The organism is Propionigenium maris DSM 9537, assembly GCF_027925155.1.
Lineage (GTDB): Bacteria > Fusobacteriota > Fusobacteriia > Fusobacteriales > Fusobacteriaceae > Propionigenium > Propionigenium maris.
In genome coordinates, this window is the sequence record NZ_BSDY01000021.1 from 1 (window position 1) to 52,431 (window position 52,431).

At 41.0% G+C, this 52,431-nt stretch carries 52 protein-coding genes, 1 pseudogene and 1 riboswitch; of the genes and pseudogenes, 9 read left to right on the forward strand and 44 right to left on the reverse strand.

Going from position 1 to position 52,431, the window contains the following annotated elements:
• Window positions 1-228 precede the first annotated feature (228 nt).
• A pseudogene (gene bla, locus QMG11_RS15740) lies at window positions 229-1,089 on the reverse strand (class A beta-lactamase).
• 306 nt (window positions 1,090-1,395) lie between these two features.
• Between bla and gdhA the strand changes: the two are divergent.
• Window positions 1,396-2,742 carry an NADP-specific glutamate dehydrogenase gene (gdhA, locus tag QMG11_RS15750; RefSeq protein WP_281837271.1) on the forward strand — a complete coding sequence of 449 codons (1,347 nt, stop codon included), beginning with the start codon at window positions 1,396-1,398 and terminating at the stop codon, window positions 2,740-2,742.
• 406 nt (window positions 2,743-3,148) lie between these two features.
• On the opposite strand, the gene QMG11_RS15755 is transcribed toward gdhA, so the two are convergent.
• Window positions 3,149-4,192, reverse strand: a complete 1,044-nt coding sequence (locus QMG11_RS15755; RefSeq protein WP_281837273.1) for a reductive dehalogenase domain-containing protein — start codon at window positions 4,190-4,192, stop codon at window positions 3,149-3,151.
• Window positions 4,193-4,273: 81 nt separating this feature from the next.
• Window positions 4,274-5,044: an inositol monophosphatase family protein gene (locus tag QMG11_RS15760; protein ID WP_281837275.1), complete on the reverse strand. Its 771-nt coding sequence runs from the start codon at window positions 5,042-5,044 to the stop codon at window positions 4,274-4,276.
• A gap of 187 nt (window positions 5,045-5,231) precedes the next feature.
• On the opposite strand from QMG11_RS15760, the gene QMG11_RS15765 reads away from it, so the two are divergent.
• Window positions 5,232-6,173 (forward strand): cell division protein FtsZ, encoded by a 942-nt coding sequence (locus QMG11_RS15765; protein ID WP_281837277.1) that lies wholly within the window; start codon window positions 5,232-5,234, stop codon window positions 6,171-6,173.
• Between the two features lie 127 nt (window positions 6,174-6,300).
• Here the strand turns inward: QMG11_RS15765 and QMG11_RS15770 are convergent, their stop codons facing one another.
• From QMG11_RS15770 to QMG11_RS15840, 15 genes are all read right to left on the reverse strand, one after another.
• Window positions 6,301-7,326, reverse strand: a complete 1,026-nt coding sequence (locus tag QMG11_RS15770; RefSeq protein WP_281837279.1) for a M20/M25/M40 family metallo-hydrolase — start codon at window positions 7,324-7,326, stop codon at window positions 6,301-6,303.
• 79 nt (window positions 7,327-7,405) lie between these two features.
• Window positions 7,406-9,052, reverse strand: coding sequence for a peptide ABC transporter substrate-binding protein (locus QMG11_RS15775; protein ID WP_281837281.1), 1,647 nt, complete (start codon window positions 9,050-9,052; stop codon window positions 7,406-7,408).
• Window positions 9,053-9,134: 82 nt separating this feature from the next.
• A complete protein-coding gene (locus QMG11_RS15780; protein WP_281837283.1) occupies window positions 9,135-10,091 on the reverse strand; it encodes an ABC transporter ATP-binding protein in 957 nt (318 codons plus the stop codon).
• Window positions 10,091-11,107, reverse strand: coding sequence for an ABC transporter ATP-binding protein (locus QMG11_RS15785; RefSeq protein ID WP_281837285.1), 1,017 nt, complete (start codon window positions 11,105-11,107; stop codon window positions 10,091-10,093). The genes QMG11_RS15780 and QMG11_RS15785 overlap by 1 nt, the downstream gene beginning before the upstream one ends.
• A gap of 14 nt (window positions 11,108-11,121) precedes the next feature.
• Entirely contained in the window at window positions 11,122-12,126 is a 1,005-nt protein-coding gene (locus tag QMG11_RS15790) for an ABC transporter permease (protein ID WP_281837288.1), read from the reverse strand.
• A gap of 10 nt (window positions 12,127-12,136) precedes the next feature.
• Entirely contained in the window at window positions 12,137-13,069 is a 933-nt protein-coding gene (locus QMG11_RS15795; RefSeq protein WP_281837289.1) for an ABC transporter permease, read from the reverse strand.
• 13 nt (window positions 13,070-13,082) lie between these two features.
• Window positions 13,083-14,735 carry a peptide ABC transporter substrate-binding protein gene (locus tag QMG11_RS15800; protein ID WP_281837290.1) on the reverse strand — a complete coding sequence of 551 codons (1,653 nt, stop codon included), beginning with the start codon at window positions 14,733-14,735 and terminating at the stop codon, window positions 13,083-13,085.
• 872 nt (window positions 14,736-15,607) lie between these two features.
• Window positions 15,608-17,371, reverse strand: a complete 1,764-nt coding sequence (locus QMG11_RS15805; RefSeq protein WP_281837291.1) for a M3 family oligoendopeptidase — start codon at window positions 17,369-17,371, stop codon at window positions 15,608-15,610.
• 80 nt (window positions 17,372-17,451) lie between these two features.
• Window positions 17,452-17,670 carry a hypothetical protein gene (locus QMG11_RS15810; protein WP_281837292.1) on the reverse strand — a complete coding sequence of 73 codons (219 nt, stop codon included), beginning with the start codon at window positions 17,668-17,670 and terminating at the stop codon, window positions 17,452-17,454.
• Complete coding sequence (locus tag QMG11_RS15815) at window positions 17,663-18,655, reverse strand: ABC transporter ATP-binding protein (RefSeq protein ID WP_281837293.1); 993 nt, start codon at window positions 18,653-18,655, stop codon at window positions 17,663-17,665. Before QMG11_RS15815 ends, QMG11_RS15810 begins: the two co-directional genes overlap by 8 nt.
• The gene (locus QMG11_RS15820) at window positions 18,648-19,640 is read right to left on the reverse strand and encodes an ABC transporter ATP-binding protein (RefSeq protein WP_373877241.1); all 993 of its coding nucleotides are present in this window, start codon (window positions 19,638-19,640) and stop codon (window positions 18,648-18,650) included. Before QMG11_RS15820 ends, QMG11_RS15815 begins: the two co-directional genes overlap by 8 nt.
• A gap of 6 nt (window positions 19,641-19,646) precedes the next feature.
• Window positions 19,647-20,696, reverse strand: coding sequence for an ABC transporter permease (locus QMG11_RS15825; RefSeq protein WP_281837295.1), 1,050 nt, complete (start codon window positions 20,694-20,696; stop codon window positions 19,647-19,649).
• Window positions 20,696-21,727, reverse strand: coding sequence for an ABC transporter permease (locus QMG11_RS15830; RefSeq protein ID WP_281837296.1), 1,032 nt, complete (start codon window positions 21,725-21,727; stop codon window positions 20,696-20,698). Before QMG11_RS15830 ends, QMG11_RS15825 begins: the two co-directional genes overlap by 1 nt.
• Before the next feature lie 65 nt (window positions 21,728-21,792).
• Window positions 21,793-23,550 (reverse strand): ABC transporter substrate-binding protein, encoded by a 1,758-nt coding sequence (locus QMG11_RS15835; protein WP_281837297.1) that lies wholly within the window; start codon window positions 23,548-23,550, stop codon window positions 21,793-21,795.
• Window positions 23,551-24,018: 468 nt separating this feature from the next.
• Window positions 24,019-24,156: a hypothetical protein gene (locus QMG11_RS15840; RefSeq protein WP_281837298.1), complete on the reverse strand. Its 138-nt coding sequence runs from the start codon at window positions 24,154-24,156 to the stop codon at window positions 24,019-24,021.
• Between the two features lie 468 nt (window positions 24,157-24,624).
• Here QMG11_RS15840 and QMG11_RS15845 point away from each other — a divergent pair, with 468 nt between their 5' ends.
• Window positions 24,625-25,515: a type IV pilin protein gene (locus QMG11_RS15845; protein ID WP_281837299.1), complete on the forward strand. Its 891-nt coding sequence runs from the start codon at window positions 24,625-24,627 to the stop codon at window positions 25,513-25,515.
• A gap of 12 nt (window positions 25,516-25,527) precedes the next feature.
• On the opposite strand, the gene QMG11_RS15850 is transcribed toward QMG11_RS15845, so the two are convergent.
• Together QMG11_RS15850 and dapF are read right to left on the reverse strand one after the other, a co-directional pair.
• A complete protein-coding gene (locus QMG11_RS15850) occupies window positions 25,528-26,073 on the reverse strand; it encodes a hypothetical protein (RefSeq protein WP_281837300.1) in 546 nt (181 codons plus the stop codon).
• Between the two features lie 396 nt (window positions 26,074-26,469).
• On the reverse strand, window positions 26,470-27,270 hold the full coding sequence (gene dapF, locus QMG11_RS15855) for a diaminopimelate epimerase (RefSeq protein WP_281837301.1): 801 nt from the start codon (window positions 27,268-27,270) through the stop codon (window positions 26,470-26,472).
• Window positions 27,271-27,361: 91 nt separating this feature from the next.
• Window positions 27,362-27,536, reverse strand: a riboswitch (Lysine riboswitch).
• Window positions 27,537-27,676: 140 nt separating this feature from the next.
• On the opposite strand from dapF, the gene QMG11_RS15860 reads away from it, so the two are divergent.
• Together QMG11_RS15860 and QMG11_RS15865 are read left to right on the forward strand one after the other, a co-directional pair.
• Window positions 27,677-27,874, forward strand: a complete 198-nt coding sequence (locus tag QMG11_RS15860) for a YwbE family protein (RefSeq protein ID WP_281837302.1) — start codon at window positions 27,677-27,679, stop codon at window positions 27,872-27,874.
• A 348-nt stretch (window positions 27,875-28,222) separates the two neighbouring features.
• Window positions 28,223-28,414 (forward strand): hypothetical protein, encoded by a 192-nt coding sequence (locus tag QMG11_RS15865; protein WP_281837303.1) that lies wholly within the window; start codon window positions 28,223-28,225, stop codon window positions 28,412-28,414.
• Between the two features lie 150 nt (window positions 28,415-28,564).
• On the opposite strand, the gene QMG11_RS15870 is transcribed toward QMG11_RS15865, so the two are convergent.
• The 7 genes from QMG11_RS15870 to QMG11_RS15900 form a co-directional block, all read right to left on the reverse strand.
• Window positions 28,565-30,139: a glycosyltransferase family 4 protein gene (locus QMG11_RS15870; protein ID WP_281837304.1), complete on the reverse strand. Its 1,575-nt coding sequence runs from the start codon at window positions 30,137-30,139 to the stop codon at window positions 28,565-28,567.
• Window positions 30,140-30,152: 13 nt separating this feature from the next.
• The gene (locus tag QMG11_RS15875) at window positions 30,153-30,692 is read right to left on the reverse strand and encodes a hypothetical protein (RefSeq protein ID WP_281837305.1); all 540 of its coding nucleotides are present in this window, start codon (window positions 30,690-30,692) and stop codon (window positions 30,153-30,155) included.
• Between the two features lie 151 nt (window positions 30,693-30,843).
• On the reverse strand, window positions 30,844-32,358 hold the full coding sequence (locus tag QMG11_RS15880) for a sensor domain-containing diguanylate cyclase (RefSeq protein ID WP_281837306.1): 1,515 nt from the start codon (window positions 32,356-32,358) through the stop codon (window positions 30,844-30,846).
• A gap of 147 nt (window positions 32,359-32,505) precedes the next feature.
• Complete coding sequence (locus QMG11_RS15885) at window positions 32,506-32,892, reverse strand: DUF6979 family protein (protein ID WP_281837307.1); 387 nt, start codon at window positions 32,890-32,892, stop codon at window positions 32,506-32,508.
• Window positions 32,893-33,027: 135 nt separating this feature from the next.
• Window positions 33,028-33,552: a GNAT family N-acetyltransferase gene (locus tag QMG11_RS15890; RefSeq protein ID WP_281837308.1), complete on the reverse strand. Its 525-nt coding sequence runs from the start codon at window positions 33,550-33,552 to the stop codon at window positions 33,028-33,030.
• A 4-nt stretch (window positions 33,553-33,556) separates the two neighbouring features.
• Window positions 33,557-33,982 (reverse strand): HIT family protein, encoded by a 426-nt coding sequence (locus QMG11_RS15895; protein ID WP_281837309.1) that lies wholly within the window; start codon window positions 33,980-33,982, stop codon window positions 33,557-33,559.
• Window positions 33,983-34,088: 106 nt separating this feature from the next.
• Window positions 34,089-36,977, reverse strand: coding sequence for an EAL domain-containing protein (locus QMG11_RS15900; RefSeq protein WP_281837310.1), 2,889 nt, complete (start codon window positions 36,975-36,977; stop codon window positions 34,089-34,091).
• Window positions 36,978-37,362: 385 nt separating this feature from the next.
• On the opposite strand from QMG11_RS15900, the gene QMG11_RS15905 reads away from it, so the two are divergent.
• Complete coding sequence (locus tag QMG11_RS15905; RefSeq protein ID WP_281837311.1) at window positions 37,363-37,770, forward strand: hypothetical protein; 408 nt, start codon at window positions 37,363-37,365, stop codon at window positions 37,768-37,770.
• Window positions 37,771-37,934: 164 nt separating this feature from the next.
• On the opposite strand, the gene QMG11_RS15910 is transcribed toward QMG11_RS15905, so the two are convergent.
• Both QMG11_RS15910 and QMG11_RS15915 read right to left on the reverse strand, forming a co-directional pair.
• Window positions 37,935-38,765: a leucine-rich repeat domain-containing protein gene (locus QMG11_RS15910; protein ID WP_281837312.1), complete on the reverse strand. Its 831-nt coding sequence runs from the start codon at window positions 38,763-38,765 to the stop codon at window positions 37,935-37,937.
• A gap of 256 nt (window positions 38,766-39,021) precedes the next feature.
• Window positions 39,022-39,387, reverse strand: a complete 366-nt coding sequence (locus QMG11_RS15915; protein ID WP_281837313.1) for a hypothetical protein — start codon at window positions 39,385-39,387, stop codon at window positions 39,022-39,024.
• 335 nt (window positions 39,388-39,722) lie between these two features.
• On the opposite strand from QMG11_RS15915, the gene QMG11_RS15920 reads away from it, so the two are divergent.
• The gene (locus QMG11_RS15920; RefSeq protein ID WP_281837314.1) at window positions 39,723-40,352 is read left to right on the forward strand and encodes a dimethylsulfonioproprionate lyase family protein; all 630 of its coding nucleotides are present in this window, start codon (window positions 39,723-39,725) and stop codon (window positions 40,350-40,352) included.
• A gap of 85 nt (window positions 40,353-40,437) precedes the next feature.
• On the opposite strand, the gene QMG11_RS15925 is transcribed toward QMG11_RS15920, so the two are convergent.
• The gene (locus QMG11_RS15925; RefSeq protein WP_281837315.1) at window positions 40,438-40,695 is read right to left on the reverse strand and encodes a hypothetical protein; all 258 of its coding nucleotides are present in this window, start codon (window positions 40,693-40,695) and stop codon (window positions 40,438-40,440) included.
• 193 nt (window positions 40,696-40,888) lie between these two features.
• Between QMG11_RS15925 and QMG11_RS15930 the strand changes: the two genes are divergently transcribed.
• Window positions 40,889-41,881 carry a bactofilin family protein gene (locus QMG11_RS15930; protein WP_281837316.1) on the forward strand — a complete coding sequence of 331 codons (993 nt, stop codon included), beginning with the start codon at window positions 40,889-40,891 and terminating at the stop codon, window positions 41,879-41,881.
• A 131-nt stretch (window positions 41,882-42,012) separates the two neighbouring features.
• Here the strand turns inward: QMG11_RS15930 and QMG11_RS15935 are convergent, their stop codons facing one another.
• On the reverse strand, window positions 42,013-42,237 hold the full coding sequence (locus tag QMG11_RS15935; protein WP_281837317.1) for a hypothetical protein: 225 nt from the start codon (window positions 42,235-42,237) through the stop codon (window positions 42,013-42,015).
• A 394-nt stretch (window positions 42,238-42,631) separates the two neighbouring features.
• Between QMG11_RS15935 and QMG11_RS15940 the strand changes: the two genes are divergently transcribed.
• The gene (locus QMG11_RS15940; protein ID WP_281837318.1) at window positions 42,632-43,390 is read left to right on the forward strand and encodes a transporter substrate-binding domain-containing protein; all 759 of its coding nucleotides are present in this window, start codon (window positions 42,632-42,634) and stop codon (window positions 43,388-43,390) included.
• A 36-nt stretch (window positions 43,391-43,426) separates the two neighbouring features.
• Here QMG11_RS15940 and QMG11_RS15945 read toward each other — a convergent pair whose 3' ends face one another.
• The 13 genes from QMG11_RS15945 to QMG11_RS16005 form a co-directional block, all read right to left on the reverse strand.
• Window positions 43,427-43,600 (reverse strand): hypothetical protein, encoded by a 174-nt coding sequence (locus tag QMG11_RS15945; RefSeq protein WP_281837319.1) that lies wholly within the window; start codon window positions 43,598-43,600, stop codon window positions 43,427-43,429.
• 142 nt (window positions 43,601-43,742) lie between these two features.
• Complete coding sequence (locus QMG11_RS15950; protein ID WP_281837320.1) at window positions 43,743-44,288, reverse strand: hypothetical protein; 546 nt, start codon at window positions 44,286-44,288, stop codon at window positions 43,743-43,745.
• 468 nt (window positions 44,289-44,756) lie between these two features.
• Window positions 44,757-45,371 carry a PH domain-containing protein gene (locus tag QMG11_RS15955; protein ID WP_281837321.1) on the reverse strand — a complete coding sequence of 205 codons (615 nt, stop codon included), beginning with the start codon at window positions 45,369-45,371 and terminating at the stop codon, window positions 44,757-44,759.
• 251 nt (window positions 45,372-45,622) lie between these two features.
• Window positions 45,623-45,847, reverse strand: coding sequence for a hypothetical protein (locus QMG11_RS15960; protein WP_281837322.1), 225 nt, complete (start codon window positions 45,845-45,847; stop codon window positions 45,623-45,625).
• Window positions 45,848-45,893: 46 nt separating this feature from the next.
• Window positions 45,894-46,118 (reverse strand): hypothetical protein, encoded by a 225-nt coding sequence (locus QMG11_RS15965; RefSeq protein WP_281837323.1) that lies wholly within the window; start codon window positions 46,116-46,118, stop codon window positions 45,894-45,896.
• A 45-nt stretch (window positions 46,119-46,163) separates the two neighbouring features.
• Entirely contained in the window at window positions 46,164-46,388 is a 225-nt protein-coding gene (locus QMG11_RS15970) for a hypothetical protein (protein ID WP_281837324.1), read from the reverse strand.
• Window positions 46,389-47,515: 1,127 nt separating this feature from the next.
• Window positions 47,516-47,686, reverse strand: coding sequence for a hypothetical protein (locus QMG11_RS15975; RefSeq protein WP_281837325.1), 171 nt, complete (start codon window positions 47,684-47,686; stop codon window positions 47,516-47,518).
• Window positions 47,687-47,842: 156 nt separating this feature from the next.
• On the reverse strand, window positions 47,843-48,067 hold the full coding sequence (locus QMG11_RS15980) for a hypothetical protein (RefSeq protein ID WP_281837326.1): 225 nt from the start codon (window positions 48,065-48,067) through the stop codon (window positions 47,843-47,845).
• A gap of 916 nt (window positions 48,068-48,983) precedes the next feature.
• The gene (locus QMG11_RS15985; RefSeq protein ID WP_281837327.1) at window positions 48,984-49,175 is read right to left on the reverse strand and encodes a membrane lipoprotein lipid attachment site-containing protein; all 192 of its coding nucleotides are present in this window, start codon (window positions 49,173-49,175) and stop codon (window positions 48,984-48,986) included.
• 141 nt (window positions 49,176-49,316) lie between these two features.
• Window positions 49,317-49,712, reverse strand: a complete 396-nt coding sequence (locus QMG11_RS15990; RefSeq protein ID WP_281837328.1) for a hypothetical protein — start codon at window positions 49,710-49,712, stop codon at window positions 49,317-49,319.
• 908 nt (window positions 49,713-50,620) lie between these two features.
• Window positions 50,621-50,749: a hypothetical protein gene (locus tag QMG11_RS15995; RefSeq protein ID WP_281837329.1), complete on the reverse strand. Its 129-nt coding sequence runs from the start codon at window positions 50,747-50,749 to the stop codon at window positions 50,621-50,623.
• A 198-nt stretch (window positions 50,750-50,947) separates the two neighbouring features.
• Window positions 50,948-51,163 (reverse strand): hypothetical protein, encoded by a 216-nt coding sequence (locus QMG11_RS16000; RefSeq protein ID WP_281837330.1) that lies wholly within the window; start codon window positions 51,161-51,163, stop codon window positions 50,948-50,950.
• A 688-nt stretch (window positions 51,164-51,851) separates the two neighbouring features.
• Window positions 51,852-52,064: a hypothetical protein gene (locus tag QMG11_RS16005; RefSeq protein ID WP_281837331.1), complete on the reverse strand. Its 213-nt coding sequence runs from the start codon at window positions 52,062-52,064 to the stop codon at window positions 51,852-51,854.
• Between the last annotated feature and the right edge of the window lie 367 nt (window positions 52,065-52,431).

The following is a 52,431-nucleotide window of genomic DNA, read 5'->3' on the forward strand; positions in this document are numbered from 1 at the left end:
ATAATCATAGAGTTAGAGGGCTAAGCAGGAAGTTTTTTAATGTTAGTTTAAAGATATTATTATTTACAATAGAAAAGGCCATTGCAATATTGAAAATTATACAATACTTTTGCAACAGCCTATTAAAGTATCTTATTAAATACACCGCCTAAAATAAAAGCACACTATTTTTAAACAGTGTGCTAATTAATATTATTTTCATAAATTATTTTTGCAATATTCAGGTATTTAATTATTCAAATATTCATTAAATATTACGTCACCTATCTGAACAATAGCTTCATTCCTCTCAGCGAACGTTGCATCTGTTTGAGTTAAATAGATACTAATTATTATAGGCGTATCATCTTCAGACCAAACTACTGCTGTTATACTTCTAGATCCATATCCTCCTGCACCTGATCTGTCTGCAATAAGATATCCTTTAGGAAGTACAGACCTTAAAAGATTATCCGCTATCTTATTATCCATCATCCATTTTTTTAGTTGCTCCTTTGAAGTATCAGATAACACTTTTCCATACAATAATTTATCCAAAGTTACTACAATAGCTTTTGGAGTTGTAGTGTCACGTTCGTCCCCCTTTAAAGCTTCATTAAGTTCTGGCTCCACCCTATCTATTCTAGTTGTAGTATCGCCAATTTCTCTTAAAAATTTAGTTAATTCTTGAGGACCACCTAAGTTTCTTAGCATTATATTTGCAGCTGTATTATCACTCATTAACATAGCCGCTGAACAAACTTCATCTAATGCAATTGTCCTGCCTACAAACTCCTTTGTAACTGGAGCATAGCTAAGAATTTCATCCTCATGTACATCTACCTTTTTGTCTAGTGATAACAATCCCTAATCTGTTTTATATAAGATATTTGCAGCTGCTAGGGTCTTAAATGTACTCATCAATGGAAATCTCTTATCTCCATTATACTCTGATATTATATTGCTTTCAGTATCATATACAGCTACACCAACACTTGCGCCTAACCTCTTTTCTACAGTATTTATCTCTTTAATAACTGTACTAGGAAGTTTATTCGCAAGTATTACTGAATTTAACAGTAGCATAAAAACCACAGGAATAAATTTCACTATTTTCTTTACCATGCTCTTTTCTCCTCCATATATATTTTCGTTGTCATATAATATCATACAATTTACGAGAAGTTTCAGTAATTTTGTAATAGCCTAACTAAAAAATCTAAATTCTAAGCACACTATTTAATTTTCAATGTCCAAGGAAACAACTCATCAATTTATCCTTATTTCAGCTGCTCCTCAAACCCCACCCACTCCCAAATCAATTCTAAGTATGGATAATCAATCGATTTTTTAAGAAAAAAAGATTTCCTCTGTTTTTTCGTAATCCTCTAATAGAAAAAGGAGGAGGATGGGAAGATGAGAGAAGCCAAAAATTATATTGCCAGTGTAATGAGTGACGTCAAATACCGTAATCCCCATGAAGATGAGTTTCTGCAGGCTGTAGAGGAGGTCGCCAACTCCCTTGCCCTGGTTTTTGAAAAAAATAAACTCTATATAGATAAAAATATCCTCGCCCGTCTGTGTGAACCAGAGAGACAGATCCTCTTTAAGGTTCCGTGGCTAGACGACAGGGGAGAGATACAGGTGAACAGGGGGTACAGGGTACAGTTCAATGGTGCCATAGGGCCCTACAAGGGGGGACTCAGGTTTCACCCCAATGTTAATCTCAGTACCATTAAGTTTTTAGGGTTTGAACAGATACTGAAAAACTCCCTTACGGGACTCCCCCTGGGAGGAGGAAAGGGGGGCTCAGACTTCAATCCCACTGGTAGATCGGACAGGGAGATCCTGGAGTTCTGTAGAAGCTTTATGTCTGAGCTCTACAGGTATATCGGCCCCAACATAGATGTTCCTGCCGGGGATATCGGTGTAGGTATGAGGGAGATCGGTTACCTCTTTGGACAATACCACAGGCTCAAGGCCTCCTTTGAAAACGGAGCTTTTTCAGGGAAGGGGCTCACCTACGGGGGAAGCCTCATAAGGCCTGAAGCAACAGGTTTTGGAGTGGTATACTTTATAGAGGAGATGTTAAAGGATATGAAGGAGAGTATCAGGGGAAAGGAAGCTGTCATCTCCGGGTTTGGAAATGTTGCCTGGGGAACCTGCCTGAAGATAGCCCAGCTGGGAGGGAAGGTAACCACCCTTTCTGGACCAGATGGCTACATCTACGACCCTGCAGGAGTGACCGGGAAGAAGATAGATTTCCTTCTCAAGATGAGGGCTTCTGGAAGGGACAGGGTAGAGGACTATGCCCAGGAGTTTGGGGTGGAGTTTGTAAAGGGGCGTAAGCCCTGGGAGGTAAAGGGGGATCTGGTTATCCCCTGTGCCATAGAAAATGACATAAACCTTACCCAGGCAAAGCTCATTACCCAGAATAAAAGTAAACTTATATGTGAAGCAGCCAACATGCCATGTACCAAGGAAGCTATCGCCCACTTTATAGAAAGCAACCTTCCCCTGGGGCCGGCCAAGGCTGCCAATGCCGGAGGAGTAGCTGTATCAGCTCTTGAAATGACACAGAACAGTATCAGGCTTTCATGGAGTGCCCAGGAAGTAGATAGAAACCTCCAGGAAATCATGAGGAAGATCTACCATACCTCTGCAGATACTGCCAGGGAGTATGGAGGGACCCTCATAGACGGAGCCAACATAGCAGGCTTTGTAAAGGTTGCCGATGCTATGATTGCCCAGGGGATCTATTAGATTTTATTTATGTCATAGCTCTCCACTTCTTTCTGCATTAAAAAAGGTTTTTAGTTAAAAATCTCCATACATTACTTACCCTCACTTGAAAATCGTCTAAGCAGAATTAAGAATTGTGATTCACGTCTGACTTCACAATAAAAAGTTACTCCGTTTCGTTATTCTCCTTTAGGCTCTGTAGAGAGCCCACCAAAGAAACAAGGAATACGTAATTGCCAAAGAGGAGAATTATGAACCCCTAGATCTTCTTTGGATACTTTCTTTCGCAGAGTTCTTGATTTATGAAATAAATCTTAGAAATCTGGTGACACTCCCTGCGGGTGACATCATGGTAAGAAAGTATCTACCATCCTTATATGTTTTTCTAAAAAAAGGATGACTTTAGAAGTCATCCTTTTTACCTAATCTATTTCATGAGATCCAGAGGCTCCCTTATATAGTTACGCCTTCCATAGGTTTTCCTGTACTCCTCCAGCATCTCCCTTCTGACTTCTCTGTCCCTCAGCCTTCCCCTATACCTTCTTCCAACCTCCTGGCTGAGAGGGCATGAACTGAGACAGACTCCGCAGTCTGTTCCTACCCTCCTCCATACTCTGTAGCAGGCTTCCTGTTCCACCTGCCACCTGTCTCCCCTTATCTCCCTTGGGATCGCTATCCCAATACAGTTTTCACTGCAGATACCGCACTCGCTACACAGCTCCTTGAGCCCAAACTTCTTCTTCTCGTCCGGTATAAGCTCCATATCGGTGGTAATAACTCCCAGCCTTACTCTGGACCCCTCACCCTCTGTTACCAGGAGTCCATGCCTCCCTATCTCTCCAAGGCCTGCTGCTTCAGCTACTGCAGGGGCATACACCAGGTAGTTTCCGTCCACATGCCCCCTTGCTGGATACCCTAAACCTCTTATATACTCACTCCCCCATAAACCTATTATAGAGGCATCCATATAACCCTTGGTTACAGCCACTACCTCCTCAAGGTTGGGAGCCCTGTTTATCATCTTCTCATCCATCTCCACAGTGTAAACTATGGCATACCTGTAGTTCTCCTCTACCCTCTCCCCATAGTTCTCTTCATGTCTTCCTCTGTGGCTGTAGTAGTACTCCTCCTTCATGGGAGTTACCCTTACATCCCTGGCCCCCAGATACTTCAGGAGCTTCTTCAGCCTGCCAGTGATCTCACGAGGTTCCGCCTCTACCCTTTTGCTCCCCTCTGTTCCTTCAGCCAGATGCCTTATCTGTCCCAGCACCTTAAACCCGCTCTCCACAAAGGGAGCCACCACCTCATCATAGGTGGATGTTTCTTCACTGCAGAGGTTGGGCATATCCCTCAGCTCATCATCTATTTCCCTTTTCTCTGGGTTTCTTCTGTAGTAATCCTCATACTGGGCTGTTCCCTCCCTGTAGGAAGCCCTTGCAAACATGGTATCTCTTTCATCTATCCTCTTCATGCCTTCCCCCTTTTTTCTTCTTATCACCTGAATAACCTATCTTTGAAAAAAGAGCCGTTATCCGGCTCTCCTTCCATATCTTTACTGAAGATTCTCCTCTATCCTTTCTACAACTGACTTATTCCCTGCTACTATGGAGATCCCCCTGTCCCCTCTGAAGCTTCTCACTACTCCCCCTGCTTCCTTAACTATGAGGATTCCGGCTTCCACATCCCAGGGACTGAGGTTCATCTCCCAGTAACCGTCAAGTATACCCATAGCTACTCCGCAGAGATCATAGGCAGCTGCCCCCATCCTTCTTATCCCCCTCAGCTGGGGTACTATCCTCTCTACATACTCCAGGTTGTTCAGGGGATGGGTTCCCTTATCATAGGGAAATCCCGTGGCCAGAACACACCTGTTCAACTCCCTCTCATTACCTACCTCTATCCTCTCACCATTGCAGTAGGCCCCTCCGTCCTTGGTTGCCCAGAAGAGCTCGTCCAGGTAGGGAGCATATACCACTCCTAAGATAGTCTCCCCCCTATACCTCAATCCTATGGAAACACAGTAGATCGGCAACCCCTGAGCATAGTTGTTTGTCCCGTCCAATGGGTCTATCACCCACAGATAATCCGATTCCTTGGAGTTCCTCCCGCTCTCCTCAGCCAGGATTGCATGATCTGGATATTTTCTCCTTATATGCCCTGTAATTATCTCCTCACTTCCCTTGTCTATCTCAGTGACAAGGTCGGTGACATTGGATTTACTCTCTATGGCAAGGTCTCTTCTCCTGAAGTTTACTCTCTGGAGTTCCCCTGCCTCCCTTGCCCACTTCTTTACCTCTTCCAAAATTTCTTCTATCTCTGCCATGCCTTCCCCCCTGTAAAATTTTCCCTTTATTTAGATTGGTAATTGAGTGGATTATATCATATAATAGGATTAATTCTTTTTTATTTTCCTTGCAATACTAAAGGAAATAAACTAATGTGTAATATATCTTAAATAATAAAATAAATAACTTCCGTATAAAATATTGACTAATTTTGGGGTGATTGTCATGAATACTAAGGATTTCGATTTTTCATTAAAGATAGTAGGTCTAGGGGGAGCTGGAGTGAATGTTATCAATGACATGATACAGAGCGGCATCTCCCATGTAGAATATATTGTAGCAGATACAGATGTAGGAAAACTGGGAACTTCCCTGGCTGATACCAGAATCCAGCTGGGAGAAAAGATTACAGGAGGTCTTGGAACTGGAGGGGACTACCACAAGGGGTATGCCAGTGCCAAGGAACAGGACGATACCTTTAAGGAACTCCTCAGTAAAACCGACATGCTCTTTATTGTGTGCGGACTGGGAGGAGGTACCGGTAGTGGAGCGGTACTGAGGGTTGCTGAGATTGCCAAGAAGCTTGGTATCCTTACTGTGGCCGTGGTCACAAAGCCATTCTCCTTCGAGGGAAATACAAAGTGCAAGAACTCCAAGGAGGCTACGGAGCACCTGGCTGCACTGGTGGACTCCTATATAGTTATATCCAATGATAATCTATTGCTTCTCCCCGATGCAAATATCACCCTTCAGAACGCCTTCAAGGAAGCTGACAGCATCCTTAAAAATTCAGTTAGAAATGTTAAGAATATAATCTTTGAAAATGGCCTTATAAACCTTGACTTTGCTGATATCAAGTCTATCCTGAACCAGGCAGGGGAAGCCCTCATTGGTTTTGGAAGGGGAAGGGGCGAGATCAAAGGGATCATCGATACAGCTCTCAGCAGCCCCCTTATAGAGGGAGAGCTAAAGGGAGCCAAGCAGCTTCTTATCAATATTACCAGTGGGAAAAACCTTCCTCTGGACAAACTGGCTGAGGTTCAGATGGCCATCAACTCCCTGCTCCTCATAGAACCTGAAAACCTTCTCTTAGGGGTTACTATAAATGAGTCCCTGGAAGACAATATAGAGGTAGCCATTATTGGTACGAAGTTAAAAGCATTATAAGAAACAACGTGAGTTGCTTCCCAATAGTCGGTCGGAACACCGATCGCTTCAAGTAAATATTTTATAAATTCTAGATTTTCATTAACAATAAAAGAAGCCTGATCCGCAGTGAATCAGGCTTCTTTTTTTAGTCTAGGGGACATAGGTTAAAATCCTCTTCCAGAGCAAGGATCGCCTGGGTTATAAGCTCAACCTCACTCTCAATATCCTCTATGCTGCACACCTCATAAGGGGCATGCATATATCTCAGCGGCAGAGAGATCAGTCCTATGGGAACCCCTCCACCAGTCTTTCTTATGGCATCTCCGTCGGTTCCGGTATTTTTAGGAGTCAGCTCCAGCTGTACATCCATCTCCAGCCTCTCAGCTGTCCTCTCAAGGTGCTCCAGTACCTTTTTATTGATAGGGGCTCCCTTTGCAAGGACAGGCCCTCCTCCAAGTTTAATATCAAGATCAGCAGACTCAGGGTAGTCTCCAGTAAAGGTAACATCCAGGGCTATGGCCATATCAGGCTTTACCCTGGAAGCGGCAAAGTAAGCCCCTCCCATATTGGTTTCCTCATTTACCGTGCTTACTCCCACTACACCTACCTTAAGATTCTCCTTGGAGAGCCTCTTGACTACCTCGGTCATGATAAACACTCCGCTCTTATTGTCCAGTGCCTTTGAGGCAAGCTTCTTGTCAGCAAGATCGAAAGCCTCTATGTCATAGACCCCCATATCTCCCACCCTGACGTTTTCCAGGGCATGATCCCTGTTCCTGAAGCCGCAGTCCACATATATCTTTTCAAAGGTGAGCTCTCCCTTATCTCCACCGTGGTGCTCTGCATTTACTCCTACTACACCCCTTACCTCTCCTATTCTCACCTTCATTCCCAGAGCCGGCTTGGGACTGATTCCCCCCACCTTTTCCAGATACAGGTATCCATTCTCATCGATCTTTCTTACCATGAACCCTATCTCATCACAGTGTGCAGCAAGAAGTACCTTAAAGTTATTCTCAGGGTTTAGATATGCGTATACATTTCCCACATTATCTGCTTCTACCCTATCTGCATACTCCCCTATATACTCTCTCCACCTTCTCTGAAGTGTGAATTCCTCCCCAGATGGGGAAGGTGTGTTCAATATCTCATGCAAAAACTTCCTGTCCATATGCGCCCCTTTACTACTCTTTATTTATTAATCAATAGACAGGGCAGACTCTCAACTCCCCTGTCTCATTTTAATAGCTCTACTCAACTACCTCTACATACTTATACAGTGTTCCTCCAAAGGTTGGCAGCATTACCCCCTTGAGGTTCTTATTTATAAAGATATTAGTGTTCCTGGATACCGTAGGAGCCACCATTACCTCGTCATACACAAGGAGTTTTTCAGCCTCCTTCAGGATCTCCAGTCTCTCCTCTGAATCATTGGATACTGCTGCCCTGTCTATGAGGGAGTCATACCTGCTGTTCTCCCATCCAATGGGAATATATCCCCCCTCAGACTTGAATCCCTCAAGGAAATCATTGGGGTCATTGTAGGCAGGGTTCATAGACATTCCTGCAAACTGGTACTCCAGGCTATCGGTTCTTTTTTGGAATACAGGCCACTCAGTATACTCTGCCTCTACCTCTATTCCAAGCTCCTGTTTAAACATCTGCTGGATATACTCGGTATAGGTTCTCGCCCAGTTTCCCGTGCTGGCATTTAAATAGGTAACCTTAAACTTTCCCGGATCCTCTGACAGTCCAAGCTCCCTCAGACCCTCTATAAGAGTTTCCCTGGGATCCTCCACATCCTCTACCAGAAGGTCCACATAGTCCTCGGCCAAACTTCTGTACTCCCTCTCTCCCAGATAGATTCCAGGGGGAACATATCCCTTGGCCTCCTCAAAGAGACCGTTAAATATAACCTGAGCCATCTCATCCCTTCTGATTACACTGGAAAAAGCCCTTCTTATGTTTTTATTTTTAAATACAGGATCGCTCCCGTTAAAAAACATATAGTTTATCCCTGCTGCAGGCTTTTCTACCCTTCTCCACTTACCCATGCTGCTAAACTTCTCTATCCACTCGGGTTTGCTCACAGAAGCCATATCCACGCTCCTGTTGAGGAGCATATTCATCCTGGCATTCTCATCCATCACTATATTCATATTTATTTTTTTGAGACTTACTCTCACATTATCCCAATAATTTTGATTTTTTTCCAGTACTATTTTATTATTATGTATCCAATCGATCAATTTAAAAGCTCCATTTCCTATAAAGGTATCTGCCCCACTCCCAAATCGTTCACCAAACCTCTCCACAAGATCCCTTCTCTGGGGATACATCAGCCTGGAGTAGGTCAGCTCCAGGAAGTAGGGGCAGGGCGCCTTTAAGTGAAATTCCAGGGTCTTATCATCTACAGCCTTAATCCCAACCTCAGTGGCTGCTCCCTTCCCTTTGTTAAACTCATCTGCCCCTACTATAAATGGAGTCAGTACATAGGATAGGGGAGCCGCTGTGTTGGGATCCAGGGTTCTTAAGATACCATAGACATACTGGTCAGCTGTAACTGCTACTCCGTCCTCCCACATATTCTCCCTCAGATAGAACCTCCATAGCAGTCCGTCCTCGCTTACCTCCCACCTTTCAGCTCCGGCTCCCACTATCTTCTCTCCACTTCCATCCTCCTCTACCTTGGTCAAGCCCTCCATTATCTGATTCAATAGAGTAGAGGAGTACACATCGTTTCCTCTGGATGGATCTATACTGCTGGGTTCTCCACTTATAAAAACATTTAATTCCTGCTCCGCTTCCTTCCCACTATCTGAATTATACTCCTTCCTTCCGCAGGCTGTAAGAAGCAGAACCAATAAAATCAGGATATAAAAAACTCTCTTCTCCATAATACCTCCTCTATAAACTTATCTACAACTTCCTCATTCCTTAACAGGGCACCAGAGGTTAGCTCTGGTGCCCTAATTAAAGTTACTTATTTAAATGACAAGCAGAAAGGTGCCCATCTCCCAGGTTCTTCAGCTGGGGCTCCTCCCTTTGGCAGATATCCATAGCATACTTACACCTTGTTCTAAACCTACATCCCGTTGGGGGATTAATAGGACTTGGAACCTCTCCCTCAAGCTTTATGTGTTTCTTTGCATCCTCTACCCTGGGATCTGGAATAGGTATGGCCGAAAGAAGTGCCTGAGTATAGGGGTGGTTGGGATTCTCGTAGAGGGAGGTGCTGTCCGCTACCTCCACCAGCTTCCCTAAGTACATAACCCCCACCCTGTCCGAGATATGCCTTACCATGGAAAGGTCGTGAGCTATAAAGAGGTAGGTTAGCCCCAGCTCATTTTGAAGTTTGATGAGCAGGTTTACTACCTGAGCCTGGATAGATACATCTAGGGCAGATATAGGTTCATCACACACTATAAATTCAGGCTCTATAGCCAGTGCCCTGGCTATCCCTATCCTCTGCCTCTGCCCCCCACTGAACTCATGGGGAAAACGCGAGGCATGCTCCTTATTCAGTCCAACCAGGGAAAGGAGCTCCCCAATCCTTCTTGTTCTCTCATCTCCCTTGTAGATACCATGGATATCTATCCCCTCAGAGATGATATCCCCTACTGTCATCCTTGGATTTAGGGATGCATAGGGATCCTGGAAGATTACCTGCATCCTCTTTTTAAGCTCCTGCTTCTCCCTTTTCTTGGCTCCCCTCACATCTATGCCATCAAAGATAACCTCTCCCCCTGTGGGGCTATAGAGGCCTAAAAGTGTTCTTCCAGTTGTTGTTTTTCCGCAGCCAGATTCTCCCACAAGCCCCAGGGTCTCTCCCTTCTTGATACTAAAGCTTACTCCGTCTACAGCTTTTAACAGGTTACCTCCCCACACATCAAAGTGCTTTTGGAGGTTTTTTATCTCCAGTAATGTTTTATGCATCAGCTTATACCTCCTGTAATGGGATTTTCTACCTTGGGAGCCATAGAGTGCTTCAGCCAGCAGCTCACCCCCTGGGTATCTGAACAATTAATTTCCTCAGGTTCTGCCTCCCTGCAGACTGGCATGCAGTACTCACACCTTGCTGCAAAGGCACAACCCACTGGAGGCTTTATGAGGTCCGGAGGAGTCCCCTGAAGGGAGTAGAGCTGAGCCTTATTTTCAGTTTCCAGAGTAGGTACACTCTTTAGAAGGGCCCAGGTATATGGGTGCTGAGGATTATAGAATATATCCTCCCTTGTCCCCGTCTCCACTATCTTTCCAGCATACATTACCTGTATCCTGTCAGCTACATCAGCCACAACTCCCAGATCATGGGTTACCAGGATCACAGCTGTTCCAAACTCATCCTGTAGTTCCTTAATGAGCTCCATTATCTGAGCCTGGATCGTTACATCAAGAGCTGTTGTAGGTTCATCTGCTATAAGTATCTTGGGATTACACGAAAGGGCTATGGCTATCATAGCTCTCTGCCTCATTCCCCCTGAAAATTGGTGTGGATACTCATCTATCCTCTTTTCAGGGTTGGGAATATTTACAACTCTCAGCATCCTTATAGCTTCCTCCCTGGCCTCCCTCTTGGAAAGCTTCCTGTGAATTCTGAGAGATTCCATAATCTGGTCCCCCACCTTCATAGTAGGATTTAGCGAGGTCATGGGATCCTGAAAGATCATGGATATCTCCCCTCCCCTTATCTTTCTCAGCTCCCTTTCAGAGAGTTTTAAGATATCTGTACTGCCAAACTCTATTGCAGAACCTTCCTTTATCTCTGCCGGAGGAGTGGGAAGGAGTCTCATAAGGGATTTTGAAGTTACTGTCTTTCCACAACCAGACTCCCCCACAACAGCCAGAGTCTCCCCCTTGTGAAGATCAAAGGATACTCCCCTCACTGCCTTTACCTCTCCAGCATATGTATGAAATGATATATTTAAGTCCTTTACATTTAATATTTTTTCCATCTCTTAGCACTCTCCTACTGACGTAATTTTGGGTCTAAAGCATCTCTTAATCCATCTCCAAGCAGAGTAAATGAAAGCATTGTTGCTGCTATCATCAGTGCCGGGAAGAACAGCTGGTATGGATAGAACATGAGGTTTTGCTGGGATGCAGAAGCCAGTGCTCCCCAGCTGGTGTTAGGAGCCTGCACTCCCAGCCCTATATAGCTCAGGAATGCCTCAGCAAATATAAATCTCGGTATATCAAAGGTTACAGATACAATAACTATCCCCAGTGTATTGGTAAGAAGATGTTTTGTTATTATCCTCCATGGACTTGCTCCCAAAGCTATGGCAGCCAGAACATACTCCTGCTCCTTTATCTGGAGTATCTGTCCCCTTACAAGTCTGGCCATTCCACACCATCCAGTGGCTGTCATTGCCAGGATAAGAGGTACGATACCATTTCCCAGGTAGAGGGAGATAAGTATAACAACCATAAGGTATGGAAGGGTGGTGAGTACCTCTATCACCCTCATCATCATGTTATCCACTCTTCCTCCATAGTACCCCGCTACTCCCCCGTAGATACAACCTGCCACTGTGGATATAGTTGCTCCCACAAGTCCCATTATCATAGAAACTCTACCACCGTGCCACACCCTTGCAAAGAGGTCTCTTCCCAGCTCATCGGTACCAAACCAGTGGGCTTTGCTGGGCCAGAGATTTCTTATGGAGGACTCCGTTACCTCCTGGCTGTAGCCGCTTATTGCTTCTCCAACTACAGTCATAAGAGCCAGACCTATGAGAAGCAGAAGGGCTACAAAGGCCACCCTGTTCTTCTTCAGCCTCCTCCAGGCATCCTGCCAGTAGGTCAGGTTCGGTCTCAGTATCTCCTCTGAGTCCAGAGCTTTGCACCCCTCTACTACAAACTTTTCAGGAGTCAGATGTACCTTTCTTGGAACCTTCTCTGCCTCGCTCCTCTCCTCCCTTGCCCTCATCTTCATCTCTTTCTTAGTAAGTTTCTTTGCTATCTCCATCATCATCCCTCCCCTATCTCTTACCAGAAATCCTTATTCTAGGATCCACAACTCCATAGAGGAGATCCACAATAAGAAGAGCAAAGATATAGAGGCTGGCAAAAAATATCGTCTGCCCCAGTATCATTGAAAAGTCTCTGTTTTGTATTGCACTTACGTAGTTGAATCCAAATCCCGGAATAGAAAATATCCTCTCTATTACAAAGGAACCTACAAAGATACCTGCTATCTGAGGCCCCAGTATTGTAATGGCCGGTAGGATAGCGTTCCTGATTACATGACGCCATACAAGGGCAAAATTTGATACCCCCTTGGCCTTAGCTGTGAGGATATAATCCTGGTGAAGTACATCCAGTACATTGGCCCTCATATACCTTGCATAGGTTGCTATAGATCCAAAACACAGGGCTATTGTAGGAAGTATCGTATGACTTGCCTTCCCCCACCCTGTAGTAGGAAGCACCATATACTTTACTGTAAACTGATACTGCAGCAGGGAAGCTGCTACAAAACTGGGTACAGATACTCCAAGAATTGCTAAAAACATCACAACATAGTCTGGCCACTTATTTCTCTTAAATGCAGCAAGGATTCCAAATCCGATCCCCACTGTAAATCCTGCAAATATCGCCTGTCCCCCCAGTCTTGCCGATACTGGAGAAAACTTTCCTATACTCTCTGCCACCGTTCTTCCTGGATACACAAGGGACTCCCCCAGATCCAGGTGAAAGATAAGGTTTTTCAGAAACTTAATATACTGAGTAAACAGGGGCTCATCCAGTCCATACTTGGCGTAAAAGTTCAGCTTCACCTGTTCTGGAAGGTTCCTTGCCATACTTGACAGGGGATCCCCCGGTACCGCCCTGATTATAAAGAAAGTCATAGTAATTATTACCAGAAGGGTAAGCAGCATAATACCCACCCTCTTTAAGATGTATTTGAGCATTTTAGCTACCTCCCTACTCCACTATATGAACATTTTTAAAGTCAATTCCTCCGAAAAGTGCAATTACAAGTCCGTCTATCCTCTTGGATATAAATGTATTCCTCTTTCTATATAGTGTTGGCGCAATGGCTGAATCCTCGTAGAGAAGGATGTGCTCCGCTTCCTTAAAGTACTCCAGTCTCTTCTCCTGATCTATAGTGTTCGCCGCCATCTTGATAAGCTCATCATATCTTTCATTCTCATATCCGATATTATAGATCCCCGCTTCCGAGCTCCAGATATCTAAGAATGTGCTAGGGTCGTTGTAGTCTCCAGTCCACGCCATCCCTGCAAGCTGGAAATCCTGTTCATCTATTCTCTTCTGGAATACTGGCCACTCTACAAACTCACCCTTCACCTCTACTCCCAGGCTCTTCTTCCACATCTGCTGTACATACTCAAAGTAGTTTCTCGACCAGTCATTTGTACCGGTATTCAGATAGGTTACCTCTAAGTCCTCAGGCTTATCTGAGATTCCAAGCTCTCTCAGACCTTCAATTAGAAGCACCCTAGGATCTGGATTCTCCTGCCTTAGTTCCTGCAGCGGTTCCCCTGCAAGCTTTCTGTACTCTCTTCCTGCTATCTGTAGCTTTGGCGGCACCCATCCGTAAGCTGAATCAAAGGTCCCCTTGAATATTACATCTGCCATATCCTCCCTTGTTATAGCCAGGGAGAAGGCCTTTCTCACCTTGTCGTTAGAGAAGATATCGTCCTTCTGGTTAAAGAATGAGTAGTTTGTTCCTGCTGCAAATCCCTTAACAACATCAAACTTTCCAGTTTTATTGAACTTCTCTATCCACTCCTCCTTGGATACCCCTGCAATGTCCAGCTGACCATTTAGCAACATATTCATCTGGGCATTGGTGTCCTGGATGATCTGAACATTTAACTTATCGATCTTAACTGAGTCTGCATCCCAGTAGTTTTCATTTTTTGCCAGGGTTATCTTGTTGTTCGGTACCCACTCCACCACCTTAAATGGACCGTTGGCTATAAGAGTTTCCCCTGCTGCTCCGTATCTGTCTCCATACTTTTCAACTACATCCCTTCTCTGTGGATAGAGAGTCTTGTAGTAGGTTAGATCTAAGAAGTAACCGCAAGGAGAGTTCAGAGTAAACTCAAGGGTCCTATCATCCACAGCCCTTACTCCTACCTTGCTGACATCTGCACTTCCCGAGTTGTAGTTGGTAGCATTCTTTATTGGTGCCAGTATAAATGCGTACTGAGATGCTGTTGATGGATCCAGAGTTCTCTTGATACTATACTCAAAGTCCCCTGCAGTAACCGGCTGTCCGTCCCACCACTTTGCATCCCTTAGGTGGAAGGTCCACACCAGCCCATCCTCGCTTACCTCCCAGGACTCAGCTATCCCTGGAACAACAATATCCTGACCATCCTCCCCTACAGATACCCTGGTTAACCCCTCCATTACCTGGGTAAACACTGTAGATGCATTGACATCAGTTGCCTTAGAAATATCCAGTGTTTTTAGACCAGAATTCAGAAAGAAGTTTACAACTGTCTCCTGAGATTCTGCCACCTTCTCATCCTTTCCCCCGCAAGCACTCAATAGAAGCAGTGCAATGATCATTCCTGCCATGAGGAATGCATTCCTAACCTTGCTCATATAACCCCTCCTTTTTTTCAATAATGAAATTTTCTTTACTATTTATATAGCTCCACCCCCTTACCCTTTGTCAAATAAAAAATATTCATAATTTCTTTTTAAACTGTATATTTTCTAAACAAAATCAATAAAAACAAGCATTATAATAGGAATTGGGAATCTCTTTAGTCAAGAGAAAAAAATATTTATTTTTAGATTAAGTTTTTTTATATTTTGAAATATTAACAACAAATTATTATTATTATTGATATTATCCATTTAAATTTTTATCTTTATTTTAAGTACAACAATTGACTTTATCCCTTAAAAGTTATCATTTTAAAAACTTTAATTAATCAAGTTATAGAGTTACTCAAAATTAAATATAATAGATAATGGACACCACAAAATAAAAAAATCCATTATTCTATCTTTTTTTGAAAACTAATAAGACTTATCCAATCCCGGAACCTTTTTTCATATTTAAAAACTTTTTATTCATCAAGATGAATTCTAGACGCTTTAACTCAAACCGTTGATATATGAATATCAAGATCTGTCCTTCCACTAAAAGCAAGGTGACATTGCATCCTAAAAGTCATTTGGAACACTGATACCTTTATGGTTAATTTTTATAGTTTCTATACTTCCCTAATGATAAAAAGGAGCGTAACGCTCTACCCACGCCAACCTTATGTAATTGTTTTTTATAATGGGATTAATCTATAATTCCATACTTTCCTTAATAGTAAAAATAAAGAGGCCCCTTTTAGACAAAGGAGCCTCTTCTAATTAAAGCTATGCTTTTTTTCTTAAAACCGAATATCCTTTAGATGTGTATGCCACATACATCTTTAAACCCTCTTATAAAGATATTAACTAAGAGATAGCTACTAATTCCCAACTAGTCCCTCTGTGAGCTCTAGGAAGAGGTCTATATCCTCCTTAACCTGATCTAGAGAACTTCTCCAGAACTGAATATCAGTTACATCTATATCTGCCAGCTGAGCAGCCTCCTCCACTGTCTTCTGTCCCGTCAGCCTCAGAAGGTTATCATACTTTGGTACAAACTCCTCCCTGTCCCTTAAGTACTGGGAGTATAGTCCCCTTCCAAAGAGAGCACCAAAGGCATATGGGAAGTTATAGAAGTTCAGGGAAGGTCTGTAGTAGTGTCCCTTATTTATCCACATATATGGATGAAGAAGCTCCTCATCCATTACCTCACCATAGGTAGCTTTCTGAGCCTCTACCATAAGATTTTTAAGTTGGTCTGAACTGAGAACCGTATCCCTTCTCTCGTTGAATACGCTCTCCTCAAATATATACCTGCTCAGTATATCCACAGCTACCTGGGTGATATCCTGAAGGGAGCTCTCCAATAGGAAGATCTTCTCCTCATCGCTGGCATCGGAAAGTGCCCTCTTCATCACAATGGTCTCGCACATAATAGAGGCTGTCTCAGCTACAGGCATGGTGTAGTCTGTATTGAGAGGACTCTCAGCAAATATACACTCTCCGTGGTAGGCGTGACCCAGCTCATGGGCTAAGGTAAGCACATCGGAGAAGGAACCTGTAAAGTTGCTGAGTATTCTGCTCTCCTTAATTGGAGGAATATTGGCACAGAATGCTCCCCCTACCTTCCCCTTTTTAGGACAATAATCGATCCACTCCTCATCAAAGGCCCTTCTTGCCACTCCAGCCAACCTACCTGAAAAGCTGCTAAAGTTCTCTAGGATATAAGCCTGAGCCTCCTCTATGGTAAATACCTTATCCACATTCCCTATTGGAGCAAAGAGTTCATAGAAGGGTAGCCCCTTGCTATAACCTAAGATCTCGGCCTTTCTCTTCAGGTATCTTCTGAAGTGAGGCAGGTACTCCTTTATGGCAATGAGGAGTTTATCCAGGGTATCCTGGGTCATCCTGGAGTCTATGAGAGTCTTTTCAATGGGACTGGAATAACCCCTGAACTCAGTTATGGTGTTTACCTCCCCCTTGATGGAGTTCAGTGCACTGGCAATGGCCTTCTCAATCTTCTCATATGACTTTATCTCTGCTTCAAAGGCCGCCTTCCTCACGGAACTCTCCTTGTGGTATGCCAGGTTCCTTACCTCTGAAAGGGTTATAGTTTTTCCCTCTCCCTCCATATCCACATCCAGAGTAGAGGTAAGAAGCCCCTGAAGGTTGCTCCAGGCTTTCCCCCCACTTTGGCTCAGCTTGGAAAGGAGTACCTCGGTCTTCTCATCCAGCGCATACCTCTCCCTTTCCTTGATCTCATTTAAGTAGAAGATGTGCTCCCCTATAAAGGAACTCTCCTCAGCCATCCTTTGAATATCAAGCCCTGCAATCCACTTCTCTCCCATGGTCCTAACCTCAGCTATATCTGCTTCCCTGTTCATTAGATAGTTAATATATTTTATAGCATCTTCATCTGAGGTATTGATACTCTCAGAAAGAAAGGAAAAGGTTCCCAGCTTCCCCTCTACCTGATTATACTCTATTAGGTTTTTAAGATACCCCTCCAGAGTCTCTGTATGTTCAGCAAATCTTCCCTTAAACCCGTTTAACCCCTCTATGATAACATCCAGCCTCTTGAGATCCTCCTGAAACTCCTTGGAATCAAAGGATGGATATAGTTTTTTTAAATTCCAGTTGCTCATACTAGCCCCCTTTAAATCAATATGATATTTTCCACTAAAAGAGCCCTGTCTAGCCCCTTGGACTTAGACAGGGTACTCTGCTACACTCTAAAGATAAAAGCTACTACAAAGTAAAATAGTAGAGCTCCTATAACCACCACTGGGAATATTGTTGTCATAGCTGCAATTATAAGAGCCTTCTCATCACTTCTGTCAAACCTTGTATTTTGAGAGAGGGTTCTCAGCTCCTCATTCTCCCTTCTAAGCTCCTCCCTCTTAGAAGTGAACTCCGAGGTAAAATCCTCCGATCTCTTATGCAATCTCTGCTCCCTTATAGTGACAGGCTACAAAGTGCCCCTCTGACACCTTCTCCCACTGGGGAAGCTCAGTCTTACACCTGTCCTTGGCTATAGGACACCTCGTATGAAACTTACATCCCTCTGGAGGAGTTACGTTGGAAGGAATATCTCCCTCGAGGATGATCCTCTTCTTATTTTTAATAGCATCCAAATCCGTTTCCGGTATAGAGGAGAGGAGTGCCTTGGTGTATGGGTGTTGCGGACTACTATAGAGATTCCTCTTAGGTGCCAGCTCCACCATATTCCCCAGATACATAACTCCTATTCTGTCGGAGATATGCTTTACCACTGAAAGATCGTGAGAGATAAAGAGATATGACATCCCAAACTCCTTCTTAAGGTCGTTAAGGAGGTTTATTACCTGAGACTGGATGGATACATCCAGAGCAGATACAGCCTCATCACACACAACAAACTTTGGTTTCAGTGCCAGGGAACGGGCTATACCTATTCTCTGCCTCTGCCCTCCACTGAACTCGTGGGGGTATCTGTAGATCATATAGTCATCCAGCCCGCAGGTCTTCATAATCTTCTTTACATAATCCTCCAACTCTCTGGAACCGGCTTTATAGAGGCCGTGTTCCACAAGGGCTTCCCCTATGATATTTCCCACTGTCATCCTTGGATTCAGGGATGAGTAGGGATCCTGGAAGATGATCTGCATCTCCCTTCTGAGGGGTACCATCTCCTTGGTAGAGAGTTCCGTAATGTCACGGCCATCATAGATAATTCTTCCCTCTGTGGGGTTATATAATTTTAGGAGGGTTCTTCCAAAGGTGGACTTTCCACACCCAGATTCTCCTACTATTCCTATAGTCTCCCCCTCATAGAGAGTCATATCTATCCCGTCATTGGCCTTTACAAAAAGCTTCTCTCCCGCCTTCTTCCTTCCAAGGGGAAAGTACTGCTTCAGGTTCTTAGTTTCAAGTATTATTTTTCTATCCATTTCTCTTCTCCTTATGCGGGTAGAAGCACCTGATCAAGTGGTTGGGTTCTACCTCTATGAGATTTGGCTTTTCAGTTTCACACTTCTTAGTTGCAAAGTTACAACGGGGAGCAAATCTGCAGCCCACAGGAAGGTTTAACGGGTGGGGAACACTTCCCTCTATCTGATCCAGATACTCCACCTCTTCATTTAACTTTGGAATGGAGTTCAGCAGCCCCTCTTTATATGGATGGGAGTACTGTGATTCCTTGGAGAAAAGGATCTCCACAGGAGCCTTCTCAACCGCTTCTCCAGTATACATTACCACTACATCATCAGCCAGCTCAGCAATAGCTCCCAGGTCGTGGGTAATAAAGAGCACCGCTGTATTGTGCTTCCTCTTCAGATCATTCATAAGCTTAAATATCTGTGCCTGGATAGTTACATCCAGGGCTGTTGTAGGCTCATCTGCTATAAGAAGCTTTGGCTCACATGCCAGGGCCATTGCTATCATCACCCTCTGTCTCATTCCTCCAGAGAGCTGATATGGATAGGTGTGCACTACCTCCTCCGGGTTGGGTATCTTCACCTCTCTAAGAAGTTCCACAGACCTCTCCCAGGCCTCCTTCTTATTCATCCCCTGGTGGAGGATAAGAGGTTCACTGAGCTGCCTTCCTATCTTGAATACAGGGTTAAGACTTGTCATAGGCTCCTGAAATATCATGGAGATTTCATTTCCCCTTATACTTCTCATCTCATCTTCGGAAAGGTCTACAATATCCCTTCCGTCAAACATTATGCTTCCCTTTACTATCTCTCCCGGTTCCTCGATGAGCTTTAATATACTAAATGAGGTGATGGATTTTCCGGAACCTGATTCCCCTACAACTCCCAGAGTTCTTCCAGGCTGGATCTCCATATCCACACCATTTACTGCCTTTATCGTTCCCTTATTGGTAAAGAAATAGGTATGCAGATTTCTTATTTCCAGTAGGTTTTTTTGCATATGCATCTACATCTCCTCCTTGGATATCATTACATCCTTAACTGTTCCCTTTTTTCCCCTTAGCTTCTGCTCCTTCTTCATGAGCTTCTCTCTTCTCTTCTTCTCCTTGAGTCTGGCCTTCTGCTCCTTACTCATATACTGTGACTTAGGATCCACTGCATCCCTCAGTCCCTCTCCCACAAGGTTGATACTCATGATAAGGGAGAAGAGAGCAAACCCAGGAAATACCCATGTCCACCAGTACTTTGTCATAACTACTGCATCCTGAGCTGCCACACTTAGAAGCCTTCCCCAGGTAGGGATAGGTTCAGTTACAGAGAGACCCAGGTAGGAAAGGGATGACTCTGAAAGTATTGCCCCTGCAAAGGTTAAGGTTCCACTTACAATTACATATGTCAGTACGTTGGGAATAAGGTGTCTGGTGATCTGATGGTAGCTGCTTATCCCCAGAGCCTTTGTTGCCAGAATAAACTCCTGCTCCCTGAGAGAGAGTATCTGACCCCTTACCATCCTTGCCAGACCAGTCCATCTGAGAGATCCCAGGATAAAGATTATAAGGTAGAGTCTTAGGTGTGCATCCAGATCTGCAAATATAGCAGAGATAGTCATGGCTATAGCAAGGAATGGAAAGGAGGAAACAATCTCCGTCCCCCTCATAATGATACTGTCTATCTTTCCGCCGAAGAACCCTGCAATGGCCCCGATGGATACCCCTATAAATACAGACATAAATGTAGAGAGGATACCAACCTGTATAGATATCCAACCTCCCTCTAGAACTCTAAGGAAGAGATCCCTTCCCTGGCCATCTGTTCCAAAGATATGCTCCATACTGGGAGCCATATACTTCTTGTCCATATATACCTTAGCCAGGTTATATCCACTGAAATTGATATAAAAGTGTGTCACAGTAATTATCGCAACAAGAAATATAAGAAGGCACAGCCCAAACATCGCCAGCTTGTTGTGTTTGAACTTAATCATAATTTGTTTGGTAGGGGAGATGATCTTCTCATGCTCCCTGCTTAACTTGTCATTACTCACAGCAGTACTCATTATTTGATCCTCCTCTCTCTTATTCTAGGGTCAACTATTGCATATCCTATATCTATAAACAGGTTAGCAAATAGTGTCAGAACAGCGTAGAATAAGAGAACTGTTGAAAGAACTCCCCTGTCCTTAAATGTATAGGCCTGGTTCATCAGATATCCCATCCCCGGCCACGCAAATATCTTCTCAACTATGATAGATCCCCCAAAGAGAGCGGGAATCCAGAATCCAATAATTGTAATTACTGGAATAAGGGCGTTCTGGAAGGCATGCTGATATATCACTACCTTCTCTGAAAGTCCCTTAGCCCTTGAGGTCCTTATATAATCCGCCTTCAATACCTCTATCATGGCATTTCTTATATACCTCACAAGGCTCGCCAGGGAGGATAGTACGATTACAGTTACCGGCAGTATCAGATACATAAAATCAGGTCTTATCCCCCTAGGATCTCTCATTCCTGAAAATGGAAGCACTCTAAAAGTAGCTGCAAATAATAGTACCAGAAGAAGAGCCATAAAAAATGATGGCAGGGAGATCCCTATCATGGAAAATACTGTTACACTCTTATCATATGTTGAGTTTTTCTTCACAGCTGATTTAATACCAATCGGTATAGCTATTAAGAAAGCAAGAATAAAACCAAAGATATTTACCTTAAAGGAGTTTTTAATATAGGTTCCGATAAACTCATTTATAGGCTTATTTAGTGCAACAGAGTAACCAAAGTTTCCTGTGAGGATATCCTTCCACCAGAGAAAGTATCTCACTATAATAGGCTTGTTGTATCCCAGAGTTATTCTCATAGTTTCCACATACTGGGCTCTTTCTACCTCGGTCATGCTGGCTGTTGTTTCTGGGTTTATCATTGCAAGTACCGGATCCCCAGGCATCAGCTCTATCAGGCCAAAAATAGCTATAGAGATAATAATAGTTACAGGAAGAAGGTGTACTATTCTGTTTCCTATATACTTGCAGTAGGGAAAAATCATGTCAAAGATTTCTTGAAGTCTTCCGTGCCTTTTACTTTTGTCCATATTATCCTCCATAGAATAGAGAGGGAGGTTTCCCTCCCCTCTACTCCCATCTTATTCATTCTCAGTTATTTTTTGATCTTAGCCTTAACAATAGCATACGGCCACTGCCATAGGGCATTTGTCTCAAAGTCCTCCAACTTGTTGTTGTAAGCATCATAGTAGTTGTTAGAGTATAGAGGCAGCTGTGGAAGATCCTCATTTATTGACACTATCCACTCTCTCCAGTACTTCTTGTACTTAGTAACACCCTCATCTGTAGTTGCATTGGAGAATCTGATCTTATCCAGAAGCTCCTCATTACTTGCATATCTGTTACTGTTTGTAGAAGCTCCCTGACCAAATGGAAGGATCTTAGTTGAAGACCAGTTTGCATATGGGTTATACTTCAGAGCGTAGCTTGTTCCCCCTGTAAACATGTGATACTTTCTCTCAGTGGCAGAGATATTTCCATATAGGTGGCTTGCCATTACAGACCAGTCGATAACCTCTACGTTTACCTTTATTCCAAACTCCTCCTGAACTTCCTTAGTAAGAGTAAGGTTTATAGCATCTGTCCAAGATGAAGTGATAGCCAGGTTAAGAGTAAGAACCTCTCCATCCCACAGGTATCTTCCATCAGCATCCTTTGTTAGCTTTGCATACTCACCCTCTGTCTTCTCTGCAGCAAGGTCTAATAGCTCATGAGCCTTTGCCAGGTTAGCTTCCTTGTTCCAGCTTCCATCATTATTTAGAATATCGTAGTTTTTAAGAGTCTTTTCAAAAGCTCCCTCTGTTCCAAAGCTTTCCCCCTTATCATACATCATCCACATATTTCTAGAGTATGGGGCATTGGAAGAGATCCCATAGTTCCCTAGGAAAAGGTTTCTGAACTTCACTCTGTTGAACTCATAGGCAAATGCCTTACGAACCTCTGGTAGCTGTACTGGTCCATAATCGCAATGGAAGGTAATCTGTCCTCCTCCGTGACGATAGTAATCATTTGTGGCAATACTCTCATCCTCTTTTACTGCATCTATCTTTGTATCCTTAATAATTCCAGTAAGAGCATCTACCTCTCCAGTAAGAAGCTGAGTTACCTCAGTTTCACTTGGAACATTCTGAACAATTAGAGTTGGGATGCTTGGTTTATCCCCGTGAGCATCTCCCTGGAAGTTCTCATTTATAACAAGCTTTACAAACTGAGACTCCACATACTCCTCTATCTTATATGGTCCATACCCTATAGGAGAGCTGATATTAGCCTTTACCCACTGCTGAATAGTTATTCCATCCTTTGCAGCTCCCTCTGAAATAATCTTGGAGTTCATGATATAAGGTGTATGAAATGCAGATTCATCGATAGTAAACACCATCTCCTTAAGGGTAAATGTAGCTGTATTAGCTTCCTCATCTATCTCAACCTTTTCTATATACTGATCTAAGCTGGATGTTCCCCCTGTATCCTGAAGAGCCTTCTTATCCATATAGAAATCATAGGTAAACTTTACATCCTTTACTGTTAGAGGATCCCCATTGGAAAACTTTAGTCCCTCCTTTAGCTTAAATACCCATACATCATCTATATCCTTTGATGGATCCGACTTTAGTGTTGTTCTATTCTCAACAAGTGGTGAGATCACAAGGTTTCCCTCATTTGTAGGTGCCATAAGACCATAACCCCATACAAGCCTTCTGATGTTGTTGTCATAGGATGAGTTTGTCCACCCGTTGTAAAAGTCCCCGTTAAAGTTTGAAGTTCCCATTACAAATACCTCGGGCTTCGATCCACATGAAGCCATTAAAGTAGTCAATGCAATGAGAACCAGTAAAAATAGTTTTTTCATAAAAATACTCTCCTCCCCTTTTTCTCCATTTTTTTCAATAATTAAATATTCTGTATTATTTATATAGCTCCATCTATATACCCTTTGTCAAATAAAAAACACTTACACCTTCACCGGCTATTTTTCAACTGCCTTTTTAATCTCAACAAATCATTTTTACATAATTAGAACTAAAGATCACTTTTGTTATCTAAAAAAATAAAACGTTCATTATTAAAATATTATTTTAATTAACGTAAAAAAAGAACAATTTTATACCTTTATTTGAATTTATCAACTTTTAAAATTAACTATCCTACCCTACTTTTTATTAAAAGTTGTCCATAATTCTGACCTTTCTGTATATTTTTAACAAAACCACCAATTACGAACACTTGTAGTTAAAAAATAGTCTCCAAATTAATAAAATAAAAAAAAGAGGCCTCCAAAGCTCTGTTGCTTTGGAGGCCTCTCTAAAAAACTTTTCAATTAAAATATGTCTAGCATAAGATCCTGATGACTGAACCTTTTTCCATCGATTATGATGTCATCTCCCTCTAAATCAAATGGGGAAATTAAAAGCTGGTCCTCTACTCTGTGTAAAATTTCCATTACCTCTCTACTCATGGTGAAACACCTTCCTTATATATAAAAATTAATAATTAAATACTCCCACTTCCTTGTTACGAGAGGATTATATAACTCTTTTTCAATAATGTAAACTAAAAAAGTTTGATTTTTTAGTATTTTTTTTACTTTTATACCATTTTAATGCAGAAGAAGTTCCGTTTATCTCCAACTTGATCTATAAGCGTTTTAAGCGTCTAAAAACAGGCTTACTTTATATAATTTGGGGAGATTATACTTCTTTTATATGATCTTTCTTCTAATTATTTAATGGATTTATCCTTAAATGCGATCACCATCTAAACAAGTATTTTCAAGGCTTAGAGAGAAGCACCCCTTCTATCTACAGGGTATATATGTCTGCTCTTGTAGATAGATCTCCATAATATTTCCTTAGTTGTTGACTAAAAAACATATCTTCACTATAATAATCAGATATATACTAATTTTATTCATGATGGAGGAGTTATGAAAAAAGCTTTTACTTTAATTGAATTGATGGTAGTCATTGCTATCATTGGAATATTAACTGCCATTGCCCTGCCCCGGTTTGCAGATATTACCGATAGTGCCAGGGTAGCCCAGGTACAGGGAAATCTTGCAAATCTGAGAACAACCATCGGGATGTTCTACGCCAAGACCGACAGCTATCCTACCTATGAGGAGGCTGCTACACTCAGCAAGAGCGATAGTATATCAGATATCTCACCTGAAGGAGACCTCTCTGAAAAGTTTGCAGAGTTCTACTCAAGATCTACCATGCCAACTACCCCGGCAGGGACTATAAAGATTGGAGGAGAGAAGGGGAACGCTCTCGCTGAAAGTAACAGGGTAGTAGCTGAGAGAAACAATAACGGAGGATGGCTCTATATAGAGGAGAGGGGAGAGATCTATGCTAACCTCATAGACGGAAACTATACTGGGAATCCTGAAACCGAAGTTTGGCAGGAGGAGAGCATAGATGATGGGGGAGGAGTAAATCCTGACAGTCCCAATGTCCCCACTGGACCAGGAGACTGGGGAGATTTTATAGACCAGGATAATACCAGCTTAGAAGATCCACAAAAAATTGGTTTTGATACAAAGTGGGTAGGAAGTGGGAAGTCTATGATCACTCTTAATGATAGAGATGATAGAGAATGGGATAAGTTTTATGTTTATGACGAAAATGGAAATATGGTTCCCAATCCCGAGAGTGAGGATGGTTCATATAACTATGGAGAAGGGGCTGTAGTAGCCTCCGATGACAGGTATATTGTTGTTTTGAAAAATTCAGAAACCGACGAATACCTTTATTCATACATAAGAAATGTTAACTCTTGGGAAAACATGGTGGACCCTGGAGATGTTTTCAATTAAAAAAGGAGCTTTTTAAGCTCCTTTTTTCTTTAGATACTCCTCATAGATCAACCTGTAGGATATTCTCCTGTTTCTGTCCACAACCATAGTATTTCTCTCTCCCCTGTAGTCTGTGAACTTCACCCTGATCTCCCTGGCTGAGGACAGCCTCTCCAGCAAATCTTCATCTATCTCTATATCAAACTTCTCTACTACCTCTCCGCTATCCCTTTTTACAACATGGGACCTTTCAAAGAGAAGGTAGTAGGTATACTCATCCTCATCAGCTATAATGGTCATAAGCTTAAGGGAACCATTCCCTCCGAGTTTATGTCTTCTTATCTCAAGACCTATATGACTTTCTCCAGATTCTCCCTCTGCTATATAGGGTAGTACCTCATCCCTGGAAAAAATCCTTAATGAAGATCTCTCCCCCCTTACCCTTACCCTGTCATCCTCATAGGTCAGATATCTTTCCTTAGCATAGTTCCCCTGAGCATCCAGATGCTCCCTCTCCTGAGTTCCTGTACACCCCGTTACAACAAGAAGTAATATAATTGCACCAAATATCCTTTTCATTCTACTCACCTCTGTCAAGCAACTAACCAGTCAACAATTCCATAAGTCCCCTCTTACTTAACCTGGGAACCTTTAAATAACTTTTTTAACATTAAATATAACATCTCTTTGTGCATTCCTCTTCCATCAATTAGCTCCAGATAGTCTATCTCTCAGACCTCTTTTGACTACCATCTGTATTTCTTTTCTACTACAATACTACCATAATATCCCAGGGTAAAGTCAAGCTAAGCCATATAGCAGTACTTTTATCATCACATAAGAGTCTTAGCTCCACTTAATATCTTTTAATATTTAAAGGATATGCTCTACCTATCTACTCTACACCATCTCAGGAAATATTTTAATGACATCTTGCGTATCTTGAAATAAAAAAAGACAGCTTAAGCTGTCTTTCTATCCAAAATATCCCGAGGCTACCTTCACTCCCCCACCAGTCATATAGATCTCATCTCCCGTCTCTATTGTAAGATCTCCAAGGGCGTGCTTTACTACTATGCTTTCTCCTGAGATCTTCCCCAGTCTCTTTCCTATGGTTGCAGAAGCACAGCTTCCCGTTCCACAGGCCATAGTCCTTCCCACTCCCCTTTCCCAGGTTATTATCCTTATAACATTATCTCCTTCCACCCTGCAGAAGTTTACACTGGTTCCCTCTGGAAAGTAAGGAAGGTCATTTATAAGGGCTCCATACTTATCTATAAACTCATCGCTGAGATCATCTGAAAAAACCACTGCATGGGGAGTTCCCACAAAGGCAGCACTGAGGTTAAACCTTCTTCCCTCTACCTCTACCTCCCTGTCTATTAGTTCCTCCCCTATGGTAGGATGGATATATTCAGCTCTTCCCAGAGCAACCTTAACTAGGAATGGATCCTCCCCTACAACTTCAGCATCCAGAACTCCAGCCCCTGTTTTTATGGAAAACTTCCTATCCTTTATAAGGTCATTGTTCTTAAGGTAGAGGCAGAGACACCTGAATCCATTACCACACATGGTATCATAGCTCCCATCGGCATTATAAAATATCATCTCTGGAATCTCTCCCCTCAGAGAGGAAACTATAAAACCATCTGCCCCAATCCCTGTTTTTCTATTACATACGGTAAGAGCCAGCTGGGAAAGGTCCTTCCCTGCTACATCCTCATGAGATACAACAACAAAATCATTTCCTAAACCATGGTATTTTTCAAACTTCATAACTACCTCCCTATTCAAAAGCAATAAAAAAAGCCAGCAGCTACCTGCAGGCTTTCATTCTCTGAATAAGGTTACTATCTGAATGAAACTTCCTTCAGATAGCTCTCCACCAAAATAATAGTGACAGTAGTGTAGCTCTTCACCACACTCCCAGCAACACTCCCTCGCCACGAGAGCATCCTTCGGCATCAAAGCCTTTCCCCCAATCTCTATGGCTGGCAGCCTCCCCTGGGATATTCATCTTCAATGCAACCTCTATCAAGATATTTAATTAATAGATTTATACCCCACCTTTTATAAAATATCAATGATTTTTTTATACTTTTTATCCTTAACTCCAATATTTCTTGGGAATCTCCCCCTTCTGTGATAAACTTATTTTAAATAAAGTAACAGGGAGTAGCGTATGGACGGAAGAAATAGAGACAATATAAAGCCTGGTATAGAGGTGACTATCGTATTGAAGCAGGATCAGAGAAGTGGTAAACTTACCTATGGACTTGTAAAGGATATCCTTACTAAGAGTAAGTTTCATCCCCACGGTATCAAGGTGAGGCTTGAAGATGGTCAGGTTGGAAGAGTTAAGGAAATAAAGGAGGCCTAATAGGGTCTTCTTTTTTTACTAAATCATAAAAAATTACAACCTCTCTATAACTTGTAAATAATACCTTCAATAACTACTCTTTAGAAAACTTTATTTTCCCCGAAGATATACTTAAATAATTTTTTATCCCTCCAAAAAGAAACTTTAGATTTTTTATAATGTATAAGTGGTAAATTTTATCCTCTCACTTTTCCCTCTCCCCCCTCCAAGACCTTGTATATATTACAATTTTGATTTAAATCCTTTGATTTTTAGTGAACAGTGTGTTACAATACAATTCGTTCATTTATAATCAGAATACCAATGAATTTAAAGTTCATTAATACTCAAAATGTCAGGAGTTGTAGTATGAAGAGGAAATATGAAGTCGACCTGTTTAAGTGTGAGATAAGATGCCTTGAAAGTGGTATAGTCTACAGTATAAGCGAGGATAGAGCCACTGAAGAAATATGTAAGGATAAGGAAACAGAGATGAAAAAGTACTACTCCAAGGTCCTCAAAGAGGACTTTTTAAAGAATAAATCCATGTACAACTACTAGATTTAAAAGATTACCTCATAAAAAGGAACGTGACCTTGCATCCCGATAACCTGTTGGAACCTTGTTCCTTCATATGACTTTTTTATAAAGTCTATACTTTCCTTAATAATAAAAAAAGCAGATAGAAATCTACCTGCTCTCCTAATAAACCTATCTGGATATCCTTATAAGCTCCTCACAGATCTTCTCATAGGAGAAGTTTTCTGCATAATTTTTAAAGAATTCTTTATTTTCCTTGGATATCTTTTCGTCACAGTTTTTAAGGATCTTCTCTGTGAGGTTAGCTACTGCTCTCCCGTCGAAAGAGACCTTATTTTCAGGAAATGGAACTACTTCTGAGAGGCCTGAATGATCGAAGGTTACAGGGATATTTCCCATATACATCCCCTCTAGAGCTATCATTCCAAAGGCTTCTGGAAATATAGAGGGAACCACTAGAAGGTCCGAGTGAGACATCATGGTCGGCAGAAGGTTATGGGAAAGATTTCCTGTAAAGGTCACCCTCTCTATATCCATGGCAGCTGCCATACTCAGGTACTCCTCCATCCTCTGCTCCTCTATAAGCTCCTCTATAAACCTCTTAAAATAACTAAGTTCACCAAAGGTTGTTCCCTCCTCCATCTCATGCCCCTCCTGGGAAAAGTTCAGCAAAAATGAAAGGTTTCTGCTCTTTAAAGCTCCCAGTATTACCTCTAAAGCCCCCCTTAACTTACCTGATCCGATAATAAATATCCTTGCATTGGGATACTTGTTAAATATATAGGGCAGGGTCATGAGGAACAGATGAGGCCCCTTGGAAAAGATAAACCGGCCTACAAAGGAGATTACCGGTGAGGCATCTAGAGAATCTATCTTCAGATGAAGATCTGAATCTGTAGAGGAGTATCCCTCTACCTTAGCAGCTCTTCTTCTTATCTCCTCTGAAATCCTTCCTATATCCTCTCCTCCCTGGCCCAGTCCTCTAAAGTAGGCACTATCCCTCTGTGAGTACCCGCCCATAGCTTCCCTCTCTATAACAGACAGCATCTCCTCCCTGTTAAGAACTCTGCCAAATACCTCCTTATTTATTCCACATGGGATAATTGCTCCCCTCTCCCTTACTAAATCTCCCATCTCACCGCTACCATATACCTCCAGGGTTCTCTGGAAGAAGTAATCACTTTGAAAAACTATTCTTCTGCAGTTCTTGAGACCCTCAGAGGAAAGTTTCTTATACCTCTCATCCCTGGCTATGGTATAGTTCAAGGAACTTCCGTGTCCTACAACAACATATGGAATCTTATTCTCCTCTGTGGCTTTCCTCAGTATATAGGGGGAGATCGCCAGATGGTTGCAGTAGATAATATCTATTTCATTCTCCTCTAGAAATTTTTTGAGGACAGAAACATTTAACTCAATATACTTCTCCAACTCCTCATCTGTGAGATCAACAAAGGTCTTCACCTGAAAATCCTCATAGGTATCCCTTACAAATACAGGAAGAAGCTCTCCAATATAGGGCTTTACATTGATAAGCTTATTCCTGTTTCTTTCTCCCATCACCTTGCGTTCCAGAGTCATATCACTCCTATATTCCCAGTGTTCATCAAACTCCTTTAGGTCCCTTCTCTCCTGGGAGAAGAGAAATACATTGTTATTCCTGGCAAAATCTTTAACCACATTGAGAGCATATATATTGCTCCCGCTTCCACTTAGTAGATATCCATGCCAATAAAGTATGTTCAAATTTTGTCCCTCCTCAATATGCAGTTATTTCCTTCAGTTGCTTCTCTGCTTCCTCTAGATCCCCCTCTACCTTTCTCTTATCCGCTACAATTAGCTCAATCTCCTTGGATATTTCATCTATCTCCCTTGTGAGCTTCTCCTCCTTCTTCCTGTGTTTCTCCATAAAGTGGGATATCTTCTCAACTTTTTTTTCTATCTCAGATATCTCCCTCTTTAACTTGTCGTTTACCTCTTCCATCTCCCTGGATTTAAAGGTGAAGGCTGCTATAAATTTTTTCAGGGGTTTATCATTTTCAAGAAGTTTTTCCCCGCAACTATCCCTGTTTAGGTTGAGTTCCCTTGCTTCACTATCCTTTTCTCCTATCTTTCCCAGAAGGATATCCCTTTCCTGGGAGACCTTTTTCAACTTAAAGTTCAGCTTCATCTCCTTCTGCTCGTGTACTCTCCTCTCCTCTGTAAGAGATCTTATCTTCTCCTCCATCCTGCTTATCTTCTTTCTTTGCTTGCTGCTCAAAGTAGAGTTCTTAACCTCTCTTACTGCCTCTATAGTCATTCCACTCACCCCTTCCTATTTAATTCTTATCACTGCCCTTCCCTTCCCCTTGCCTCTTAATTACTTTTAATTTTTTTCATCAATTCCTTTTTTTAAAAGGAAAAAGCCAGGAAAATTTCCTGGCTTATAAAGTATATATTAGCTCTACCATTTATCTTGTGGAGCAATCCCACTTCACTTGATTTTTTCCCTGAGCCTTTGCTTCATAGAGAAGTTTATCTGCTTTTATAAGGGTCTCCTCTAGAGTGTCCTCCCCTGAACCTGCCATCCCTATACTAACTGTACTCTTAAATCCCTCCCTCCAGCTAAGGTTTTCCACCTTGCTTCTGATACTTTCAGCCATCTCAATAACTTTAACCTCCTCCTGAAAACTTACCACTACAAACTCCTCCCCTCCATACCTGAAAGCCCTTTCACTTCTTCCTATACTTTCCCTTATAACCTCCCCCACTCTCTTCAAGACACAATCTCCCACCTGGTGACCAAAGGTATCATTTATACTCTTAAAGTTATCCAGATCAAGGAACGTTATCCTGTATTTCAGAGTGCTTTTCTTCAGGAGTTCCGTCTCCTTCTCGAAGGAACCCCTGTTATAGAGGGAGGTAAGTTTATCAAAGATAGCATCCTGTCGGACCTCATTTAAGTGTTCAGAGGTTTTTTCTATCTCCCTTAGAATATGGTGGTATTCCAGAGGATACTCCTTAAAATCTATGGGCTCCATCTTTTCCCTGAGAGATATCAGTATCTCCTCCACCTTAAAGTTAGTGTAGTTAACTCTCTTGAGAAAGATAATTATAAGTACTATCCCCACTAAGATCTCAAAAATATGCATTATATAGGTTACCTTTAAGTAGGAATTTAACTCCCTATTCATCTCATAGTAGTTTAATACCCTCACCAGCTTCCACATAGTTGGAGTAATTGTGTCATAGAGCACATACCAGTCGCCATACTTAAAGTGTCCCCTTTCCCCCTTCATTCTGCTGTCCCTTGCCACCCTTAAAAAATCCTCTGAAGGAAGTTTTCTGTCCACTCCGTGTATACTGGTGAAACCATTGTAAATAAATGTTTCCTCTACAGATGAGCTCTCTATTATCCTTGAAAGATAGTTTGAGATCTTATCCCGCCCCAGATCCATCCCCATTACAGCTTTTTTACCCCCTCCAAGGGGGATAGCCCTTGAAATAGAAAGTTGTATGGACAGATCGTTGTGGTCTGCATAGAGGTTCCAGTTGTTTTCTCCTGGATTTTCAAGAGCACTTCTGTACCATGGACGATTCATAAGGTAGAACCCCTTCTTGGGCTTCCATTCAGGCCTTACATATATCTCATTTTCGGGCTTTCCCAGATAGATATGGCTTATATCTCTGTTTAAACTTAGGTACTCCTCCCAAAGGTTATAATACTCCTCTACCCTGCCCTCCTCTACCTTTTGAAAATCAAGAAGAGAGTAGAGGTGATCAAAGTTTTTTTCCATCTCACTTATCTCTGCAGATATATAGTTTCTATTAAGGTTTTGAAGAACTATCATCTGAAGATCTATAATCTGAGACCTTGTAATTTTTCTGTGATCCACCACTAGAAATACCGTTATCATCAAAAATGTTAGAAAGAATACTGAAATAAACATGAGGCTCTTCTTGTGGAAGCTGCTATAACTAACCATTTCACTCACCCCTTCTATCCCTTATTTATTACTTTCTTATTTTTTAATCCTTTCCTCCCATTTTTTTAATCCAAATAAAAAAAGTCACAGCTTGTGCTGTGACTAAACATCCTTCTTTTAATATCTGCTCCTTCCAAGAATAAGCTTTTAAACAATCATCCCGGCCCTCCAAAGAGCTATCACCACATCCATCTGATGATTGTGGTTCTTTCCTGTTTTTTCCACTTCCCTCCAGAGCTCTCCAGGAGTCATTCCCCTGTAGATGGCATCCCTTTTTAGAAGCTCCACAGCTGTAAGGGCATAATCCTTACTCTGTTTCAGACACTTTTTACTGTATTTTCCTGCCTCTATTCCTACAATTAGACCGCTCTCACAGAGAGCTAAGTACACTCCTCTGGGACTTGTATTTCTTATGTGGGATTCTGTTTCAAAGTTTTCCCTTACTATCCTCTCCCACATCCTGTAGATATCAAACCTTTCCTTTCCGCTAATTCTTTTAGTGACCTCCACAGCCACTTCTCCATAATCTCCCATCTATCTGCCCCCGATTTAATGGCCTTCTAGAGCCACCCTTCTTTTTAATCTTATATAACCCCTTATATTAGATACACTTTAGTATATCACAAAAAAAAAAGAGAAGACAAATTAAAGTCTTCCCTGTGAGGTAGATCATCCGATTTTTTTATACCATATCATGTGGTCCGCCCCCTTATCCCAGTAGTCCTTGGCCACCCTCACTGGGTCCCCCAGCTTTCTTGTCCAGTACCCCTGAGCCCTCTTGTATCCGCTGTCCAGGTAGAAGCTTTCTATTCCCCTCTCTATAAGATCCACACATATGACACTGAAGAGAGCGCTTCCTAGACCCCTTCCCTGGTACTCTGGATCTACATAAACTGTTCCTATCTCCCCGGTATCCACCAGTTCCTCTCCTAAAATCTCCACAACCGCTTCATTGCAGGGAGCATAGGAGACCGTCCCTACTATCCTTCCCCTGTACCAGGCCACTAAAAATATCCTTTCCTCATCCTCTGCAGCCAGATACTTTCTCAGGAGTTTCATCTTATCTCCTACCTCCTCCTCTAGAAAGTAGGGCAGCTCGATCTGCTCCTTCTCTATGGTGTCCTCTATGACCCTTTTAAAGAAGGCTTCCAGCACCTCTGCCTCCTCCCCTCTGGGAGCTCTTATCTCATCCATTCCTCTACCTCCATTCTTCTCTTTCAACCCGGTCTAACCCTCCAGCTATCTTCCTTCCCTCTTCCTCTATATCGTGCCCCTCTACCTCCTTGGATACCCATCCGAAGTCCCCGGCAGCATACCTGGGAAAGAGGTGCATGTGGTAGTGGCCTATATCATTGAAATCTCCACCATTTTGCATGATGCTGTACCCCATGGGATTATACCTCTCCTTCAGGATCTTCAACAGCCTTTTAGATATCTCCATCACCCTTCTAGATTCCTCTGAGGTCAGTTCATCCAGATCTCCCCTGTGCTCCCTGGTAACAATTAGCAGGTGCCCCCTGCTGATTGGATCTATATCCATAAAGGACACAACCAGGTCATCCTCATAGACGATTGTCGCCCTGTGCTCCCCCTTAACAATCCTACAAAACACGCACTCCTCCATAGAATCCCCTCCTTTCTAGAAGAATATACCCCATTATGTAAATCTGCCCAAGAAAAAAACCACGACAAAGCGTGGCTTTCCTATACCTTCTATAACAAATACTCCTCTAACCCCTTCTTTCTTCAGCTAGTCGTTCCCCAAAGGATTCCTCTGGCATAGGTCTTCCAAAGTAGTATCCCTGGCCATGGCTTACTCCCTCCTCTCTCAAGAAGTCCCTCTCCCAGGCATCCTCAATTCCCTCAGCAACAGAGTTATAACCCATATCATTGCAGAGGTTTATTAGGTTGCTGTATATTATTCTTCCCCTCTTTGCATTCTCCTTGATAGCCATAAGGAGCCCCCTGTCAAACTTAAGGGTATCTATGGAGAGCTTCCCCAGCTCCCTAAGGGATGAGTGCCCTGCTGTGAAGTCATCTAGGGCAACTGTCATTCCCAGTTCATCCTTTAAGCAGCTGAGCTCCCCCATAACCTTGTTTATCTTATTTATGAAGACACTCTCAGTTACCTCAACCTCTACAGCTTCCCCTGAAACACCATGCTTTTCAAGGAGAAACTTCAGTTTTTCAGAGACATCTATATCCTCAAAGGTCCTCACCGAGATATTGAATGAAGCCTTGAAGTTTTTATCTACTACTCCCCTGGTTATCCAATTTTTCAGAGCCTTTATTGTAGCTTCAGCAATTATAAAGTCCACCTTGGATACAAGGCCCATCTCCTCTGCCATGGGAATGAAGGTTCCGGGGGATATGAAGCCCCTCTCCCTGTGCTTCCATCTTGCCAGAGCTTCTAAGCCGGTTATCCTTCCGGTCTTGAGATCTACCTTAGGCTGGAAGTAGGGAACTATCTCCTCCTTCATGAGGGCTCTCTTAAACTCCTCCATAAGCTCCTTTTGGCTGTCAAACTCCCTCACCAGTTCCTCTGTGGCAACTACTATGGAGTCCTCTCCACTCTTTTTTGCAGAGTACATGGCCACATCAGCCCAATGGATAAACTCCTGAGGGTCCCTGACCCCGCTGCTCACTTCACACATACCAATACTTACTCCCATTCCTATGCTGGTATCCAAGTGATTTATAGGCTTTTCCAGATCCCTTACCGCCCTGTGAGCCAGCTCCATGCTCTCTGCAAGGGTTCCCTCTTTTTGAAGGACAAAGAATTCATCCCCTGCCAGTCTGAAGACCTCCCTCCTCTTAAAGAGCTTGTGAAGTCTTTCAACTGTTTCCTTGAGGATGAGGTCTCCTGTATGGTGCCCATACTTGTCATTTATCTTCTTAAATCCATTGAGATCTATATACATCCCCACTCCATGCTCTCCCTGAAAATCCAAGTTCTCCAGCTCCTCTGTAAAACTAGTCCTGTTAAGAGCTGCTGTAAGCTGATCGAAGTATGCCAGCTTATGAAGCTTCCTATTCCATGAGTGCCTGTTTATAAGAACCGTCATCCCCACCGATCCCACAAGAAGAAGCATTAGCTCCCTGATAAGCTTTCTCTTCCGCTTATATTCTATAGCTTTTGCTGCCTTTATAAGAAGCCTCTCCTCCAGAAATTTGGACTTTACCTCTGAGTAGTTGATTAGATGGTCCCCGGCCTTCTTCACTATGCTTACCAGGAGGCTCCTCCCGTTTTGGAAAGCGAAGCACAGGGGAAAGTGTCCCAGATCCCTTATCTTTTCAAGCTTTAGATCGAACCTTGTCTGATTAAAGTAGGTAAACATATCCTCATCCATTATACAGGCTCCTATCCTCCCCTTTTTAAGGGCTTCCAGCATCTCCTCGGAGTTCTTATAAAGCACTACTTCTCTATCCTTAGCTACATACCTTTTAGAAGCCTCATCGGTTATATCCCCCTCTACAGCTCCTACCCCCATATATTCTTTATGATCCCTTTGGGTATTCCCCACAAGAAATATCTCTCTATAATCCAAGGCTCTTGAAAACTCATGATTTCTTGCCCTTTCAAAGGTGAAGTACATGGGAAGGAAGTCTCCCTCTCCCCCCTTAAACCTATTATATATCTCATCCCAGGCTTCTCCCCTTCCATTGAGAAGTTTCACAGGCTTTCCCAGAAGTCCGCTCAGCTGGGTGAGCCCCCTTACAAAGATACCGTCATACTCCTCCTTGCTTCTATCGTAGTAGACCATGGGATAAAAGTCCTTCTCAAAGAATACCTCTATACTCTCCTTTCCCTCCAGATACTCCCTCTCCTCTGGTGTGAGAACCTCATAGAAATCCCTCCTTATCCTCCTGCTTCTGTCTCCGGCCATAAAATCTAGGATCTCATCCTTTAGCCTGTAGTCCAAGGCTTTATTCAGGATCTCCCTGAGTTGAGGCTTATCCCTGGCAACACCTATTCCCATGGGCTCTCCCTCTCCCAGCTCCAACTTCTTCAAGTTGTACTTTTCATGGACCTTCTCCGAGGGAAGTACAGCATAGTCATACTCTCCAGAACCTGGAGCTGAATCCACTTCCCTTATCTTAAAATCTATATAGTTTTTCTCCCTAAACTTTTTTAGGTAGTCACTGTAGTAGGATGACTTCAGAACCGCAATTTCCCTTCCTTCCAGGTCATTCCAGGAATCCAGGGGAATGCTGTCCTCCCTTACACTTATATAGATCTTATTTTCATATATGGGAGTGGTAAGGTTAAACTCCTTCTCCCTCTCCCTTGTAACTACAAGGTTAAGGAGAAGATCTACCTCTCCCCTTCTGAATTTATCGTAGAGATGCTCCCAGGAATCTATCTCCACATCCACATCCAGATGAAAGAACTCCTCCATAAGCCTCTCATACTTATATACCAGGCTTTTCTCCGGTTGTTTTTCATCCAAAAAACGGCTTCCACTATAGGCTCCCAGCTTTAGTTTCTCTCTCTGCAGCTTCTCTATGTAGGAGATCTCATCTGGTGAGTATATTCCCGAGGAGATGTAATCCTCTCCATATACCAGACCTCCTAACAGCAGTAAAAAACAAACTAACAGACCATATCTCTCCCTCACAAATTTCCTCCTAATTTCTATTTTAATAAACACATTTTCTTTTTTAAGGCACAATTTTAAGTCTATCACATCACCCTTACTTTTGAAAGTGATTATGTAATAGTTTCACTCCAAGGAAGATAGACCCCTCAAACTGCTATACTTTCAAAAAATCACCTCCTATGTAAAAATAAAAAAAGAAGATACCTTCCCCTAAGTCAATCTTGTGAGGAAAAGCATCTTCCGACTCCTCTACTTCTATCTACATATCTAAGATTTGTTTTCCATTATATGTTTATTTGACTAAAAGTCTACCTATAAGTGAACAATTATTTAATTTGGTTGTATTTTATTATGAATTCCTCTATAATCTACTGAACTATAATGCTTTTTTAGGAGTGAAAAAATGATTATTATTAATAATAAGAACTTTATATTAAAGGATGACCGTTTAAGAGCTATAGAAGACTTTAGAATAACCTACTCTTTAAGAGGAAGAGAGGGGGAGTTTTCACAAAAGAAGACCATCGACTCCTATGAAGACAGGATCTACTTTGTAGAGGGGTTTTCAGCAGGGGACTTTTCCACTTCCTATCTTCTTATTCCCCTTAAGGGAGATCTCATCGACAAGTATATGTCTATCTACATCCATGGCTTTAAGGAGAACCTCAGCCTGGAGTCCATTGAGCTAATCAGGAAGAACTACCTAAAGGAGTTTGACAAACACATAAAAGTTAACAGAGAGAAGATAAGAGTGGCCTACGACTCCCAGTCTACCGAGTACTTTTTTGCAGTTGAATTTTCACTCATCTAACTCCCTTGAATACAATAGATTGTCTACAATCTTATTTCAGACTCTAAAACACAACCTTTAAAGTTTCACCACATAAAAAAAAGACCTGTAAAGGTCTTTTTTAGCTATCAGATAGTCATGGAAGGGGCATCCTTCCTCTCCTATTCCTTTAAAAGCTCCATATTTTAAGGAACAAAGGTGATCTTACTGTCCCCGTCTCCCTTTAACCTTCTGTACTCCTCTGTTGCTATAACGGGATTGTCATACATACTCACAGTGAGGTTGTTGAGACCTGCCACCGCTTCCCTAAAGCCGGCCATTGTATCTATCCTATTAAAATCTAGATTGAGGTATCTCAGACTGTGCAGCTTCTTAAAATCTGCTCCCTCAAAACTCCTTATATGATTTAACCTGAGGTTTAAATAGTTAAGGTTATAGAGTCCCCCCAGATCCAAGCCCTTCAAGGTGGAGATCTTATTTAATCCCAGATCGAGGATTCTCAAGTTATGAAGACTGCCCACCTCTGCTCCCTCTACTCTGTCTATCTCATTTTCATTGAGGTTGAGAGTTTTTAAGTTATCCAGCCCCCTGAAGTCTACCCCATCAAGACTTTCCAGTACATTAAAGGTAAGTGAAAGGGTCTTCAACCTGTGGAGTCCATTAAAATTAACCTCCTTAAGGCTTCTTATTCCATTATAGCTCAGATTCAGTTCCATCAGGTTCTGAAGTATCGAAAGGTCCAGTCCCTCCAGACTCCCTATCCCCTTGATCATAGCATTGAGACTTTTTATCCTTCTCAGGTCGCTTTCCCTCAGTTTATTTCGGGTAGAGGTATATTCTTCCAGCTGCTGCACCGCATCCCAGAGAGCATCTCTTAGCCCATCATCTGAAACCTCTATACACCTATATCCCATGAGAGACAGGCCTCCCTCAAAATATCTTCTTCCTCCTTTTTTAAAGGCTCCTGCCACTACAAAGAATACCAGTATAAATATTCCTAGGATAATTCCATCCATCTCTGCACCCCCTCTCAAAATTAGCCATCCTCTATACTTAAAGGGATTAATAGATCCATAGTATTCTAAACTCCTTCTAATATATTATAATTCCTGTTACTTCAAAGATTATTCCATAGATGGGTGAAGTGTTCACAGAAGTTCCTCTGCAACCTCTCATAAGTTAAATTATTGGGGTGAATATAGGATGCTGCAAAATTATAAATTTTTACTGCCTTCAAATAAAAAAGGAACCTCAAAAGGCTCCTGTCTTCCTCTAGAATCTATAGCCTATGCTGGCATAGAGGGAGTGTTGCCATGCTTCCTCCTCCAGGTACTCCTCCTCTTCCACTTCCTCATCCAGAACATAAACTTTTACACCCAACTCAAAGGACATCCAGTTCTCCCACTCAAAGATATATGAGAAACCAGATGTAAAGGTATTTAGTCCAAATCTATTGTCTCCACTCCCCTCTCCCATGAGCTTCCTAAAGATATCAAAGTTTTCACCATACCCTGAAAATTTATTTAACTCCAAAATCATTTCTTTGCTGCTTCCCCTCGCCAAGATACCCCTTCCAAGCTCCTCGCCGTAAATTACAGCACTCCAGAGAAGTAATGCCCACACCAAAATTTTTTTCATGACTCCTCCTTTCAAGAATTAAGGTTCACCAAACCGCCACCTACCCTTTAATCACCTGAAAATTCACTGCCCCTGGACCTCTAACCCCACTATAAGTATAGGGTCTCCTGGAAGAAAATTTATTTTACCGGTAGAAGATCATTCCCTCCCTACCTTCTGCACTAAACAAAAGTTCCTATTATTAGGTGAATATCCACTGTAAGGAATTCCATTTTTATTGTAACTTTAATTATTTCACTATTCTGAACATTTACTTTACTTAGTCCATGAAAAACTATATCTTTTTTGGAAAAGATGAAGTAATATCTTATTAGTATAATTTTTAGGAGGAATATATGCCAAATATTGACTTTGAAAGTGGTTATGGTAGATTAGGTACAGCTCTTCTTAATTTTTGGAAGCTAATTGAAGCTACTGCCTTAAAGGGAAGAAGGGAACTCAATGAACTTATTGGAGAACTCAATAATATTTCAATATGCTCTACTGAAAAACCTGCAAATACAGATACTTTGGTTAAGTTATTTAATGCTGCTCTACTCAATGGAGATACTCCTAAAAAGTCATTGAATAGATTTAACAGAATTTTAGTTGAAACTAACCCCCATATACACTGGTATCCAAACAACCTCAACAGGGACAGGAGTGAAGCCAGGAAGGTGGAGTATTACTGTACAAATATTGTAGGTGGGAGGGAAGAGAGAGTGGGGAGTCCCTTCCTATTTTACAGCAACAGGATCCTGGTGGGATTATTTCTCCTGGGCTCCAATGAACTTTATCACAACCTCAATCCTGCTTCCAGGATGTGGGTTGTCCTCTCTGGAAGAGCCAAGTGGAAGGGAAGGGAAGAGGAGGGGGTGGTTAGAGAACCTGGGGAGTACTTCATCCAGAACTCTACTGAAGCCCATGCAATTGAGACTATGGGAGAGCCCCTTCTGGCCATGTGGGCTTGTACTGTAAATCCATAGAACAGAAAATATGCTCGCTGGTAATATTAATAAAGCCATGTAAAAAGGAACCCCCAGGGGTTCCTTTTTTATTGGAAGGAAGATACTAAAAGTTGATCGTTATACTCCTTCTCCTTGAAACTACGATACAGGTATCCCTGTGTTTATGGTTTTTCTCACACTTCCTGTGCTTTTTCCTGCACTCCTTATGCTTTTTCTTCTTGTGGTGTTCACACCTGTGTTTTTTACACCAGTGATTCCCATGGTGGTGATTTTTATGGTGTTGACACCCCTCATGGGCATAGGTAACTCTTCCCAATACAAGGGTAAAAACTACTGTAAGTAGGGCTAAAATCTTTTTCATCTAATCCTCCGGTTAAATACTTCACAGAGATTATACCCCTTTAATATGTGGTTTAAGTGATGGAAGAAAACACCCTCTTGTTCCACATAAAAAACTTCAAAGGTTATCCCTACCCTTGGAGTCCCCTAAAAAACTTTTCTTAGGAGGATTCCCTCTATATTTATATAAACTACAGTAAAGGAGGGGAGCTTATATGAAGGGAATATTGATATTTTTTATGCTTATTTTTTCATCTGTCTACACAATACCCATTAAGGGAGACAGGGTTACCATTGGGACCCCCGTTGATGGGAACCTGATCTCTGCTTCAGAGAGGCTTACTGTAAATGCTCAGGTGGAGGGGTCTGTCATCTCAGCCTCTAAGTTTTTGGATATAAATAACAACAGCAGAAATGTAGTTGCAGCTGCAACTGAGATAAATATAGGGGGAGATATCCAGAGCATCCTGGTCTCTGCCTCTAAAAATCTCACAGTTAACGGAAGGGTAGGAGAGGCAGTGGTAGCTGCAGCCGATTCTATACTCTTTAATGGAACTACCAAGGATATAGTGGTAGCTGCAAGGGAAGTGGATATCACAGGAGAGGTGGACAACCTCTTTGCTGCTGCTGACAGGATCTATATAAGCGGTACCGTAAAGGGAGATCTCTACTCCACAACAAGCAGGGTAGAGCTTAGAGGAGATGGAAGGATCCTGGGAAGGATCTACTCTCCAGAGGAGATTCCTCATAAGGTCAAGGGTGAGATGGTGAAAAGGAGCTGGGGGATTCTTCGAATGGCCTCCCTCCTTCACTCACTTCTGGGAATCCTCTTTATAAGCTTCCTTCTGAGAAGGTCTTCATCAATAACTAATGGACTCTCTGAAAGCCTATTCAAGAAAGGGCTCCTGGCATTTTTCACAGGAATCTTCTTTATGGTAGTACTTCCGGTTTTTTCAGTTATCACCCTTCCTCTTCTTGGAATATACAGCTTGGGAATAATGATGGCTTACTTCTTTATTTTTATAGTATCAAAGTCATTTTTAGTAGTTGCTCTTTCAGATCGCTACAACTACTTCCTCTCCCTCATTTTAGTGGTGGGACTGAGTTTCTTCACACTCATCAGCCTTATCCTTTCAATAGTGGGATTGGGGATCTTCCTTCTCTATATAAAGGATACCCTAGCTAATACTCCCCAGGAGGAAGCATAAAAAGCAACTTGACGTTGCATCCCGATAGTCGGTAAAAACACTAATTACTTCATGAAAAGTTTTAATAAAATTATACTTTTCTAAAAAAAAAAGAACCGCCAGAGATGGCGGTTCTTCCAGTCTACATAACTTTATTTATTCTCATGACCTCTGCCCATGGTATCCAGCTCTCTGTGGAACTCAGAATAGATATCCATATTTTTCTCCGACTGCTCCCTTACCCTGGAGATCATACTCTGATCCTCTCTTACTACATCTTGCACTACCTGGAGCTCCTGACCTTCTCTATACTCATAATCTCTTCCATATGATAATCCACCTATTACAAGCATTCCCACTAATAACATCTTCTTCATCTCTCTCATCTCCTCAAAACTAACATACGATACTAGCCTCTATCAGGGTCCCCTACTTTCATGTTTTCCTCTGTTATTTTATGTGGTTATTATATAAGTTTTTTAGAGTATATTACACGTCACCTGACACCAAAAGAAAATAAAAATTCTCTTTCTGAAACTTGATTTTTAACCTTTCAATCTCCTCTGAAAATCAAAAATTAATTAGAGGCATTCTATCCCTTCCTACAGGATTTATTGAAAGATAACTTTTCAACTTATAAAAATATAGGTTTCCTCTCTACAAACCGAACAAAAAAATAAATCCATTGATAGATACCCCTGAGGAGCCCTTTGAGTTATAATCTATCCTATAGACAGCAGGGAAGGATTCTGCAGAGAAGGGGGAAGAAATATGAAAAAGATAGTTTTAATATTGATGATAGTCATTATGAGCATCTCCGCCATGGGAGAGGGAAGGGTGGAGAAAATATTAGAAGCCGGAAGGATAAGAGTGGGAACTACAGGGGACTACAGGCCATTTACCCACGTGGAGGATGGAAGATATGAGGGATATGATATAGAGGTGGCAAAATATATAGCCCAGGAGCTGGAAGTAGAGGTTGAGTTTGTACCTACTACCTGGAAGACTCTCTTAGATGATTTAGAGGGGGATAAGTTTGATATAGCCATGGGGGGAATCTCCAGAAATACAGGGAGAAAGGTGAGAGCAGAGCTTTCCAGACCCTACCTTACCTATGGGAAGTGTCCCATCGTCAGAAAAGAGGATGCAGGGAAATACACCTCCCTTGAAGCTATAGATCAGCCTGGTGTCAGAGTTGGGATAAATATCGGGGGAACCAATGAGAAGTTTGCAGAAGCCAACATCAAAAATGCCGAGATAGTGAGGTATAAAAATAACCTGGATGTACCCATGGCAGTTATGAAGGGGGAGGTAGATGTTATGATCTCCGAGACTCCAGAGGGGATCCACTATGCCAATAACTACAGGGAACTGGCATCCCCTATGACAGATAATCCAATGACAAAAAATCAACTGGGATACCTCATTCCCAAGGGGGAGTATGATATGGTATCGTTAATAAACTTTATTATGGAGGATATGGAGCTGAAGGGTGTCATGGATAAGCTAAAGGAAGAAAATATAAGGTAAGAAAAAAAGGTGGCCTATTCCACCTTTTTATTTTATCTAACTCTCTGGAACCCACTCATCCTTAGATACCTTGGGCTCATCCTCGGGTAACCACTCATCCTCTACTACTTCCACCTCATCTTCCGGCATCCATTCCTCCTCAGATACATCTGGCTTCCTTCCAGGTGCAGAGTATGAATAAGCTAGAACCCTTCCCTCTTCTAGGATCATTCTGTCACCTCCCGCTACACTAATTATAGAAAATTACTTCCTCAAAATTAAAATTACTTGAAAGGCACTTCCGCAACCTTATTCTTCCCTTACTGCTCATAAAAAAAGCAGCAGCCTTAGCTGCTGCCTTACACTATTAATTTTAGAATCTGTAACCAAAACCAGCGTACCAGTAGTGCTGCCAGGCATCATCCTCTACGTCGTCGTCTCCCTTTGTGCTTCTCTCTATATCGTATACTTTTACACCTAGCTCAAAGGAGAACTTGCTCTCCCACTCATGCCCATAGGATACACCAGCCATTGGACCCCTAATCTCAAACTTACTTCTGTTAGATTCATCATCTACTTCCTCATCTCCATCTGCCCATCCAACCTTGAGCTGTGCATAGAAACCTGTAGGGTGGACACACTTGGCAGTGAGGTAAGCTTCATATACCATGAAATCAAAATCGTCATCCCAGTCAAATCTAGTCGCCCCTATACCAATACCATAACGGGCTCTCTTTTCAATTCCTCCCCTGAGATACTCCACTTCTCCACCATATGCAAGGGTTTCCTCATCTTCAAAGTCCTCAAACTCTGTAAATGCTCCTCCCACATGTGCCCTTATCAAGATGTCATTTGCAGCTTCCCCTCCATAGGCAGCTATACTTCCAAAAATTAAAAGTCCTATCAATACCTTTCTCATAACCTCCTCCTTTTAAGAGTCTGGTCTGAATAAGCTATAGGTGTCCTATAGGCTCCCTCTTCACCTATCTAAATAAGTTTTTTTCATAATCAGGCCCTCTCATAATATAAAAATTTCTTCATATTATATTATAAAAGCATAACTTTTCTGGAGTTGCTCTTTAGCCTTTAAATTATTCATAAAACCTCTAGGTTTTCCTCTCTAACTCCATTTTTTGAAGTGAATACAGGGAAGGTATTAATTAATTTTTTTCTGGAAAAAAATAAAAAAGGTGAAGACGGGGATCTTCACCTTTTTTGGGGAGATTTTATGAAAAAGTTTTGCAAGTTCCTCCTTGCTATGGGTATATAATACCCTGAATTTGTGTCCTTTATATGCCATAGAAATGATATATTGTAGTTTAAAATTTAATATAACTTTTTTGAGGTAGAGGAATACCACACCCTTTCTTTTCCCAAGCTATCTCCTCTAAGAGATCAGCTGAAGAATCTTTTTGTAGACCTCCTCTGCGTTCTCTATATCTGAAATTTTAATACCGCTTCTGGCTCGCCCCCTCTGTATACCAGTTGCAGGAGTTGATAATATAATGGTTCCCAGACCATACATTTTTTGGATAACTCCCCTTCTTATATTGGCCTCTGTAATATTTTTATACTTAATGCTCTTCCTCTCAGTAGTCCAAAACCCTTCATCGTATTCCAGACGATCCGAATAAAATACATACCTTGTTTTGGCATAGGTCTTTTTCTTATTGTAGTAGGTAAAAAGTGGTACACCAAAGAAAGCTAAGGCCCCAAAGAAGATAAAGGTAGACCCTTGGGGAAGGTGAAGGCCAATTGCAGTGGCTCCAATCATACTGAACCCTCCAAAAAATCCTCCTGCCCATACTGTCATAAATAGTTGAAGGGGCAGTACTGCTACCATCGTCGCCCAGGGTATAAAAACAGGTTTTGCTTTAATTAGAGGTATATTCATATCAAACCCTCTCTCCCTATGCTCCCCTTCAGATCTAACTCTTACTCCACACTCCTTACAAAACTTAGCATCTTCATCTATCTCCCTTCCGCACTCTCTACAGAACATAGTACCTCCCTTTTTCCATATAACAAGCCTGATAAAGAAACAATATTAATTATATAATAAATGAAATTTTATTCAATCCTTTTTCTTCCTTTAGAATTTAAGGTATCTCACAAATAAAAAAAGATGAAGACGGAGACTCTTCACCTTTGGGGGAGTTTTTTATGAAATTACTACTAACTTTTACCTTCTATACACTAGCCCTATCTACTGCTCATACCCTTCCGGGTTAATGATACCTCTACCTGAATCCCTTATCTATTCTCGTGACCTCTGTCCATGTTGTCCAGCTCTCTGTGGAACTCCGAGTAAACCTCTAAATTGTTCTTAGAGATCTCTCTCTCCCTTGACAGCATCGACTTATCCTCGCTATTTACACTCTGAACCACCTGAAGCTCCTTACTCTCTCTGTACTCAAAATCTCTTCCATATGATAACCCACCTATCACTAACATTCCCAATAATAACATCTTCTTCATCTCAATCATCTCCTTAATCCTCTATAATACGATATCTATCTTCCGCTTATCTGTTCTCGTGACCTCTGTCCATATTGTCCAGTTCCCTGTGAAACTCCGAGTATACCTCTAAATTGTTCTTAGAGATCTCCCTCTCTCTTGACAGCATCGACTTATCCTCGCTACCTACACTCTGAACTACCTGAAGCTCCTTACTCTCTCTGTACTCAAAATCTCTTCCATATGATAAGCCACTTATTACTAAAATTCCTAATAATAACATCTTCTTCATCTCAATCATCTCCTTAATCCTCTATAATATGATATCTATCTTCGCTTATCTGTTCTCGTGACCTCTGTCCATGTTGTCCAGTTCCCTGTGAAACTCCGAGTATACTTCTAGATTGTTCTTGGAACCCTCCCTCTCCCTTGAGATCATAGACTGATCCTCGCTATTCACACTCTGAACTACCTGAAGCTCCTTACTCTCTCTGTACTCGAAATCTCTTCCATATGATAAGCCACCTATTACTAACATTCCCACTAATAGCATCTTTTTCATCTCAATCATCTCCTTAAAGCTCCCAAAATACGACATCCAACCACTGTACCTTTTATTTGGTATTTTTCATCAACCTTTCATCTTGATCTGTTATTTTATGTGGTCATTATATGGATTTTTTCTTCTCTAGGGTACGTCACCTGACACCTTTTAAATATAAAAAATATTTTTTTAAAAAATTCCCTTTTAAGATATTATGGATATTAGCTTTTCCATCTAAAATATTTTTCAAAATTATTTGGATTTTTTCTTCTCACTCTATCCTTCCTATGATAAAGATAAACCCTAAACCTTCTTCCCTTCTTTTACCCTCCTTAGAATCTTATGTGAAGAGAGGTTCTTATTATAAAATAACTTCTTTAGCTATAAGCTTTTTGTACCTTTTGTCTTGATACAAAAGGTACCTAAAAAATCAAGACTTTCAGCAATTGTCTTACATAGCAATCACATAACTTCCGTTCCTTTGCTGGACTCTAGATAGAACCTGCTCAGCCCGACGGAACGACGTACGTACCTCCAGCGATGTTGAACGACCGCCTTCAGCCATAAAAGAATACAAGGAGATTGTTGCTTTCTTTGAATTCCTCATTTGATAAATACGTAAATGAAATATGAATTAAAGTTTTAGAAAACGTCGTCGACTCTCCAAAAACTATAGCTTTCGATACGATTTTTTCAAAACTTTAAGATTATGGAATAGTATTTTTCAACAGAGGTGTCCTTTCTTGGTTCATTCTTTGGACAAGCAAAGAATGAACTACTTTTCTAAAGTAAAAAAGGCGAAGACAGATATCTTCACCTTTTTGGGGAGAGTTTTTTATGAAAAAGTTATGCACTTCCTCTTGCTATGGGGATATAATACTCCGCATTTGTGTCCTCTGTATGGCACAGAGATGATATGTTAAAGGTTTTAATTTAAGATAACTTTTTTCTGTTACTTCTCTCTTGTACCCCAAGGGCATTTCTTCCCTTTAGTTAGTGCAAAAAAGAAGTAACCAATGTAAAATAATTTGTGTTTCCAGCTACTACTCCTCTAAACACTATCAAGAGAGAAGGAAAGGAGCTCCCATAAGAGCTCCCTCATCAACTTGGAATATGGCCAACTATAGCTATAAAACTCCCATATCCTACCAGTCCTTTATTGTCTTTTCAACATAGGTATAGATATCCTTGGATACCTCTACTCCATCAAGGAAGTACTGAACCTCATCACTGCCGGCTACTGAAGTTATCTTTAACTTACTCTCCTTAGTAGCCACTATCTTTCTCCCGTTGTAGTAATAGACTATTTTTTTCATAACAATCCCCCCTTAGTATTATTATTATATACTCATAAATTTGCCTATGCCACTTTTTGAGCATTTTTTTGTCACTTTATTCCAGAAAGTTCCAAATTCTATTGAAGATACTATAAAAAACCGCCAATAACGGCGGCTTTCAATTAAATAAATTAACTATCTATTCTCGTGACCCCTGTCAAGATTGTCCAGATCTCTGTGGAACTCCGAGTAAACTTCTAAATTGTTCTTAGAGATCTCCCTCTCCCTTGAGATCATAGACTGATCCTCGCTATTTACACTCTGAACTACCTGAAGCTCCTTACTCTCTCTATACTCAAAATCTCTTCCATATGATAAGCCACCTATTACTAACATTCCCAATAATAACATCTTTTTCATCTCTCTCATCTCCTTAAAGCTTCCATAATACGATATCCAACCACTATACCTTTTATTTGGTATTTTTCACCGTTCCTTCATCTCAATCTGTTATTTTATGTGGTTATTATATGGATTTTTTATCTCCTGGGGTACGTCACCTGACACCTTTCAAGGAGAAAAAATATTTTTTTAGAAAATTCTCTTTTTAAGCATTGGAGATATTAGATCTTTGTTCTATTAATTTTTTCAAAAATATTTGAATTTTCTCTTTCTGTTCCCTTTATCCTTCCTGAGATAAAGATAACCTTTAAATCTTATTCGACTCTTTTACCCTCCTTGGAATCTTCTATAATAAGGAAGTTCATTTCTTGTCTTGATATACCATTCTTCTAAAGTTTCCTAAAGAAAAATAATAATAAAGGTAAAACGAACCAAAGAAAATCAAGACTTCCGATAATAGTCTCTCTAAGTAGACCAAAGTTTTCGTTTCTTTTCATAGGCTCTAGATAGAACCTATTCTGTTTGACGAAACGATGCAGAAATGATAAGTGAAGTACGACGACTACCTACAATCGACCTTTTTAACTCTATCTTTGTAAAACAGTAAAATGTCCGAAGTAGTCGATGTTACTTTGTACTTTTCAAATCTACTAGACCGTCAAGTAGAACAAGTTTATCGTAACGTTTTACAATATTCTTTCCCCATAGAGTTATGATTGTAGCTGTCAAAGGTTGGATAGTAACAACAAACAAAAGAGACATTACGTAGGACTAGATCTTCTTTGGGTACTTTCTTACATCATGGTAAGAAAGTACCTCGCTCTCTTGAGAGAGTGAAAAAAATTTATCGCTCACCTCTATAACCTTCAAAAGTTTAATATTTTATTTAAAAAATAAAATATTAAAAAAGAAGACCATTACAGCCTTCCTCTTCCTAGTTTTTATAGTGGGGATTGTTTGGATTGTTGTGCCCGTAAGCATTCCCGTTTGACTTTTTAGTCTTTGAATGGGTATGAGAGTGATCCTTATCCTTTATGGTGATACTCCCGTAATCTCCCTCAGCACTGATGGAGTTACATCCGCTCACAGCCAGGAGAGTAAATAAGATTAAAATTCCTTTTTTCATAGTTTCCTCCAAAATATATTCTTCTAAATAAATTATATGAAAGTTTTGTGTTGTTTTTGTGATAATCTCCCCTATAAAGAAGCAGAGATCCCCTCCCTTTGCAATAAAAAACCTTCAGCCCTATGACTGAAGGTTTTAAAGCTACTTGGCCTTATCTAAATCTATGTGCTTCTTTAGTTCTCTACCTGTATCGTTATATACCCTGTCCATCTCAGCATTTATCTCTCTGATCCTCTTAAAATGCCCATCTATCTTCTCCCTGTTACCTGGTCCGTCTATAAGAAGTTTATCGATGGCAAAGACCTCCCTGAGCTTATCCGCTTCCATGATCTTAAGCTCATACCACCCCTTGTTGATAATATTTTTTACTATCTCTACCTCATCTGCCTCCATACCGATATCTTTGTGCATTCCAGGGGTCTCCACCGCTCTGTAGGCTTCATTGTAAAGATCATAGAAGTCTGCATTATCCCTGTCCCTTGCAAGGGATAAACTTGTCAAAATAACCATCATTAAAACCAACAATATCTTTTTCATAGATTTCCTCCTCCTGTTTTTATAGTTACAACTCTTTACGAAAGAGAATATATATTCCTTTTTAATTTTTTATAATTGATCTATTACTTTGAAATTAAAAAAGGTAAAGACGGGGATCTTCACCTTTTTTAATTTGGGAGTTTTTATGAAAAAGTTATGCAAGTTATCTTGCTATGGGGATATAGTACACCCTCTTTGTGTTTTTTGTGTGACATGGGAGTGATATCTTGGGGGTGGGAATTTAAGATAACTTTTTATGTTCATTTCTTGTAATGACACAAGAAACGAACCAAAGAAAGTCTAGCCCTCTCAAACGCTTCCCGAGTTAAGGCTCCATATACGTCCTTTGTGAGCTACAGTCCTCGCTTTGTAAGATAAGAGTTATGTAAAGAACTGCGGAACTCATTCTGTTTGACGGACTAGTTAATTTTTCCTGCAAAAGCCTGATCACCTTGAGAGGGCGCTAGATTTATAAAAGAAAAAATATTTAAAAAGAGAAGGCTATAATAAGTCTTCTCCATATTATTTTTACAAGCCTGATCCCATTAATAAATATTTATCTAATCCATAGAACTGATTTCTTAGGCATCTTATAGGAAAAGGGGTGGTTATATTCTTTTATTAATTTCCATTTAATTCTATCTCTCTCAAAACATAGCTTTGTGTTAGGTTTAAAAGTTATTTTAACTTTTGCAATAGGACATTCCCGCCACCCTACAGATTTCGTCACTAAAATTATGCAAGAAAATATACCTATTTTTTCAATATGGACATTTAAATCATTTTTAAAACTGGGAGAATTTAAAATACCTGATAAGTTATTAGGGTCATTAAAATTTAAATGTAAAAATATTTTTTCTTTTGAATAAGTATCTCCCTCATTTGTCCAGTATTTTAAGACATCTTCTTTAATTTAAACGTTTCCTTTCTTTTATCCAACAGCTTATTTTGTTAATATTTGAAAATATAGTTACAACGATCCCACCAACTATAGCACTTATAATATTTATTATTACTTGTTTAGATAACATCTCCATAACGCTCCCCCTTATATTTCTTATATTACTACTTTCAAAATTCAAAAACAAATGTTTTAAAAAATAATTATTTTTTATTAAATACCAATAAGGCAGTGGCAGTGAAAATTTTTTATGAAGGTAAAATAACTGGTTAACTAAAAAACGACCTCATCGTTGAGGCCGTTTTTCTATATCTATATACTTATACTATTTATCTTATCCGTGAATATCGTCATAATAAAAAACTTTTACGTACATATGTTGCATATCCTCATAAACGAAAGTTGTTTCTATCTCAGACTTTACTCTAAAAGCCATTCCTGTTTTTCTTTTTTCCTCTTTCCACTTATTCACTTCTTGCTTCACTTCTTCTGCTGTTATGACTCCATCTGCCTTTATATTTTTCTGTATCATGATTCTCGTATCCTGCATAATTTCCCCCTATTATATATAGATTACTATCTTTAAGTTATAGCATTTTATCTAATTATAGAGCAGTATGTCAAACCATTCTTCTATTTTCTTAATTAATGTTTAAAATATTAAATGTGAAATTCCATCCCTGGGGTATTTAATACATTTTTTGCCATTCGCCCTTTACCCCTTTAAAGCTCTTATTTCGATTTTAAAGACCTCCTATGTTTCCAATGACAAACTTGCTCAAAACAATTCCTCCCTTACCAGGTCCATTCTATTCTCACTCTTACCCGGGATCTCCCACCGGTCAATTCCCCTATGGGCAATATTTTTCATTTTCTCCCCCTGGCAGTGGCGGGTAAGTTTTTTTGTCATGCGTGCAAAGCCCATGCTGACATCGCCCCTCATGATTTATATCTATTGTCTGAATAATAAGGTAAGCCCTTGGTTAACTTCAAATAAAAAAGGAGCCTTACGGCTCCCCTAATTTTTTTTATCGACTGAAGATAGTCGTCCAGCTTCACAGTATTTTCCAGCTTCCTTCCGTCGGACTTATTAGGTTCAATCTTGAGCCTGTAAGAAGGAAGGGAAACTCTGTATAAACTCTAAAAGACATTTATCGTAGGTCTTGATTTTTCGGATACATTTGTATCAAGACAAAGGTATCGAATTGGTTCTTAACTGAGTAAAATTATAGATAACCTTATTCAGATGTAATAACCCCATCCTTATACTGAATTTTGATAAACTTGTCCTCAGTTAAAGGTACTTTTTTGATAAGTGTTCCTGTGAATAACTTTTCCTTATAGTATAGCTTTCCCCCCTTAAGATCTAGTTTTGGATCGCCCATCTCAACCTCTTTTTTCATGCAGGCTGTAAATGCCAAAGCAATGCAAAGTAGTGTAAATTTTTTCATAAATCTCTCCCTTTTTAAATCGGTTATTTTTTTCAATATATTTTATCAGTATCCATTCAAAAAGACAACCACCTACCAATTCGATCTCTTTTAACTTCATCTTATACTTCAATCATTTAATAATGAGTAAGGTTTTTTATAATCTCCTAGACAATAAAAAAGGAGCCTTCCGGCCCCCCTAATTTCTCTATTTTTATCGACTAAAGTTCTTAGGAAGATTATTTCCTAACTAATCCAATACCATCAGCAATTGGTCCTTAACTACGTAAAATATAGACAATCTCTAATTCTTACTTTCTTATATTTAAGTATATCATTTATAAGGAGATTTTTTAACTTTTGGTGATAATTTAAAATACATTATCAT

Excerpts from the sequence above, each read along its gene's own strand:
- QMG11_RS15930 (WP_281837316.1), top strand. The coding sequence starts at position 40,889 with ATGAAGGGAATATTGATATTTTTTATGCTTATTTTTTCATCTGTCTAC.
- QMG11_RS15830 (WP_281837296.1), bottom strand. The coding sequence starts at position 21,727 with ATGGACAAAAGTAAAAGGCACGGAAGACTTCAAGAAATCTTTGACATG.
- QMG11_RS16000 (WP_281837330.1), bottom strand. The coding sequence starts at position 51,163 with ATGCAGGATACGAGAATCATGATACAGAAAAATATAAAGGCAGATGGA.
- QMG11_RS15940 (WP_281837318.1), top strand. The coding sequence starts at position 42,632 with ATGAAAAAGATAGTTTTAATATTGATGATAGTCATTATGAGCATCTCC.
- dapF (WP_281837301.1), bottom strand. The coding sequence starts at position 27,270 with ATGAAGTTTGAAAAATACCATGGTTTAGGAAATGATTTTGTTGTTGTA.
- QMG11_RS15905 (WP_281837311.1), top strand. The coding sequence starts at position 37,363 with ATGATTATTATTAATAATAAGAACTTTATATTAAAGGATGACCGTTTA.
- QMG11_RS15860 (WP_281837302.1), top strand. The coding sequence starts at position 27,677 with ATGGACGGAAGAAATAGAGACAATATAAAGCCTGGTATAGAGGTGACT.
- QMG11_RS15995 (WP_281837329.1), bottom strand. The coding sequence starts at position 50,749 with ATGGAGATGTTATCTAAACAAGTAATAATAAATATTATAAGTGCTATA.
- QMG11_RS15760 (WP_281837275.1), bottom strand. The coding sequence starts at position 5,044 with ATGGCAGAGATAGAAGAAATTTTGGAAGAGGTAAAGAAGTGGGCAAGG.
- QMG11_RS15785 (WP_281837285.1), bottom strand. The coding sequence starts at position 11,107 with ATGGAAAAAATATTAAATGTAAAGGACTTAAATATATCATTTCATACA.
- QMG11_RS15875 (WP_281837305.1), bottom strand. The coding sequence starts at position 30,692 with ATGACTATAGAGGCAGTAAGAGAGGTTAAGAACTCTACTTTGAGCAGC.
- QMG11_RS15925 (WP_281837315.1), bottom strand. The coding sequence starts at position 40,695 with ATGAAAAAGATTTTAGCCCTACTTACAGTAGTTTTTACCCTTGTATTG.
- QMG11_RS15915 (WP_281837313.1), bottom strand. The coding sequence starts at position 39,387 with ATGAAAAAAATTTTGGTGTGGGCATTACTTCTCTGGAGTGCTGTAATT.
- QMG11_RS15795 (WP_281837289.1), bottom strand. The coding sequence starts at position 13,069 with ATGCTCAAATACATCTTAAAGAGGGTGGGTATTATGCTGCTTACCCTT.
- gdhA (WP_281837271.1), top strand. The coding sequence starts at position 1,396 with ATGAGAGAAGCCAAAAATTATATTGCCAGTGTAATGAGTGACGTCAAA.
- QMG11_RS15985 (WP_281837327.1), bottom strand. The coding sequence starts at position 49,175 with ATGAAAAAAGGAATTTTAATCTTATTTACTCTCCTGGCTGTGAGCGGA.
- QMG11_RS15820 (WP_373877241.1), bottom strand. The coding sequence starts at position 19,640 with ATGCAAAAAAACCTACTGGAAATAAGAAATCTGCATACCTATTTCTTT.
- QMG11_RS15755 (WP_281837273.1), bottom strand. The coding sequence starts at position 4,192 with ATGAAGAGGATAGATGAAAGAGATACCATGTTTGCAAGGGCTTCCTAC.
- QMG11_RS15775 (WP_281837281.1), bottom strand. The coding sequence starts at position 9,052 with ATGGAGAAGAGAGTTTTTTATATCCTGATTTTATTGGTTCTGCTTCTT.
- QMG11_RS15975 (WP_281837325.1), bottom strand. The coding sequence starts at position 47,686 with ATGAAAAAAATAGTCTATTACTACAACGGGAGAAAGATAGTGGCTACT.
- QMG11_RS15765 (WP_281837277.1), top strand. The coding sequence starts at position 5,232 with ATGAATACTAAGGATTTCGATTTTTCATTAAAGATAGTAGGTCTAGGG.
- QMG11_RS15835 (WP_281837297.1), bottom strand. The coding sequence starts at position 23,550 with ATGAAAAAACTATTTTTACTGGTTCTCATTGCATTGACTACTTTAATG.
- QMG11_RS15780 (WP_281837283.1), bottom strand. The coding sequence starts at position 10,091 with ATGCATAAAACATTACTGGAGATAAAAAACCTCCAAAAGCACTTTGAT.
- QMG11_RS15950 (WP_281837320.1), bottom strand. The coding sequence starts at position 44,288 with ATGAGAAAGGTATTGATAGGACTTTTAATTTTTGGAAGTATAGCTGCC.
- QMG11_RS15800 (WP_281837290.1), bottom strand. The coding sequence starts at position 14,735 with ATGAGCAAGGTTAGGAATGCATTCCTCATGGCAGGAATGATCATTGCA.
- QMG11_RS15865 (WP_281837303.1), top strand. The coding sequence starts at position 28,223 with ATGAAGAGGAAATATGAAGTCGACCTGTTTAAGTGTGAGATAAGATGC.
- QMG11_RS15790 (WP_281837288.1), bottom strand. The coding sequence starts at position 12,126 with ATGATGGAGATAGCAAAGAAACTTACTAAGAAAGAGATGAAGATGAGG.
- QMG11_RS15770 (WP_281837279.1), bottom strand. The coding sequence starts at position 7,326 with ATGGACAGGAAGTTTTTGCATGAGATATTGAACACACCTTCCCCATCT.
- QMG11_RS15805 (WP_281837291.1), bottom strand. The coding sequence starts at position 17,371 with ATGAGCAACTGGAATTTAAAAAAACTATATCCATCCTTTGATTCCAAG.
- QMG11_RS15850 (WP_281837300.1), bottom strand. The coding sequence starts at position 26,073 with ATGAAAAGGATATTTGGTGCAATTATATTACTTCTTGTTGTAACGGGG.
- QMG11_RS15840 (WP_281837298.1), bottom strand. The coding sequence starts at position 24,156 with ATGAGTAGAGAGGTAATGGAAATTTTACACAGAGTAGAGGACCAGCTT.
- QMG11_RS15935 (WP_281837317.1), bottom strand. The coding sequence starts at position 42,237 with ATGAAGAAGATGTTATTAGTGGGAATGCTTGTAATAGGTGGATTATCA.
- QMG11_RS15910 (WP_281837312.1), bottom strand. The coding sequence starts at position 38,765 with ATGGATGGAATTATCCTAGGAATATTTATACTGGTATTCTTTGTAGTG.
- QMG11_RS15885 (WP_281837307.1), bottom strand. The coding sequence starts at position 32,892 with ATGGGAGATTATGGAGAAGTGGCTGTGGAGGTCACTAAAAGAATTAGC.
- QMG11_RS15990 (WP_281837328.1), bottom strand. The coding sequence starts at position 49,712 with ATGAAAAAGATATTGTTGGTTTTAATGATGGTTATTTTGACAAGTTTA.
- QMG11_RS15895 (WP_281837309.1), bottom strand. The coding sequence starts at position 33,982 with ATGGAGGAGTGCGTGTTTTGTAGGATTGTTAAGGGGGAGCACAGGGCG.
- QMG11_RS15920 (WP_281837314.1), top strand. The coding sequence starts at position 39,723 with ATGCCAAATATTGACTTTGAAAGTGGTTATGGTAGATTAGGTACAGCT.
- QMG11_RS15825 (WP_281837295.1), bottom strand. The coding sequence starts at position 20,696 with ATGAGTACTGCTGTGAGTAATGACAAGTTAAGCAGGGAGCATGAGAAG.
- QMG11_RS15890 (WP_281837308.1), bottom strand. The coding sequence starts at position 33,552 with ATGGATGAGATAAGAGCTCCCAGAGGGGAGGAGGCAGAGGTGCTGGAA.
- QMG11_RS16005 (WP_281837331.1), bottom strand. The coding sequence starts at position 52,064 with ATGAAAAAATTTACACTACTTTGCATTGCTTTGGCATTTACAGCCTGC.
- QMG11_RS15980 (WP_281837326.1), bottom strand. The coding sequence starts at position 48,067 with ATGAAAAAGATGTTATTATTGGGAATGTTAGTAATAGGTGGCTTATCA.
- QMG11_RS15880 (WP_281837306.1), bottom strand. The coding sequence starts at position 32,358 with ATGGTTAGTTATAGCAGCTTCCACAAGAAGAGCCTCATGTTTATTTCA.
- QMG11_RS15965 (WP_281837323.1), bottom strand. The coding sequence starts at position 46,118 with ATGAAGAAGATGTTATTATTAGGAATTTTAGTAATAAGTGGCTTATCA.
- QMG11_RS15955 (WP_281837321.1), bottom strand. The coding sequence starts at position 45,371 with ATGTTCTGTAGAGAGTGCGGAAGGGAGATAGATGAAGATGCTAAGTTT.
- QMG11_RS15960 (WP_281837322.1), bottom strand. The coding sequence starts at position 45,847 with ATGAAGAAGATGTTATTATTGGGAATGTTAGTGATAGGTGGGTTATCA.
- QMG11_RS15970 (WP_281837324.1), bottom strand. The coding sequence starts at position 46,388 with ATGAAAAAGATGCTATTAGTGGGAATGTTAGTAATAGGTGGCTTATCA.
- QMG11_RS15945 (WP_281837319.1), bottom strand. The coding sequence starts at position 43,600 with ATGATCCTAGAAGAGGGAAGGGTTCTAGCTTATTCATACTCTGCACCT.
- QMG11_RS15845 (WP_281837299.1), top strand. The coding sequence starts at position 24,625 with ATGAAAAAAGCTTTTACTTTAATTGAATTGATGGTAGTCATTGCTATC.
- QMG11_RS15815 (WP_281837293.1), bottom strand. The coding sequence starts at position 18,655 with ATGGATAGAAAAATAATACTTGAAACTAAGAACCTGAAGCAGTACTTT.